Raw genomic sequence first — 56,166 nt, 5'->3', positions numbered from 1 at the left:
ACGCCATCGCCTTCCTGCGCTCGCGCGGCGTCACCGTCGAACCGATCGAGAAGAGCGTGGTCGAGGGGTGAGTGAGATCTGTCGCGGCGGTCCTAACGCCTTTCGTGGCTTAGAAGCTGTTTCAAACAAGCGACGTGCACTGCTGTCGAACTGTGGTACGGGTTTTCAACCCGTGTTTTTGGCATTCACCCTATGCAGGACACGGGTTGAAAACCCGTGCCACGTCCGTTGGCCGGCTGCTGGTCACAACCCATCTCACTCGTTACCACCCACACCAAAGGCGCAGTTCGCCTGCCCCTGCACGTCGCACGGCACCGCCACAGGCGTCGCGGCAAATCTTAACTTGCTTCGTCGCCGGAACCCGGTACATCTATGACCACTTAACTGGAGAGCCCGCTTGAAGATCGTCCTGACCATCGCGGCCGTTGCGTTTTCTCTCGTACCCTGCGCGGCACAGGCGGCCGTTTACGTCGATAACTTTGACGACAACGTGCGTGGGCCGCAGTGGTCTGAAGTGGCCGACGACCCGTCGCTAGCAGTATCAGAAACTTCCGGACGGTTGAACGTGCTGGCGAACGCGCCGGATAGCCCGAACTTCGACGCGATCTACCTCAGCGACGGTCCCCAAGGCTTCCGCCTGTCGACGGCGACCGACTTCGCGATCACGATCGACTACATCTTCACCGCGGCGACGCTGGACACCCCCGGTGGCGGGCTTGGGTTGGTGTTCGGTGTCGGAACCGACGAGACGGGGTTCAATTCGGCGGCAATCGGTTACGGCTATAGTGGCCTCGGGACGACCTCGACCGTCGTCGTCAGTCGTACGAATGATGATCCCACGCCCCGCGGCTTTGATCTCACCCTGCCTAACACGGGCCAGTTCGCCGTCGTGTATGTCGCGGCGAACGACGCGTTGATCTTCGGCACCTTCGTCAATGGGAACCCAACGGAAGTAGCGATTCTCGACGATGTCGTGAAAGGCGATTGGAACGCCGACAGCCTGCTCGTCTCGTTCGGCGCGCGCGGCAACGGCTACTCGACCAGCTTCGGTGACGCGTACTTCGACAACTTTGCGGTCCAGATAGGCACGCTCGTGCCCGAGCCGACGGCGCTTGCGATCATCGGCCTGTCGGCGGTCGCGCTGCTCGGCGGGCGTCGCCGACGGGCGCTTTGATTATCGCCAGCTCATCCGAAAACGTTTCCCCAGCAGGCGATCTGCCGTGCCTTGGACTGGCGTCCGACGCTCGCGGCGCGCCTGCGCGTGGGCACGCCGCTTGGCTTTGTGGCGTGGCTGGCATATCATCGGGGAGGAATTGGAGCCAGTTACGCGCGTTCGTCACACCCGCTTGCTCTGCCGTCGATTCTCGCACGTGGGTTTTCGTCCCGACCCACCGATTGCCGATTCATCCGCATTTTAAAGCGTTTACCGGAACCATGTGGCGTGACAGAATCGCCCGGACCTTCGAGAATACTGGCCGCTGAAGCGGCCAGTCCGGTGACGTAAGGGATGGGGCCCAGGGCGCACGATGACGCCACACAATCGAAAGCATTCGAATTAACACAACCATGTCCGAACAACTGAAATCCGAAATTCTCGCCAAGCTTGGCACCCAGGGTTACAAGCCCCAGGCCGAGCGCAGCCTCGCCAAGGCGATGAACGTCAGCGACAAAGACCAGATGCCCGCGTTCCGGGAAGCGCTGCGTGAGCTGATGCACATGGGACGCGTGGTGAAGGGCGTGCGCGGCTCGATCCTGCTGCCGATGCAGACCACGAGCGTCAACGAGGTCACCGGGTCGTACCGCCACAACAAGCGCGGGTTCGGCTTCGTCGTGCCGACCGACCCGTCGGGCCATGAAGACCTGTTCATCCCCGAGGGCAGCAACGGTGGCGCGATCACCGGCGACGTCGTGCGCGCCACGATCACCAGCCGGGGCAACCGCGACGGTAAGGCGATCTTCAGCGGGCGCATCTCCGAGATCGTCACCCGCACGCAGAAGAAGTTCGTCGGCTCGCTGCAAAAGCAGGGGACCACGTGGGTCGTCTTCCCGGACGGGAACATGATCACCGAGCCCATCCTGACCCCCGACGCCGCCAGCCGGCACATTCGCGTGGGCACGAAGGTCGTCGTCGAGCTCACCACTTATCCCGACCAGAACGCGCCCGCCCAGGGCGTCATCACCGACGTGCTCGGCGAGGCGGGCGAGAAGGACGTGGACCTTAAGAGCGTCATCGTCCAATACAACCTGCCCGGCGACTTCCCCGACGAGGTGAAGGCCCAGGCGCGCGAGGCGCTCGACACGTTTGACCCCGATTCAGAACGCGAGCATCGGCTGGACATCACCGACCAGATCGTCTGCACGATCGACCCGCCGGATGCCAAGGACTACGACGACGCGATCAGCCTTCGCCAGCTGCCCGACGGCAACTGGGAGCTGGGCGTTCACATCGCCGACGTCTCGCACTTCGTGCCGATCGGCACCGCGCTGGACGAGGAAGCCCGCAAGCGTGGCAACAGCTGTTACTTTCCCGGCCACGTCATCCCGATGCTGCCCGAGATTCTGTCCAACGGTGTTTGCAGCCTGCAGGAGGGCGTGCCGCGCCTGTGCAAGAGCGCGTTCATCACCTACGACGAAAACGCCAAGCCGATCCGCACGAAGTTCGCCAACACGATCATCCACTCGAACCTGCGCCTACGGTACATCGAGGCGCAGGCGATCATCGACCAGAAGGCCGTCATCCCGCACCCGGACGGCGACCGTAAGCTCAGCGACTACGACGATGCGGTGATCGATCTCGTCCACGACATGAACGACCTGGCCAAACGTCTGCAGGCCCGCCGCCGGGCGCAGGGGCAGATCGTGCTGGACCTGCCCGACATCAACCTGGTGCTGGACGAGGACGGCAAGGTCATCGACGCGGTGGAGGAGGACGACGCCTTCACGCACACGCTGATCGAGATGTTCATGGTCGAGGCCAACGAGGCCGTCGCGAGATTGCTGAACTCGCTCGGCGTGCCGTTCCTGCGCCGCACGCACCCGGCACCGGAAATGCAGAACAACGACCGTTTGCGCCAGTTCGTGCAGGTGGCCGGCTTCAAGCTGCCCAAGGAACTCGATCGCAAGGCGATCCAGAACCTGCTGGAACAGGTGAAGGGCCGCCCGGAAGGGTTCGCGATCAACCTCGCGATCCTGAAGAGCCTCACGCGGGCCGAATATTCACCGAAGCCGATCGGTCACTTCGCGCTGGCCAGCGAGCAGTACGGGCACTTCACCAGCCCGATCCGTCGCTACGCCGACCTGACGATCCACCGCCTGCTCGACCTGTACTTCGCCAACCGCAACACGGCCAAGGGCACGCGCAAGAAGAAGATCGTGATGAAGGACGCCCCCTCGTTCGGCGACCTCGTCGACCTGGGCAAGCACATCAGCTTCACCGAACGCCAGGCCGAGGCCGCCGAGCGCGAGCTGCGGCAGGTGAAGGTGCTTGAACTGATGACGAAGCACATCGGCGAGGAGTTCGACGGCGTCATCACCGGCATCACCAACTTCGGCATCTTCGTCCAGCTGCGCAAGTACCTGATCGACGGGTTGATCCGCTACGAAAACCTGATGGACGACTGGTGGGACGTCGATGAGCGCGGCGGCTTCATCCGCGGCCAACGCACGGGCAAGAAGATCGGCATCGGCGACACGTGCATCGCGCGCATCGCCCGCGTCGACGTCGCCCGCCGCGAACTGGACCTGCAGATCACCAAGGTGATCGCCAAGAGCGGCCACCAGGAATCCGTTCCCCAAGCTAAACCCGGCAGGAAGGGCGGCAACGCCCGCGGTGGCGGTGGGCGTGGTGGCAGTGGTGGCGGTCGATCGGGCGGGGGTGGTGGACGCTCAGGCGGTGGCGGTGGCGGTGGCGGTGGCCACCCAAGTGGCGGCGGCGGTGGACGATCGGGTGGCGGTCGTTCCGGTGGTGGCGGTAGTCGCTCGGGCGGGGGTGGTGGACGACCGAGTGGTGGTGGACCGTCCAGCGGAGAACGCTCGGGCGGCGGGCGCTCGGGTAGTGCCGGCAGTTCCAGCGGCGGTGGCAACCGTCGTAGTGGTGGCGGTGGCAAGGCCGAGCCCAAGAGCAGTGGCGGTGGCGGCGGTGAAAATCGCAACCAACGCGGCAAACGTCGCGGTGGTCGCGGCTAAAACCAGTGAGGCACTCAGTTACCTCGGCCGTTCCTGTTCGCCCATAGCGAGCAGCGATTACGAGTACAAAAGAGGCCGCCTTGGCGTCACTGCCAAGGCGGCCTTTTTGTTTTCCGAAGTGTGCGTCCGGGAATCAGCGAATGCGATAACGGAGGAGCTGGGATTCGAACCCAGGGGACCTTATTCAGGCCCACCAGTTTTCAAGACTGGCGCAATCGACCACTCTGCCACTCCTCCGGGGAGCGGGGCTTGAGTATAGCCCGTTAGCCCGGTCGCCCGCAAACCGAATGGTCGCGCATCCTGCCGGCCGGACTCGCCGCTTCAGCGGCCAGTTTCCTTTCCTCTGTGTACGCGAACGCCGCAGCATGACCGTGCGCGTTCCCACGTCTCAACTTCGAGCGCTCGCGGACGGTGTTGCAGGCAGCGGAAGGCCCTTCCAGTGGGTCGGTTCGATCTGGATCAGGTTGATCGCGCTGCCGTCGGGCAGGCGAACGAGCAGTTGGGATTCATCGGACATGGTGACGACGCATTCGCCACCGGCGACGCGGGTCACGTGGCCGCGGTTGCCGCTGACTGGGCCTTCGTGAGTCAGGTAGGCGCTGCGATGGTCGGGCAGGGGGACGAGGTCGGTCGGCTTCACGAGCGGCCAAGCGGTTGACCGCCAGGTGCGCAGGGCGGCACTGCCGGGCGTGGCTTCGATCAGGATGTCGTAGTGCGGCTCCACGACGCCGGTGTGGTGCAGGATGGCGAAGCGGACGGTTTGCATAACAAGGAGGTAGGTTCAGAAACGGTTCTTTCGAGCCCCGTTTACGCCGCAGGAGCGTAGCTCTGCGGTCCTGCTTGACGGACAATCGCGGAACTGCGCTGCTGCGGCGAAAAAGCAGGATCCTTGCAACCGCTTCTGCCAATACTCGACTACGGCGTCTTCGTGGGCAGCTTCAGCTTTACGCGGTGCATTTGCAGGGGAACCTGCGCTCCAGCGCGATTCCCGACGAACTGGTTGGCACCTTTGGGGTCGGGCAGCGCCAGCAGAAGCGTGTCGGCGTCGATCATGCGCTGGGCGCTGGGGTTACCCATTTCCAGATTGCCGTGAATGCGGCCACTGGTGGCGTCGATCAGCGTCGTGCCGCCGAACAGTACGGTCGCGCCGTCGGGCAACCACTGCAACTGGTTCGCCGGCCGACCGCGCACGCCGGCGGGCAGCACCTCGCGGTCGGGCAGGATGTATTGGCCGGTGGGCTTGGCGTCGGCCACGTTCCAGACGAACAGCACGCCCTGCGCGCCATGCTCCAGCACGAGCCCGACCTTCGTGCCATCAGTAGAGAACGCGACGCCCGTCGGCTTGGCCTCCGGGTTCAGGTTCATGCCGGCCAACAGCAGCCGGCGGGTGACGATGCCCGTCTTCAGGTTCATGAGCGACAGCTCGGCCTGTTCGCTGCGGTTGGTGCGCAGGAACGCCGCGGTCTTGCCGTCGGCGCTGATCGCGAAGTTGTTCGGGCCGGCCACGTAGTCGATGAGGTTCAGTTGCCGTAAGCGCTGGCCGGTGGTGATGTCCCAACTCTGCAGGCCGTACAACCCGGCCGACTCCCACATGATCCAGACGAGGTTGTCTTCGGAGAATCCGACCGTGTACGGCGTGCCGAGAACCGGGGGGAGCGGGATCACGCGGGTCACCCGCTGTTCGTCCACCGACCACACGTGCATCGACAGCGACGGGAAGTTCGCCAGCCGAACCAACGTCTTGCCCGACGGCGACAAGGCGTAACCGGGATCCATCCCTGCTTCCCTGCGGAAGGTGGCGTCGCCGACCTTCTTGGTGTCCACGACGTCCCAGATCTCCAGGTCGTCGCGCTCGAGGCCCACGTGGTGCATGACCAGGACGTGACGGCTCGGCAATTGCGGAAAGCGGGCGCTGTCGAAGTTGCCCATGTCCGCCAACGGTTGCGATGACTCCACCAGCGGCGACTTCACCTGCGGGACCGGCACACCGGGAACGGTGCGCGTGTTGGCGTCGACGCTGGCGTTCAGGTCGGCCATGGGGTCGGCGTCGGACGTGCCGCCGAACAGGCCATCGCGCGGTTTGGGTTCAGCGTTGACCGGCGGATCGCTCTGTACCGGCACCGCGTTCGCCGAGGCGACCGGTTGCGTCGCAGGCACCGGCGCGGCGATAGCCCCGCCGACGGTGGTGCCGTCTGGCGGAGCGACGGGGGCCGGCTGTGCATCGGTCGATGCGGGAACGCCTGCCTCGGTGCTGCGCGTGCTGGCACGCGAGTTGGGGTTAGTTGGCGGCGTTGAACGCAGGGCCAATTCCCGCGGATCGGTCCGGGCGGGTGGCGGGCTCCAAGGCATGTACTGACCCAAGGGGCTGGTCGCGTACTCGTGGGCGTTTTCCGCAGCGGTCATGACGGTCTGCGTCGCGAAGTTCAGACCGATGAAGAACATCGTGCCCGCCACCACCGCGCCAACGTACCAACCGCCCACGATGGGCAGCGCCTTGATGCCCTCGTTGGGCGTCAGTCGTTGCAGGATGAAATGCACCGCCAGCCCGATCGCCGTGCCGACGGCCAGTCCGGAGATGAACGTGCCGATGCCACCGTTGATCGACCAGAGGATGTACGCCAGCGCCGTGGGGAACGAAAAGGCCGCGAAGACGCGCCACGTGTTGCTCTCGGGCGGTTCGACGTTGGCCTTGTCGTTGCCCTTCAACCCACCGAGGCGCACGAGCGGCCAGACAACAATTGCGTACAGCAGCCAGAAGAGGCCCAGGCGCAGCCCCGAGACCCACATCAACCCCATCTCATTGCCGTTCATCGCCTCGGCACAGGTCCAGCCGAGGCTGAGCAGCACGAGCAGGATCGGGAGGAAGCGATCGATCGGTGCGGCGCCGGCGTAGGCGGGCAGGGTGTTGGGGCGGGGGGCGCGCAGGTTGGCGTCGTCGGCGTCGAAGCCGTCGTCGCTCATGTCGAACGGGTTTGCCGGCGCTTGCGGCACTGGCCGACCGGCGCGGGCACCGGTAAGGCCGCGCGGCGCGGCGGGGGCCGCGAGACCCTCAAGGGCGTCCGCCGTCATGTCCGGCGCGTCGTCCGACTGATCGGCGTTCTGCACAACGGCGAAGACCTCGCCGCAGGCGCGACACTTCACGCGCTTGCCAACCAGTGACTCGGGCGCATCGAAACGCTTCCCACAATTCCAACAAAATACGACCATGTTAATTCGACTCCCCCGGATGGACGTGGGAACCCCTACGACGCCAACCGGCTTTCCCCGTTGTCAGGTATCTATAAGGTAGCAGCCCGCTCGATTTCGTCAAACGACGCCAGCCCCGACGCCACCAGTTCGTACCCGTTGTGCGACAGCCGGCGGAACCCGCTCTCGCTGAGCAGTTGGTAAATTTCTTCCAAACCGGGCTTCTTCAAGATCAAATCGCGCAGCTTATCGGTGACCACCAGCAGCTCGAAGAACGCCAGCCGACCGGCAAACCCGGTGTTCAGGCACTTCAGGCAACCGCGCGGCTCGTAGACCTGCTGGACCGACCCGACCGTATCCGCCAGCGCCTTGTACTGCGCCTCGTCCGGGCGGGCCGCGACCTTGCAATGCGGGCAGAGCTGTCGCGCAAGTCGTTGCGACAGCACGACGTGCAGCGCTTTTTGCGCGACCAGGTACGGTTCGACGCCCAGATCCAGCAGGCGGAAGATCGAACCGACGCTGTCCTTCGTGTGTACGGTTGAAAAGACCAGGTGACCCGTGATGGCGGCCTGCATGGCGATGCGGGCGGTTTCGGGGTCGCGCACCTCACCGACGAGCATCACGTCCGGGTCTTGGCGCAACAGCGAACGCAGCAGGACGCTGAAGCTCTTGCCGTTGGCTTCATCGACCGGGATCTGCGTGACCGACGGTAGTTCGATTTCGATCGGGTCCTCGATCGTAACGACGTTCAACGCCGAGGTGTCGATGCTGCGCATTAGCGCGTAAAGCGACGTCGTCTTGCCCGACCCGGTCGGCCCACAGACCAGCACCATGCCCGCCTCGCGCTGGATGGCCTTGGCCAGCACCGATTCCATGTCCGACGGCATCTGAAGGTCAGGAAGGCGCAGCGGGGCGTTGGTGGTGTCCAGAATGCGGACGACCAGTTTCTGCCCGTGCATCGCCGGCGCGAAGCTCACGCGGTAATCGACGTGGTGCGGCGCCGACAGCAACCTGCTGCCCTTGACGGTGGGCACCTGGGCCGAGAAGTGGCCTTCCTGCACGGTGTTGCGCTGGGCGATATCGATGTCGCTCAGGATCTTCACCAGCGCCGCCAGCCGTACGCCCAGGGCTTCGTCGATGCGGACCAGTTCGACCATCACGCCGTCGACGCGGATGCGGATCTGGTACTGGCCCTGTTTCGGTTCCAGATGGATATCGGTCGCGCGGTTGCGCAGGCAGATGAGCAGCACGAGGCGCAACGTCTCGACCGCATCGGTGCGACCTTGCCCGCGGGACGGGCCGGTGGGGTGCACGACCTGCCGCCGGGCATTGATGAGCGCAACCATCGTATGGCTCAGCCGTGGCTCGGGCAGCGCGTTGACGATCTCGGTGAGCGTGCCGACCGAATCGGTTGTGAACTGACCGACCAGAAGGGGGCCCTGGTCGTCGACGACGTCGTCGAGCGACAGCAAATCGTTGGCCATCGCCTCGTCGACGGTGATGGAGTCCTCGACGATGTCGTCCTCGCTCAGCGCCTCGACGTCCTCCGGCGGGGCGTCGCTGTCCTCGTCCAAGATCCAGAGCACCGCGGCACCCACGCGAAGGACGTCGCCGGCCAGCAGCAGCTTCAGGTCGGTGCTGACGCGCTCGCCGTTCACGAACGTGCCGTTGCGCGACTTGAGGTCGCGCACGAACAAGCCGGGGCCGCGCTTTTCGATCACGCAGTGGTAGCGGCTGACCTGGTCGTCGTTCAACACGACGTTGTTGTCCTTCAGGCGCCCCACGCCGAGCGGCCGCCCCTCGGCGGGGACGATCTTCACGTTGTGGGCGGAGGGAATCTGGATGAACAAGTTCGGCATGCGATTACAGTTACGGCCGGGCCCGCCTACCGTTGACAGTCTAACGCGCCCGAATAAGCTTTGCGACTCGCTGGAGTTCCAAAGTCCGATCGTCCGATAACAAAAAGGCAGGCATCATGAGCGTCAACATCGAATTCATCCAGGGCCGTCAAGTTCTCGACTCGCGCGGCAATCCGACCGTCGAGGTCGACGTCGTCCTTGAGGACGGCACGATCGGTCGCGCCGCGGTCCCCAGTGGCGCCAGCACCGGTGAGCACGAGGCCGTCGAGCTGCGCGACGACGACAAAAAGACCTACGTCGGCAAAGGTGTCACCAAGGCGGTCGAGAACGTCAACAGCAAGATCGCGCCTGAGCTGATCGGCTTGGACCCGCGCGACCAAGAGGCCATCGACCAACTGATGATCGACCTGGACGGCACCCCAAATAAGGCAAAACTTGGCGCTAACGCCATCCTGGGCGTGTCGCTGGCGGTCGCCAAGGCCGCCGCGGAGGCCTCGGGTCTGCCGCTGTACCGCTATCTGGGTGGACCGGGCGCCCGCACGTTGCCCGTGCCGATGATGAACATCCTGAACGGTGGCAAGCACGCCGACAACAACGTCGACTTCCAGGAATTCATGATCCAGCCCTGGGGCTTCGACAGCTTCAGCGAAGGCCTGCGCGCCGGCGTCGAGATCTACCACGCCCTGAAGAAGGTCCTGCACAAGGCCGGCCTCAGCACCGCGGTGGGTGACGAGGGTGGCTTTGCCCCCGACCTGAAGGACAACGAGGACGCGCTGAAGGTGATCGGCGAAGCCGTGACGGCCGCCGGCTACGAGTTCGGCAAGCAGGTCTTCGTCGCGCTCGACCCCGCGGCCAGTGAACTGTGGGACAAGGAGAAGGGCGGCTACAAGTTCTTCAAGAGCGCGCCGGACAAGATCATGTCCAGCGAACAGATGGCCGATTATTGGCAAAAGTGGGTCGAAAAATACCCAATTCGTTCTATTGAAGATGGTTTTGCCGAGAACGACTGGGCGGGCTGGAAACTCTTCACCGACCGCGTCGGCAAGAAGGTGCAGCTGGTCGGTGACGACCTCTTCGTCACCAACAGCAAGTTCCTTGAGAAGGGCATCAGCACCGGCACCGCCAACAGCATCCTGGTGAAGGTGAACCAGATCGGCACGCTCAGCGAAACGCTGGCGGCCGTGAACCTGGCGATAAGGAACGGTTACACCGCGGTGCTTTCTCACCGTTCGGGCGAAACCGAAGACAGCACGATTGCCGATATTGCAGTGGCGACCAACTGCGGTCAGATCAAGACGGGCGCGCCCGCACGATCCGACCGGGTCGCCAAGTACAACCAGCTGATCCGCATCGAGGAACAGCTGGGCGAGCAGGCCGTGTACGGCGGCTCGTTCTGGCGCAAATAAATAGCGGTGGGCTTGCCCACCGTCTTTTTCTCAAAGGACACGGACCGGACGCGAAGGGAAGACCAGCCACCTGATTCTTCCCTTCGCGTCTTCGTTTCCACGTCCAGCGAGCAACAGGAGACGCGATGGCCAAGGACGGCGCAAGCGACGCGAACGAACTGGACGAAACCGAGAACCAAAACCTCGCCGAGGCCATCGCGCCCGACGAGTTAGACGCGGCCGACGTAGAGGCCACCGACGAGGACGATGAGATCGATGAGTCGGACGAGTCCGAGGAATCGGATGAGGACGACGCGACTGACGACGACGAGGCCGAGGAAGCCGATCAGGCGCTGGCCGAGGACGAGGAAGACGAAGAGGCCGACGACCGCGCGACCCTGACGGCCGCCGACGTCGATGCCACGCCGTGGGCGTCGATCGAGACCGATGATGCGCCGCAGGCGAGCACCGATGCGTCGGAGATCGCCAAGCCACTGATCGCCGCCCCCGAAGCGTTGCTGACGCCGGCGGTGAACTTCCAGAGCGGACAGTCGGTCGAAGACTCAACCGACGACGCCGAAGCTACCGCCGATGAAGAGGAACTGGCCGCGGCCGAGGCAACTGCATCGCACGCCGGCGGCATCGAACGATTTCCAAGCCTGAGCGACCCGCAAATTGAGCCCGCCAGCGTGATGAAGGTTGCCCAAGCGCCGGCGATCGCCGTCGTGCCGGCGGCGGTCGCGTCGCGCGGTGGGTGGTGGACCATCCCCACGCTTTGCGGCGGGCTGGCGATCGTCGCCTGCAGCCTCATCATCCCTCAGACCGACGCCAACCGCCGACTGGCTTGGGAACGGGAAATGCTCGATCGCGACTTCGAATCGGTCACGCGCCAAGTGGAAGTGAACGAACAGTTCCTACGCCACATTGCGCGCGACCCCAACATGGCCGAGCGCCTGGCCCAACGTCAGCTGAACCAATACCGCCAAGGCACCGCCGTGCTCGATCTGAAGCGGTCGACGAAGGACGAGATGAGCCCCTTCCTGCTGACCGCCGTCGTGCCACCCGAACCGCTGCCGCCGTACCAATCTCGCAGCGGTCGGCTGGCGCAGATCTTCCTGCACCCGCGCCACGGCCTGTTCGCCAGCGGCTTGGGACTGCTGCTGATCGCGACGGGTTTAATCATGGGCGGCACGCCGGTGAAGGGGCGCGGCAACGCTTAATACCGTGGCATGGGCGTCTCGCCCATGCGTGTGGTTATGCCGGACCGTTTCATTTGCTCGTACTGCGCGGCCGAAGCAACTAGCCCAAAATGATGTTCCTCGTTCCAATCCACAAGCATGGGCGAGACGCCCACGCCACGGTCGTAGCGGTAGCGACAAATGTTTCTTCCCCTTACGGCGCTCCACGCTCCAGCAGCATGTTGACGTAGTCATTGGTCTGCCGTTCCTCGGCCAGCGTCGCGGGCTCGCCATGACCCGGCATCAGGCGCGTGTCTGGTGGCAGCGCCATCACGCGGCCGACCGACTTCACCAGGTCGGCGAAGTTCGAATCGGGCAAATCCGTCCGGCCGACGGCGCCACCGATGATGAGGTCACCGCCGATCAGCAAATTCTCTGCCGGCAGGTAGTACGAGACGTGTCCGGGCGCATGCCCCGGCGTAAACATCACCCGCACCGCGATCGCCCCGATCGCCAGTTCCTGCCCGTCCTCCACGTACCCATCCGCCTTGCGCGCCGCGATCTCGAACGGCAGTGTGAAGAAACTGGCGCCGGGCCGCAGCAGTTTCGGTTCGTCTAGTGGATGGATGAGTACCTTCGCAGTGGGAAAGCGTTCCGTCACCAGCGCATGATCGGCGACGTGATCGAAGTGGCCGTGCGTCAGCCAGAGGCCGATCAGGTCCCAGCCGTTCTTCGCCACTTCATCGAGTAGCGGGGCGACCGTGTGGTCCGGCGCGTCGAACAGGACGGCCTGCTTCGTGTTCTCGTCGGCCACCAAGAAACAATTGGTGACCGCCATACCGCCGGTGTGCATCAGGACTTTCATGGGGAGGATTGTAGGCGAGAAGGTCCGTCTCTCGAAGGCGTGACAGTTGTCCCCCTCATGAGCGGAGCCTAAGGCTAGCGGAAGAAATCCCCGCGCAATGCTCAAGCTGTCATCCCGAGGGGAGCGGTAGCGACCCGAGGGATCTCGAATGACAAACGATTGACGCCGGTGGGAGATCCCTCAGGTCGCTACCGCTCCCTTCGGGATGACAACACGGGCGCTACGTCTTGCCGCTAGAACTGAATCCCAATCTGCCGCCGCATCTCGTCGATCACGCGCATGTTCCCGACCGTGTCCGCGCGGCTGACCGTTGGCGGCTTGCCATCGAACACAGTCGCGGCGAAATCGTCGGCTTCCAACCCGTACAGTTCACCGCCTGCGTCCACCTCGAACGTTTGCCGCGGTTGCACGCTCGCCACCTTTGCCGGCTGGTCCTGCTTCGGTGGAATGCCATGACCCACGACGTACTTTGCCTTCACGGTCGGTGGCTTCCAGGGGACGGGGATTTCGATGTACCCCTCGCTGCCGCAAATGGAGGCGGTGTTGTCGGCCTGGGCGATCATGGAACAGGTGAACGTCGACATCACGCCACCGGGGAAGATCAAACTGCCGGCCACCTGATCATCGACGCCGCTGGCGTGCTTGTGTCCGAACGCGTGGACGGCGACCGGTTCGGCGCCGCAGATGTGGCGGGCCAGGCTGATGCAGTAGCACCCGACGTCCATCAGTACGCCGCCACCCAGCGTCGGGGCGAAGCGCACGTTGCCGTCGATCTTGGTGGTGCGGTAGCAGAAGCTGGTGCGGATCAGGCGAACCTCGCCGATCTCGCCCGACTGGATCGTCTTCATCACCGCGTGCGTGAGCGGGTGCGAGCGGTACATGAACGCTTCCACGAGCACCCGTCCCGCGCGCTCGGCGGCGTCAAACATCTCTTCGGTATCGGCGGTGTTCAACGCGAACGGCTTCTCGCACAGCACGTGCTTGCCGGCGGCCAAGGCGCGCAGCGTCCACTCCTTGTGCATCGAGTTCGGCAGCGACACGTAGAGGGCATCCACATCGTCGCGCGACAGCACCGCTTCGTACGATCCCACCGCCGTCGCCACCTTCTGCGCCGCGGCGAACGACTGGGCCGCTTCCTGCGTTCGTGATCCCACGACGGCCAGCGCCCCGCGGCGCGACGCGTTCACGCCCGCAGCGAACTGCCGTGCGATGTTGCCGGTGCCGAGAATGCCCCATTTGAGTTTGCGGTCGGTCATGTTGCGCGGTCCTTCTCGCGAGTTTTGCTGGTGCTGTGCGAATCACCCTCCGGTCCCTCTCCCATGTACTCCTGGGAGAGGCTAGGTGCGGGTGATTCCAAACCTCGGACCGCCTATGAATGGGCACGAAGGATCACGAAGGGGAATCGGTAACATGTCTTTCTTATTCGTGCTGCTTCGTGCCCATTCGTGGGCGGTCCGCTGTCTAGGATCACCCTCACCTAGCCTCTCCCGGAGTACCGGGAGAGGGACCGGAGGGGCCCGACCATCACCAATCCGCTTCCAACTGCTGCACCACCGCCAGCGCCAATCGCTCGGCGGCGGTTTGGGCGCCGACGAAGGAGCTTTCGCCAAGGGTGGGGTAGTAGGCGGTCGTCTGATCGAAGACGGTGCGCGACGCGATGATCTTGCCGGTGCGCAAGTCCTTCCACGTGAAGTCGACCCCCATCTCGTACAACTGCTCGTTCGGCACGCCGCCGTTGGCGGACGAGCTGAGCACCGGCTGTCTGATGAAGCGGATCTGTCCTTCCAGCACCGAGTCGGCCACGTCGCGCGAGGCCAGTTTGTACGGGGTGTACGCTTCGATCTGCTTGGCGACCGCGTGCGTGAATCGAATCTCGTCGTACCGCCGAAACTCGCGCGACGTGAAGACGCTGATCGCGATGGTGTTGATGCCCGGCCGGTAGAGCGACTTCCACTGATAGCCTTCCGACGACGATTCGCCAGCGCCCGCGTTCGATACGCCGGCGCTATAACCGCAACCGGCGACGGCCAGCAAGAGGATTGCGACCAATGCGGCTCTCAAGACCGTAGTGGCGACGCCTGCGTCTCGGTGCGGCGCAGCCGCAATGGAATTGCTTAGGACCGTCTCGATGCTGCGCATCGACCGCGACGCAGGCGTCGCCACTACGGTCGTCAATGCCAGTGCACGCCTTGGCGTAAACCGTAACTTCACCGCATCACCTCCGGCGGTGATGGGATCGCGGGACGATCGGGCGGTGGGGCGGGGGGCGTCGCGCCGCTGTCGGCAGGCAGCACGGCCTGCAGGCCGGCAGCCGCATCGTCGGCCTCGGGCGTGTCGGGGTAGGTCGTCAGCACGTACGTGTACGTGTAGGCCGCGCCCTGCTCGGCGCCAATGCGGCGGTAGAAGTCGGCCGTCACGTTGCCCTTGCGGGCGAAGGTCGTGTCGATGCGCGCCACGACATCGCGCAGGTTCTCCTCGGCCGCCATCTGCGGGTAGTCATCGATGAGCGACAGGAACTGCGTGCGCGCGTCGGTCAGGGGCGTCGCATCGTAGCGCAACCCGCGGAACTGCGCCAGCGACGAGTACGCCGCCCGCAGCCGCACGCGCGGCACGACGGGGCTGCGGGGGTAGTTACGCGCATACGCCGCGTACGCGTCGGCGGCCAGGTCGTAGTCGGCGCTGGCGAAGTAGTAGTCGGCCGTCCGCAGCAGCGCCTTCTCCGCCAGTGGCGAACCGGGCGACCGCTGTTGGATGCGGTACATCATCTCGATCGCGTCACCGTCCACGCGAATCAACGGGATCTTCAGGAACCGCTGTTTGTAGCCGTCCAGATACGCTTCAGCGATGCGGTACTGCAGCTCGAGCGAGGGGTAGAAGAACCGGCTCTGCGGGTAGGTGTCCATCAACTCGTCGATATGGAAGAACGCCCGCGTGCGGTCGCCGTAGTCGAAGTAGGCTCGGGCGATCTGATGCAGCACGCGATCGCGCAGCGGCGAGGTGCGGTTGGCCTTCTCCCATTCCAGCGCGAGCTTGCGCGCGTCGCGATGCTGGCCGCGATCGAGCAGGGCATCGACGCGATCGAGCGTGGGGTCGGTTTCGGGCTGGGTCGATGGCACCTCGGCCGCCGTCCAGCCCCCGTTGCGGAACTCCCACACTTGGCGCGGCTCATCGGCCCTCAAAGGGCTGGTGGTGGCGAGCGCGGCGACGAGCAGGAGAGATCGAATACGCACGCCGCGAATTGTAGTGGCTGGCGACGGGGTCACAAGGGACGCGAGGCGAAGGATTGGCGCAAAACCTGTAGTGGCGACGCCCGCGTCGCGGTCGATGCGCAGCATCGAGATGGCCCGTACCACGGGCGGCCCGCCAGTGTTCGTCATTTCCGTTGGAAGAGATGGACGGCCCGCCCGTGGTACGAGATTGCGGCTGCGCCACACCGCGACGCAGGCGTCGCCACTACAACTTCTGGCGCGCGGTCTACCCGGTCACATCGATGTGCGGCTGCTTGTCGTCCTTGCGCTTCTTGCGGTTCTGCCGCTGCTTCTTCTGGTTGTCGTCGTGCGAACGATCCAGCTGCTCGGTGCTTTCGACCTGCGGCTCAAACCGATCGCTGGTGGCGGCGATGTTCTTGGCCATTACTTGCGCGCGCTTCACCTGGCTCACCTTGTCGGCCGCCTGCCGTGTGGCCTGCTGCTGGCTGATCAGAATGCCGCCGATGATCGGGTTGAACTGGTTCATGGCACGCTCCCTATTCCACACCATCGGCCAGATCGCTGCAGGTGTTGAGCGGGAGCGATTATTGGACACCTGCGGCTCGCCCGCCCGTGTCTACCCGTGCGGTTGGCACGTAGGGGCAGGCCTCCGTGCCTGCCCTCTTCCGTCTGGCGAAAGAAAGAAGGCAGGCACGGAGGCCTGCCCCTACGGCGCACGTCCTGCCGCACCGGTGCAGGCCCACGACTTAGGATTTCCGACGTGTACTAACGCAAAAAGGGCAGGCTCGCGAGAGCCTGCCCTTCGGGTAGATCAAACCAAATACATCAAAAGAATCCTACTGCTGGCCCACGTTGGCCGTCCCCGAACCCTGCAGGATGCTCTGTGGGATCATCTGGGCCGTCACGCTGCCGCCCACGTCGGACGGGTTCACGATCTTGGTGGCCGTGGGGCTGATGTACTTCAGGCTCGTGGTGCTGTCCACCTCCACGTTGCCCTGCACGCCGATGAACTGGCCGATCATCGTGGCGTAGGTGGCGTCGCTCGAACGCAGGTAGACCAGCGTGCGGCCGGTGGACGGATCGGTCAACCGGTACAGCACCGACGGCCCGACCTGCAGGCTGCTGGTCCGCAGCGTGCCGACGGCCGTGTAGATCGTCACCTTGCTCTTCTCGATGCGCTCCTGCAACTCGGCCTTCTCGGCCTCCATCGCAACCCGACGCTCGCGGGCGGCGTCCTGCGAGGCCTTCACGGCCACGAACTCGTTGTGGGCTTCCAGGCGCGTCCGCAGCGTCGCCAGGCGAACGTCCACCACGCGACGCATCGACTCGGCCAACTCGCGGTCGGCCGCCAGCGCTTCATAACGGGCCACCGCGTCGGCGAGCGGTTGCTCCAGGATCGGCTGACGGCTGAAGGTGGCGAACTCGCCTTCCAGCTTGTCGAACTCCGCCGCCGCGCTCAGCTTCGCCGGCTGCGTGCTCGGCGCCTCGGCCGACATCTCCGCTGGCTGCGTCGCCGCGGGCGCCGTCGTCGGCGCCGCCGCCACTTCCGTCGTCTCGGTGACGGTGGTGCTCACTTCAGTGGGCCCGGCTTTCGGCTCTTCCGTCTTCGCCACTTCCGCAGGCTTCTCCGCGTCCGGCTTCTTCTCGGCAACGGGGGCCGGCTTGATCGGCTCGCTGATCACCGGCGTCTCCATCACCGGCGCCGCGTCTGTCACCGCAGGCACGTTCGCCGCGGGCAACGGCTTGCCGGGCGTCACGTACTCCTTCTTCACGTACAAATAGGTGCCGGCCGGCGGGGCGATCTTCCAGTACTCGTCCTTCTCGCCGAGGATCTTGACGTCCGTCCCCTCGTCCAGCTGCGTCTGCACCGTCGTCTTCAGCTCGTTCAGCGTCGATCCCGCCCGCACGTTCAGCGCGCTGCGTTCGACGACGCCCCGGCCCTCGCCGGTCTTCTTCACGTACTGCTTGGCCACGTACGAGTAGCTGCCCTCCGGCGGCACGATCTTCAGCCAGTCGAACTTGATGCCCACCACCGTCACGTTCGCGCCGGTGTCGAGCTTGGCCGTCGCGTAATAGTTCTCGGCCGGGCCGGAACGCACGTAGACCGAATTGGCGTTAATGGTGCCAGCAAAGTTGAACTTGCTGTTGGCCACCTCCGGCAGGGGCGCGTCCTGTGCCATCACGGGCACAACAGGCAGCGCAGCGGAAACGGCAAGACCCAAGGCGAGCGTAAACAGGTGGCGAGCAGCCATGAAAGCACCTCCGTGTGCGTTTAATCGGCGTTTAAATATCCCCAATCGCGACCAGCCCCGGCCGCGACAGTCGATTTCTCATCAGGATCAAGACCTTACAGCCCTGTGTCTTCTAAACGACCCCGACGATCGACTTGTTCGGCAAGTCTTACCACATTTTATCACCAAGTAAAGCAATTCTTGCGCGGTGGGGCGGGAACGGGGCGGACGGCTCGGCATCGGTCGGGCGCCACCCGCGGTACGCCGCCCGTGTCTGTCTCCCCCTCACAACCGCAGCTCATACAGCACCACCGCCTCCTCCACGCCGTCCGGCCAGCGGTGGGGGGCGCGGTGGGTTTCGGTGAAGCCGAAGGGTTGGTTGGCCCGCATCGATGCCGCGTTCGACAGGCGATGGCCCGTCACGATCCTGACGCACCCGCGGGCGCGGGCCCAAGCGATGCGAACCTCGTAGAACCGCCCCGACAGCCCCCGCCCGCGATACGCGCGGCGGATGTAGCTCGCCACGCAGCGGGCCGTCGTCGGGTCGTCGGCCTCCACGATCACGCCCGTCAGTCCCACCACGTCCGCGCCATCGGCCAGCAGGAACGTCGCCCCCGCCGGCCCGGCCGCCCACGTTCGCCACTTCGCCTCATCGTACGCGACCTCGCGCGCCAGACTGCTCCCGAACACCCCCGGCTCCTCCCGCAACGCCTCCAGCCGCACCGCCCGCACGACCGCCCAGTCAGACTCCGTCGCCAGCCGCAAGACCATCTCGTTCGCGCCCGTCGGTTCCATCGTGCACCGTGTCCCGTCACTCGTGTAAACCCGCTAATCTCCTCAGCGTTGTTCCAGCTTGAAGTCGGCGTAGATCGGGCAATGGTCGGACGCGTCGAGGATCACTTGGTCGATCAGCACGTTGTAAAACAGACAGGTGAGCTCATCGGTGTAGAAAATCTGATCGATCGCGGAGTCGGGCAGCGGGCGGGGCTTCTTGCCGAGCGAGTGGGCGGTGCGGAAGTCGCGGTTCTTCTTCTCGGCATTCACCCGGGCGTTCTTCATGCCGGTCTTGCTGGCGAAGTCCTTGTACTCCTGATCGTTCTGGTCGGCGTTGTGGTCGCCGACGGTGACGACGGGGCAGTTGTACTTCTCCCGCAACTTCGCGAACAGGTCGGCCATCTCCTGCGCGTGCACGAGGCGGTTCGGTTCGCGAATGCACCAGTGGGTGTTCATCACGACGAACTTGGCGCCGTTGTCGAGCTTCTCGTAATAGCCCCACGTCACCAGGCGGATCTTCGTGCCGCCGGCCCCCACGCTGTACAGCTCCGTGCCGCTGTCGAGCAGCTTTACCTTCTCGGTGTGGTAGGCCATGCCGGTGTAGTTCGATTCGCCCTTCGAGTTCGTCGTCTGCACCATCTCGTACTTCGGCAACAGCAGGCCGGGCAGCACGCCGTACCACTTGACCGACACTTCCTGCAGGCCGACCACGTCGGGCGCGAAGTGCCGGATCGTCTGCGACACCGAATCCTGCCGGCCGTCGATGGGCGTCTTGGCGTTCCACTCTTCCGACAGGATGTTGTACGACATCACCCGCAGATTCGCCCCCGCCGCCAGCGCCGGCGAGTCCGTCACGGCAAACCCCTGTCCCCAAGCCACGCCCTCGGCGACGAACAGCAATATCGCGACGATTGCCGGCACGAACGGGAAACGTCTGGATTTCGAGACGATCATGGCTGAATCCTCGTAAGTGGTATGCTCGAATCCCTCGCTGCAATGCTACCGCGGGGTGCCACGGTTTGGTACGCGACACGCCGTGCGTTTGATTCGGCCGTGGACGACACGGCCGGGCGTAACGCGGCGTCGCACCCGGCCGGGCCGCGGCTGCTTCTGGTCCGATAGGAAGAAGGTTTTGCTGATCATCGGCGAGCGCGCGCCGCTTAGTGCCGTGTTCTCGCCGCTTGGCGTCGCGCGCGCGGCAGGACGCGGCGTGTTCTCGCCGGGTGCCGTTTCGTGCTGGCGGGTTGGCCGCACGTCCCATTAAACCAGCGAAAGGAACACAAAAGTGAGCTTGGCGCGCGACGGGAAGGAGCGGCGGTGGGTGGCGGTGGGTTTTAACTGACGTGCGGTCGAGCGGGCGGTGGAGCGGTGTGGAGGCCGATCTCGGGGAGCGATCGCACGGCCGTAATGGCGGGTGCGTCCGGTAAGAACAACAGGCCGCCCGTGCACGCTCATTCCCCTGTTGGTCATAAAAAAGTTTGCATTTGCTAACAATCAGTGTAATAGTAAGCCCGCCGGGGCACAAGGTGGGTGGCGAGGCGGGTGGGCGTGCATTGGATGCACGCGTCCGATCGCGATGTTCGGAGCGCCCGACGGGCGGGAAGGCAGGCGGGATTATGTCGCAGCAGACGATCGACGAGCGGCTGGAACACATCGAGCAGCGGCTCACGCGCGTGGAGCGGTGGGTGGAACTGCCCGAGACGGAAGAACCGGCGTCACCTGAGGCGGTGCCGGCGATCGAGGCGAGCATGCCCGAGGCGACCGCCGCGCCCGCGCCGGTGCCCCTGGCCGTCAGCGAGGCGGCGGCGGGGCGGAGGGTGGTTGAGGTCGAGGAGATGGACGAGTTCGGGCACCTGCGGCCGCCGCGACGGGTGGTCATCGAGCGGCCGATCGCAGAGCCGATGGCGGTGGAGCCGATCGAATCGCCGATGGCCCAACTGATTATAGACCACGATGCGCCCGCGAACCTGACGCTGCCCGATGCGCAGGTGGCTATCCACCGGCCGGTGGCGAACGAAACAGCGGTCGAGGCGATGCTGACGTCGCGCGGCGCACCGCAGGTGGGATACGCGCAGCCCGAGCGGCCGGCGCCGGTGCGGCAGACGGCGTTCGAGCGCACGGTGGGCCTGAAGTGGGCCGGGTGGGCGGGCGCGATCGTGATGGCGATCGGGGCGGCCATGGGGCTGAAGTTCGCCTACGAGCAGGGGATGTTCGCGATCGTGCCGCCGGGCGCGCGGCTGGTGATGTTGTACCTGGGCGGGTTCGCGCTGCTGGGGGCGGGCGAGGTCGTCTATCGGCGGGTGAACAAGCTGTCGGCGGTGGGGCTGTTCGGGGCGGGCGTGGCGATGCTGTTCGTCGTCAGCTACGCGGGGCACGGGTACTTCCAACTGTACGAACAATCGATGGCGCTGGTGCTGATGGCGCTGTCGACGTTAATTGGCGCGGCCATCGCGCTGCGCGGCGGGTTCGTGTCGATCGCGGTGCTGTCGATCCTGGGCGGCCACGTGGCGCCGATCGTGCTGGGCAGCGGCACGGCAGCGGCGCTGCCGTTGTTCTCGTACCTCGTCGCGCTGCAGGGCGTGGCGCTGATTCTGGCGGCGCTGGGGCGCGAGCCGAAGTGGTGGACGCTGCGCGGCCTGTCGCTGGCGACCACGGCGCTCTGGATGACGCCGGCGATCCTGAGCGGCTTAGGCACGCCCGGGCAGCAGCTGTTCTTCAGCATCCTGTTCGCGGCGTTGTTTCAGGCGGAACTGATCTACTCGAACTGGCCGAAGCGATTGACGACGACGGATGGGCCGTCGGGCGCAACGCGGCACCGCGCCGAAGCGGCAAGTGGGCTGGCGTTCAGCATGATCGTGACGGCAGCGCTGGCGGCGGCGGGGTTGGCGATCTTCGCAGACGACACCGGCACAACGCGCGCCACTTGGATGCTGGCGCTGGCCGCCGGCGCGATGGGACTGCGATTGCTGACCGGTCGGCAGCAGGACGCGATGCGGCAGTTGAGCCTGTCCTACAGCGTGCAGGCGGCGGCGCTCGTGGCGGCTGCGGCGCCGGTGGCGCTGGGCGGCATGGCGCTGTCGCTGGCGTGGGCGGTGCTGGCGATCGCCTTCGGGGGCATCGCGGCGGTGACGGGCTCGCGCGTGGCGCGGTTCTTCTCGCCGGCGGTCTGGGTGCTGTCGATCGGCTACCTGGCGGCGTGGGCGATGTCGCAGCGCGACCTCGTGATGCAGACCATCGCCGGCCAGCCCGTGCCGGAAGTCGGCCTGATGGCGGCGGGGCTGGCGATCGTGGGGTACGTCGTCGCACGCGTGCTGATGATTCGCGTAAGCGATGCGGAACGGGCAGACGTGACCTACGCCGCCCGAGGGATAGCGGGCGTGGCGACGCTCACTTTCACCGCGGCCGCCATCGCGTCGCTGCCGGGATTGATGGCTACGCTGGCGCTCGTCGCGTTCGCGTGGCTGCTGACCGCGGCCGACCCACTGGCTCGGCGGCTGCACCTGGCGTTCAACGGCTTGGCGGTGCTGGCGATCGCGACGGCGAAGTGGGCGGTCGTGGACATGCTGGCGAACGGTGTCGCGTCGTCGGGCGCGGCCGCGGGGTACGACCCGTTCTTCAACCCGTTGATGGGCGTTGGCGTGATCATCGTGGCTTCGCTGGCGGCCGTCGTGTGGATCCGCCGTCGTGCGCTGCTGGAAACGCTGCAGCAGATGGGCGATGTCGACCCCGCCGGGCGGTTGCTCGAGGTGTCGGTGATGACGATCGTCGGCCTGCTGACGCTGGGTTTGAGCGTCGAGGTGCATCGCGCGGTCGCCAGCCAGGTGGCCAGCGGCGTGACGCTCGCCCGCCCGCCGATGCAGTTGACGTTGTTGGGCCTGACGATGCTCTGGACGGCCGCGGTGGTGGTGTGCCGGTTGATCATCACGCTCGCCAGCCGCGCGCAACAGCGCAGCACCCCTGCGGTGCCCGTGCTGGTGGGGGCGATGGCGGTGCTGGCAATGAAGTACATGCTGTACGACACGCTTTCCTTCCGATTCAACAACAGCAACGGCCGCGTCGCGGGACTGGTCAACGCCGAACTCTTCACGGCGACCGTTCTCGTCGTGGCGATGCTATTGGTGCGCTGGATCGGCGCAGCGGCGCAACGCTCGCTGGGCCACATGTTGTTGATCATCGCAGGCGTCGTCGTCGGCTGGGCCGGCACGATTCAGATCGACAGCTACGTTGCGGTGCATGGCGGTGGGGCGTGGCCCGACTGGCAGCTGCGCCAAATGCTCTGGACGACGTGGTGGACGCTGTGCACCATCGCTGCGGCCGTGCTCGTGATGCGCGTGAACCCGGCCGAGCGCGAGCGCCCGGTGCGCCTGTCCGGCTGGCTCGCGGTCGCGTCGACCCTGCTGGCGGCGAAGTTCATCCTGATCGACGTGCTCGTCTTCTACGTCTTCTTGCGTCAGCCCAGCGTGACCGCTGCCCTGAACATGCAAGGCGTGACGGCCATCGCCGTGATGGCGCTGCTGGCGATGTCGACCATGCTCACGCAACGTTGCCAGCCCCCGCAAAGCCGCCTGCGGCCCGCGGCGCTGTTGACGCTGCTGGCCGGCGTGGCCATCGCGCTGCTGTGGGGCACGATCGAGATCGGCCGGCTCTTCAACGGCCCGTTCGGCGCCGCGTTCGCGTCACCCGCCCGGGCGCGCGGCGTCGCGACCAGCATCTTCTGGGCCGCCTTCGCCATCGCCTCGGTCGCCGCCGGTTTCCAGTGGCGCACCGCGGCGCTGCGCTACGTGGGCCTGGGCCTGTTCGCCGTCACGCTGTTGAAAGTTTTCTTCGTCGACCTCGGCGAAGTGGGGACGGGCTATCGCATCCTGTCGTTCTTCGGCCTGGGCCTGCTGCTGCTCGGCACGAGCGTGCTGTACGGTAAGCTGGGGCCGAAGCTGTTGGAGGGGGAGGGGGACGTATCTGCGAGCCTGCCGACGCGTGAGGGGTCGGAAGGAGAATGAATCAGATGTCGAACACAATCTCGTCCTTCGCTACGGCTTGGCAGTTCATTCGATGGGCGGACGAGCGGCAATTGCTGGCCGCGCGAAGCGTGCCGGATGACGCAGCGTATCACCGGGAGCAAGCGATCTCGCATAAATCGGTTCACCGGATGCTTCTGCACATGATGAGTGGGCAGGCGAGTTGGTTGAGGGCGTGGGGCGCTGCATCGGGCCTGCCGGACCACTCGGCGGAGACGTGTCCGGACTTAACGGCAATCGAGCGCTTTTGGCCGGCTGTCCATACCGCGTTGGGAGGATATCTCGCGGGTCTCGCGCCAGTGGAACTTGACCGGCCGATCCGATTCTCCCGGCGCGGGCACGACCTTGTCCTGCCGCTCGGTGACACTATTTCTCACATGATCGATCACAGCGGTTATCACAGAGGGCAGTTGAACACGCTCGTGAAGCTGGCCGGTGGGCAGCCGGTTGCCGTGTCGTACTGGATCTACGCGCTGCGGATGCATCCGCAAGAGTCCGGCGTTACGGATGGGGACTTCATGTAGTCGTGGCTCGCCCAGCGTCCGCAGTGCCAATTCTGCTAGTGCTACTTCACCACAGCAAACGCCGACTTCGCCGCTTCGATGGTCTGGACGATATCGCGGTTCGCGTGGGCTCTACTCTTGGTCGGCACGATCGCGCTGTATGGAATGCTTGGGCCTTAGCTGCTGCAGGGGAAATAGGAAGCCAAGTCGTAACGCGTGTTGCTATTACAAGTCCGGATCCTCGGTTGCGTCGGGCTGCTTTTCTGGCGGAGCGAGCATGAGAAATGTGTCGTCGCCCACCCAAGCGGCGAAGTAGGGCCAGGGTGCGTCGTCGTGAACGAGCATGACGAGGAATGGATTGGAGAAGTCGAAGATTCTGGTGCCACCCCCGAAGAGTCCTCCAAGTGCGGCCTCGGATTCCAACGACGCGCCCTTCTCGTTGAGGCTGAAGCGGATGGACTGACCCGCCATAGCCAGCCGGTATCGCCGCAGTGCTTCGGGCGAGCGAAAATCGCGGCCGAGCAAGCTCGGATACTGCCGCACTGCGTCGATGGTCAGTAGCGGCGCGAGGAACTCATCGAAAGGCCCCAACCGGTCCGCCAGATCGAGGTTCTGCATCAACGCAATCGATTCCTCGATCGACCGGCCCTCTCGCGAGATTTGCTCTAATACGTTTGCTTGATTTACCGAACGCGTGTTCGGATTTCGAAAGCGGCGCATCGCGTTCGCTATGGCTGCCCGGAGCGACTTTGGTTCTCCGAGCCGCGCGAGGAGCAAGTGTTCGCGCGACGTCGTCGACTTCAGCTCAACCAGATAGCCAACCTCGTCGGCGGCGGCATCCTCCATCGGTTCGCCTTCACTCATCCCTATGACCTCTAGCAAACGCTTGGGCGGCGTGTACCAATGGATGATCACCTGTGCCGCTGCCAACGCTAGTTCCGGACCTTCAGGTGACGACGTACGACGGATGCCGAACCCATGGTAGATCGGCGACGTTTCCATTCCTCCGTTTGAAGCGTGGTTCGGATCGCCGCCTACACCGAAAGTGGTTTCGCGTGTCGGGAAGACATGCTTGAAAGGGGCGAGAACGTGCAAGGCCGAATAGGTCGCGATGTCGGTCGGCGTTTCGCTTGCCTCCAGTTGGTCGAGCAGCGGTGTTTCGAAGTCATCGCCGAACTTCTCGCGAACCATTGCCCGCACCTCCGACAGCCATGGCTGCGTGAACTCGCCCGCCTCGGCGACGATCTTGCGCTGGTCCACCCACTCTCGTGGAAATTGGTTCATCGCTAAGGAGGTCGCGTCGTCGGCCGCATCGCGCAGGGCGTTGGAGTGAATTGGGTCGAGTGATGCGGCGCCACCGAAGCGCTGGCCAAGTTCCGCCCATGCAATCTGTGCCGTCGCACACCACACGACCGACTGGCGTGCGTCTAGCGATACATCGAGATCAAGTGTGATCGCCTCATCATGCGCCGAGGCAGGCCGTGTCGTGGCGGCTCGCTGCCCCTCCGGTTGCAGCGGGTCGGCCGCTTTCGTCCGGTGCGACGGCTGACACCCGATAAGTACGCCAAGAACTGTGACGATGCCCGCTAGCCGCATATGCGTTCCCTCCACAACAGGAATGTACCTGAATGTGGAGGGAACGCATCAGAATGTGTGAGCTCACTTGTCTACTGCCACCGCCGCAAACGCCGCCTTGGCGGCTTCGATCGTTTGGTCGATGTCGCGGTCGGTGTGGGCGGTGCCGACGAAGAGGGCTTCGTACATGCCGGGGGCGAGGTAGACGCCGTTGTCGAGCATGGCGTGGAAGAACGTGGCGTAGCGCGACGACGAGCAGCCTGTGGCGGCGGCGAAGTTGGCGATCGGTTGGTTGGGTTCCTGCGTGAAGAACAGGCCGATCATCGAGCCGACGCGGTTGATGGTGATCGGGACGCCGGCGGCAGAGGCGGCGTCGGTGAGGCCGGTGGCGAGGGTGGCGCTGCAGGTTTCTAATCGGTCGTAGGTGCCGGGCTCGGCCAGTTCGTCGAGCGTGGCGAGGCCGGCGGCCATGGCGAGCGGGTTGCCGCTGAGCGTGCCGGCCTGGTAGACGCTGCCGACGGGGCTGAGTTGTTCCATCAGTTTGCGCGGACCCGCGTAGGCGGCGCAGGGCAGGCCGCCGCCGATGACTTTGCCGAGCATGGTGAGGTCGGGGCGGATGTCGAAGCGCGTCTGCGCGCCGCCCCAAGCGACGCGGAAACCGGTCATCACTTCGTCGACTAAGAGAAGCGAGCCGTGCGTGTCGCACAGTTCGCGCAGGCCCTGCAGATAGCCTTCGGCCGGCGGCACGACGCCCATGTTGCCAGCGATCGGTTCGACGGCGAAGCAGGCGATCTGTCCCGGGTATTTTTCAAAGGCGGCGCGGGCAGCGGGCAGATCGTTGTAAGGCACGGAGACGGTCGCAGCGGCCGTCGCCTTTGGCACGCCGGGGCTGCTGGGGTGGCCCAGCGTGAGCGCGCCACTACCGGCTTCCACTAGTAAACCGTCGACGTGGCCGTGATAGTTGCCGATGCACTTGATGACCAGCTCGCGGTTGGTGGCAGCACGCGCCAGACGAATGGCGCTCATGGCGGCCTCGGTGCCGCTGTTGACGAATCGCACCATCTCGACGGCGGGCAAGGCGCTGATGATCTTGCTGGCGAGGTTGGTCTCGTGCTCGGTCGGCGCGCCGTAGCTCGTGCCGCGGCCGATCGCCTTGCTGAGCGCCGCCACCACGCGATCGTTGGCGTGCCCGACGATCGCGGGGCCGTAACTGCCGACGTAGTCGATGTAGCTGTTGCCGTCGATGTCCGTCACACGACAGCCCTTGGCCTCGCGAATGAACAACGGCGTGCCACCCACCGCCTTGAACGCCCGAACGGGGGAACTGACCCCGCCGGGCATCACGTTCTGCGCCCGAGCGAACGCTGCCGTGGAATTGTCGATCGATCGTTTCGCCATGATCGGCGGGATCTTAGGGAGCGGACGGGGGATAATCAAAAGCCGGGCGCCGCGTGCGGGTCGATCCACTATTGCTCGAAGGCCACCCAGGCGTCGATCGCGCGCCTCTCGCGCGTGAAGGTGAGGCCGGTCTGCTTCGACAGGTTCTCCAGCATCGCGTTCAGGGTGGCATCGTCCAGCGCGGTTCGGCCCGCGACGCGGCGGACGACCACCGAGGGGTCGAAGCGGAACTTGATGATGCCACCACCGCCACGGCTTTCGTCGATGAACGGCACGCCACAGCGGATGCCCACCTGCTTCAGGAACTCGCCGCGGCGTCGTTCCCAGATGTGGCTGTTGGGGTCGTGCGACGCGCCTTGCGACACCAGCACGACGTCGTCGGGCTGGTCGGCCCACAGCTTGGTGAACGCGTAGTTGCCGCGGGCGACGATCACGTCGCGCTCGACCTTGCGCCGCTCGAAGATGATGTTGCGCCCGAGTTGGTCCGCCAGGATCATCTCCAGGTCCGACAGCGCCTCGTCTTGCTCGGCGGCCTTGCGGATGACCCAGTCACCGTCGAGGGCGACATCGTCGAACTCGAGGCCCACGAGCACGTCGGGGCCCTTGGCGTAGATGCCGTCGGTCAGCCATAGCGACTGCAGGATCGGACGCAGGCCGCGCTTGGGGACGGCGGCTCGTTCACGCGTATGCTCGCGCGTGCTCTCCAGCGATACCCATGCCGTCTGGGCCGGGGTGTCGCCATCCGTGCGGATGACGAACTGATATTGATCCTCGGGCATCGTGATCGGCCGGGGCTGCTCGCCGGTGGCTGTCCTGCGCGCGGCGTGCTTCTCCAAGTACCACCTCTCCCGTTCGGGCGGGTACGGCCGAGGAACGTAGCGCAGCGTCTGCTGCGGTGATAAGCCGTAGGCGGCGGTGAAGCGCGTGCGCCACTCGGCGTCGTACTCGGGCGTGCCGGGCGAGGGAGGGGGCGGTGGGGGCGCCAGCAGCAGGCGCTCGTGCAACGCGCGGGCAGTGGGGGAGTCGATCATCTGCAGCAGCCGCGCGCCGGCAGCGGCGCGACGGGCGGCGGAGGACTCGATCGGGCGCGTCTCGATCTCGCGCAAGATCGCGTGCAGCACCTGTGGCCGGTCGGCAAACTGCTGCTTCAACATCGGCTCCACCGCCGGGCCCGCGGCGAGCAGTTCGACGTCGTTGGCCAAGGCCAGCGAGCCCTGGGCGATCTTCTGCCGCAGGCTGTCGGCGTTCACGCCGAAGCTGCTGATCTTCCGCTCCACCAGTCCCACGGCGCTGTCGCCAGCCAGGACCAATCGCTCAAATGCGTCGCGCGACGCCACAGCGTCGTCACCGGTCAGGCGTGCCCAGAGTTGTTCGAGCTGATCGTCCGCCGGTGGGGACAGGTCGTGCGGACGCAGCGCCTCGATTTTCAGGTCGCTGATACCCCACCCTTCGTCATCAATGCCTTGCAGGCCGAAGGCCGTCAGTTGCAGCTCGACCTCGGGCTGGTCGTGGGCGAACGTGAAGGTCATCGGGTAGACGGCGTCCTGAGGCAACGCGCCCGCGTAAGCGTAGTCGAAGATGTACCCCAACTTGTTCACCTCCGACGCGCCCGTGCCGCCCCGGTTCGTCCGGCCTGGAATGGGCCACGGGTATCCCTGCAGCTTGCCGTCGGCCGCGAAGTTGCCGGTGTCGGGCAGCATGCTGAAGGTGGTGCGGAGCAGCGTCGGGCCACCGACGACATCGATGTGGAAGAAATCCGGGCCGCACGGGCCACCGGCGGCGCTGATCCGACCTATGCCATCCCAGGTGTTGATGACGTACAGCGTCAACGAGACGCGCAACACCTCGTGCGCCGGCAGCGAGTGGACCCCCAGCCGCACCGATTCGTTGTTGAACTGCCCGATGAACGGTCGGCCGCTTGGCGTCTTCTCCGTGCGCCAGGTCGACCAGCCTTCCCGCTTTTGGTTGGCTAGGTCGGTCTGGTACACCACGCCGGTCGTTGCGCTGCTGGCAGCTACACGTTGCTGGCGGTTTGGAGACGGCTGCGCGGCCGGTGTACCGTCGGCCAGTCCGGGAGCGCGCGTGAAGATCCAGGCGACCGCAAGCAGACAAACCAATGCGACCAACCCCGTCGCCGCCACCTGTGGTGTCTTGCCCATTGCGATTACCCCTGTGCGAGATGTGATTCCAAGAGTGAATCGGCCGAGAACTGCCCCCGTGCCGATCTCCTGCAATCGCAAATGGTACAGCGGCGTTCGCCACAACGATAGCGGTCAAACTGTGCCGTCGAGGAAGATGGCGCAGAAGCCCTTCAGGAAGGCCACGAACAAGCAGCGCGGCCGTGCGTCACGCCGCACCTGATCTGTTGTGACCGCCCCACGCGATGGCTGCGTGGGTCGGTTTCGTTTTGACGCGGGCGCGCCACCGCACGGTGGCAACTGACGAAGCCGCGGTCTTGCAAGACCGCGTCAACCTGTTGAAGATCGCTGACCACATGCCGTTCAACTTCCTACTACTTGTGGGCGAGGACACCGGCGTTCACCACGGCTGTTACGGGGGCGAAGGGCGCACGCCTCACCTCGATGGGCTCGCCGCCAATGGCATTCGGTTCGACGCGATGACCTCGACCACGCCGGTCTGTGCACCCGCGCGGTCCTCCCTGATTACCGGTTGCTATCCGTGGTCGATCGGCACGCATCACATGCGGTCGACGCTGCTCGCGCCACCGCGGCTGTTCACGCAGGAACTGCGCGACGCTGGCTACTACGTGAACTGGTGGACGAAGACCGACTTCAACTTTACCCCGCCGTCCGACTTCACCGGCGCGAGCGTGGATTGGACCGACGACCTCCGGCACGGCCGGCTGCCGGCGGGGCGGCCGTTCCTGCTGTACCGCAACTATGATGTGACGCACGAGAGCACCATGTGGGCCGCGCCCGACCGCGACCCGCAGCATTGGGGGATGTGGAAGCAGCGCGAGGCGAACGCGCACCTCCTGCCCGGCGGCCGCGCGACCGATCCGGCGACCGTGCGCGTCCCTGCGTACCTGCCCGATACCCCAAGCGTTCGCGGCGACATCGCGCGATACCTCGACGCGCTGGCGATTCAGGACGCACAGGTGGGCCAGACGCTGGCGGCCCTTGATGCCTCGCCGTACCGCGACAACACCGTGGTGATCTACCTCGCCGACCACGGCCGCGGCCTCGTGCGCGAGAAGCGCTGGTGCTACGCCGGTGGCTTGCACGTGCCGTTGATCGTGCGCCTGCCCGGTGGGGCGGCGGCCGGCACGGTTCGCAACGACGTCATCAGTACGGTCGACATTGCACCGACCATCCTTGCAATGGCCGGCGTGCCCGCGCCGTCGCACTATCAAGGCCACCCCAGGCTCGGCGCAAGCGGCGATCAGCCGGTGCCGCCGCGATCTTTTGCGTTTGCCGGTCGTGATCGGATGGATGAAGGGTTCGACCGCGTTCGCGCCTGCCGAGACGTCGACTTCCACTACGTTCGCAACGACTTCCCTCACCTGCCGTACGCGCAGCACCTGGAATACATGGAGCGACAGTTGACCACGCGCGACGTCCGCCGGCTGCACGCCGCGGGCCAACTAACCGGCCCCACGGCCGCTTGGATGGCGCCCCGCAAGCCCGCTGAGGAACTGTACGACGTTCGCCAGGACCCAGAGATGGTGCACAACCTCGCCACCGACCCATCCCACCGGCCTACGCTCGAACGGATGCGAGCCGCGCTGGCGGCGCACCTGGCTAACGTTGGCGACCTCGGCGAACTTTCCGAGCGTGATCTGATCCACCGCGGCCTGGTTGCCGATCGACTGGACGAGTACCGCGCCCGCCTCAGCCCTGATCAAGGTACCGTTTTGGAAATGCCCGCCGGGGCCATTTCCGCGACTGAACAAATTCCAGAACGCCCACAATAGGACGGCCCAAGCGAAGCGACCCGCAATCTCGCTCCCGCGTCGGCACGCAACGGCCAAACAGCATCGCGCACGAGTATGCCAGTTCGACGTTTCGTGTTACCATGTGCGAGAACACCGCCGAACGACCCCCCGAAGATCGTTCCCCGCGGGAACCGCAGTGTCGAGAGAGAAAGTTAATCGCGAAGCACCGTTCGCACTCGTAGCTCAATTGGATAGAGCATCGGTCTTCGGAACGGAGATCGGCTCCCCGATTCTGAGTCATTCCGCGAAGAGACGCGAAAAACGCGTTTCTTAACTCCCGCTCAAACCCTTAACGACGTACGCAAAGGTTGTCGGCGACAACCTTTCGTGGTCCCCTCGTTTTACGGTTTAAGCCTGAAAAAACAAGCCATTCTGTTAGGTGTCCCTCCGGCGAATTCCGCCGAGGGTCGCACGCCACGGGGGTGCCGCGCCTCCGTTTTCACCCACTGCAAGGAGGCCGCCGTGCTCGTACTTTCGCGCCAGCGCGATGAAACCATCATGATCGGGAACGACATCGAGGTCACCGTGGTCGACATCCGCGGGGACAAGGTCCGCCTGGGCATCAACGCCCCAAAGGACATCACCGTCCACCGCAAGGAAGTTTACGACGCCATCCGCCGGGAGAACCGGGCTGCCGCCCAAGTGAAGCCGGGCGAGATCGTCGCGTCCGGTGTTGTGACAACCCTGACTGGCCCGGCGGCAGGGGGTGGAAAGTGAAGACTAACCGTCTCACCGTCAAGCCGTTCTTCTATGCCTCCGACTGGTGGATCGGCGTCTTGCCGCTGTCCCGCGACACAGTCCACAAGTGCAACCACTTCGGCAGCGGGCCGGGCCACTGCGCCGAGGCGACCGTACGGAGCTTCGTGCTCGGCGTGTTGCCCATGGTCCAACTGCGCATCGCGTGGCGGGGCCGGTGGCGCCCCGTCCCACCCAAGCCAGCATTTAAGCTGACGATCGACGCGTCGGCCGCCCAAGCGTCGCTGTCCGATCTGCTGTCGTCGGGCTCCTACGTCGTTGCCCCGTTCCCCATGGAGCCGATCCGGAAGCGCACCAACGAGCCGGGGGTCAACTAATCATGACGGCAGCACCCCTACAAACGTTCTCCGCTCGTGCCGACCGCCTGCCCGGCCTTTTCGGTCGCGCCACCGTCGTGCTGTTCGCCGGTTTAGGCGGCGCGTGCATCGGCATTGAGGACGCCTACGTCCGCGGCGGGTACCGGGACAAGTTCGTCGACCTGTGCGTGAACCATTGGGAGACGGCCGTCAAGGTTCACGAACTGAACCACCCGATGACCGAGCACCTGCACGCCGACGTGTGGGAGGTCGACCCCGACGATGTCCTGCCCGGCCGGGAGATCGCCTACCTGCACGCCAGTCCCGACTGCACCGACTTCTCCAAGGCCAAGGGCGGGATGCCCAAGCGCAAGCACATCCGGGCGCTGGCCGACGTCGTGCTCGTATGGGCCGCCAAGCGCCGCCCCGACGTGATCACCCTCGAGAACGTCGAGGAGTTCAAGGAGTGGGGCCCGCTGATGCACAAGCGGCTCGGGCGCCGCTGGGCGTGGATCCGCCGCCGCGCCGGGACTGAGCGGCCGGTCGCGACGATCCCCGGGCCGAAGCTGGATTCCGCAGAGGCCGCCAGCTTCGTCGCCGAATGGGAATCGTCCGGCTGGTCGGTCGAGGCGCACCTGATGCCCGACCCCGCGCGGCGGGGCACGGAGTTCAACCGCTGGAAGGCGGAACTGGAAGCACTCGGCTATGTGGTCGAGCACGATGACCTGCGGGCGTGCGACTACGGCACGCCGACAACCCGTAAGCGGCTGAAGGTCATCGCACGGTGCGATGGCAAGCCGATCATTTGGCCGGAGGCAACACATGGTAAAGAAGATGTTCGAGCGTCTCGATTCGGCGACATTCATATTGACGGACGGAACGAAGGTCGAAGCGACCACGATCCGTTACAAGAAATCCCCGCGGGCGGTGCAACGCCGGCCCGACGGCGTCGAAATCCTCAGCTTCGACATGGATCGCGAACTGAAGGCCAGGGAAAAGCGAACGATCGAGAAGAAGTTCCGGGAGCTACGGCGGGTCACCCGCGACTGAAGCCCTTTCACGCCGCCGCCGAGTGCATCGACTGGTCGCAGCCGATGTTGAGCATCTTCGCCACTCGGGCCGAGGCCCGTCGTTGGTCGCGGGAGATCAACAAGTCGCGTCCGAAGCACGACCGCGTCGGCATCCCACAGCGCCCGCTGCGGCCCATGACGCAGAACCGCCTTGCCGGCGGGCTGCTTAAGTGGGTGCTCGACGCCGCCAAGCCGTTCATCCTCAACATCGAGAACTACGGGTGGAATTCGTCGGCAGCCGGCCGACCCGCCACCGACCCGCTGTCGACGGTCACCGCTGGTCCCAAGGGTGGCAAGCACGCTGCGGTCGACGTCGAACTGGCCGCCTACACCGGCACGTTCAACCACGGCGGCGCGGGCCATCGGACGGCCGACGTTCGGGACCCGCTCAGCACCGTCACCGGTGCGCGTGACGCACGGGGAGCGGTTGCGGTCCACCTGTCCACCTACCACGGCGCCAAGGGCGACGAGGTGCGCGGGCTTAGCCCCGACCAGCCCCTGAACACGCTCGACACGCAAAACCGCTATGGCGTCGTCGCCGCGGAGGTCGCGCCGTTCTCGATCGGCGCAGGCGGCCCCGCCTACTCGGGCAAGCCCAAGGCGATCGACGTTCCGTTCAACACCGTCACCGCCGACGATCGCAAGTCGCTCGTCGCTGCCAAAGTCGCGCCGTACATCACCAGCTCGGCGAACACGAAGACGACCGGGCGCGGCCGATACTTTGACTCGGCCGAGGCGCCGCTGAAGACGGTCACCAGCTACGGCGACAAGAACCTCGTCGCCGTAGCGCTCAACAAGCATTACACGGGCGTCGTCGGCCAAGCGGCGGGCGAGCCGCTTGGGACGGTCACTGGCGTCGATCACAACTCGATCCTCGCGGCGCACCTGGTGAAGTTCCGCGGCAAGTCGCCCGGGACCGGCGCGGGCGACCCGATGGACACGATCACGGCCGGCGGCAACTCGTCGCGCGATGCGGGCGCCGCCCACGCCATGGGGGCGGTCGTTGCCTACCTGACGCACATGTACACGTCGAACACCTGCGGGGGCGAGGGCGACCCGGCGAAGCCCGCCAAGACGATCACCAGCGGCGGCCAGCACGGCGCCGCGGCCGTCGTCTACCTAGCCGCCTACTACGGCGAAGGCTCGGGCAAGACGGGGCACACGCCCGGCGACCCGATGCCGACCGTCGTCAGCCAAGATCGTTTCGCCGCGGTGTCGGTCGAGTCGACTCCCCATTGGATCTTCAGCGCCAAGTCGCTGGCACGGGCGAAGCAGGTCGCGAATTGGGCCCGCAAGCTGCTGGGCAAGAAGGTCGACAAGCACCTGATGTGGGTCACCGATCAGGCCGGCAAGCGCTTCGCACTGTTGATGCTCGCGTTCGACGGCGCGCTGCACGTCATCACCGACATTGCGATGCGCATGCTGCGCCCCCGCGAGTTGGCGCGGGCGCAGGGCTTCGCCGACGACTACGTGATCGATCGCACGGTGGACGGCACGTGGGTCAAGAAGGCTGACCAGGTGAAGCTGATCGGTAACAGCGTCTGCCGGCAGGTCATGGAGGCGATCGCCTACGCCAATGTGGTCGCGCAGGGCGTGCTGGAAAACTACCGAGGGGCGGTGACGGCGTGAACGTTCCACCCACCATCCGTGAGATGATCGACGGCGGCGCTCTGTTCGTCCTGAACGACAGCGGCGGCAAGGACAGCCAAGCGATGCGCCTGGCGCTCCGCGACATTGTCCCCGCCGAGCAGAAAGTCGTGATCCACGCCAGCCTTGGCGACGTCGAGTGGCCGGGCGCGTTGGAGCATGCCCGCGCGGGCGCCGAGCGCGAGGGGATGCCGTTCATGGTCGCCACGGCCGTCAAGACGTTCTTCCAGATGGTCGAGCACCGGTTCACGGTACGGCCGGGCCCCAACTCGCCCTGCTGGCCGTCGGCCGCCAACCGCCAGTGTACCAGTGACCTGAAACGCGGCCCGATCGAGCGGGAGATCCGCCGGCTGCTGGCCGCCCGCGGTTTGAGCCGCGTCGTCACGTGCATGGGCATCCGTGCCCAGGAGTCGCCGAAGCGGGCGAAGATCCAGCCCTTGCGTCGCAGCGAGCGAAATTCAGTGGCCGGTCGAGATTGGTGGGAATGGTTGCCGATCCACGACATGTCGCGCAACGAGGTGTTCGCGTCGATCAAGGCGGCCGGCGAGCAGCCCCATTGGGCCTACGCCGCGGGCAACGAACGCCTGTCGTGCATGTTCTGCATCATGGGCTCGCGCAACGACCTGGCGAACGCGGCCCGACATAACCCCCAGCTGTTTGCCCGCTACGTCGAGGTCGAGGAACGGACAGGCTACACGATGCACCAATCGCGCGTGCCGCTCCGCGTGCTGGCAGGGGGTGCAGCTTGAACCAACAACGTCAACGTCACCCGCTCGCGGGACGAACCGTAGATCTGCAGATCGCCGGCAAACCGGACACGGTCGACCGCCTTTTGGATGGCAAGAAGCTCCGCGTCGAGGACTGGTGGACCAACGTCGCCGGCCGCTCATGGAAGCTTTGCGACGGCAACCCGGCCTGTCTGATGTACGCGATGCGATCGGCGTTCGCCGGCCTGCCCATCGATGACGAGGTCATATACGGCAAGCTCGACGATGGTTCGGGCCACCTTGTGCACGCCAGCGAGATCGCGCCTGAAGCGACGGCCGGAGGTGCCAAGTGAACCAGCGTTGGCACCACAAGCGAGACAGCTACCGGCCCGCCGGCGAGGTCATCGACCCGCGGCGGTACGAGGTGGCGACGATCGCGGACGACACGACGGCCAAGGCGTTCGTCCTGCAGCATCACTACGCCGGGACGTTCCCGGCAGCACGGTTCAGGTACGGGCTTTATGAGGTCGGGAATGGTCAAGAATCGCAAACTGGTCCAGTTCGTGTCGAAGGTGGACCGCACAGGGAAGACGAGCGGCGAACTGCACATCAATTACGAGGGATCGCCCGAGCAAAAGCTAAAAGCTGCACGCAACACGCTGTCCGCCGCGTTGCGGGTGATCTCCGACTGGAAAATCCCTTGGTCCGAACTGCTGACAACCGAGGCAAGGAACGAACTGATTCAGTCGATGACCGGCGGCTCGTCGGCGTCGCCGTCTTCAGCGTCCCCTGCAACAACGCCACGCTGACGAACGTCTTCCCGTGCGACGCGCTGGCGGCGACGGAACTGGGCCGGTTCGTCCTGCTCGACCGCGTGCCCGGCAACGGCGAGACGTGGTTCCTCGCGCGGTGTTTCGAGCTGCTGAAGCGTCAGGGCATCGCCGGTGTCGTGTCGTTCAGCGACGACCAGGCCCGCACGACCGCCGACGGCCGGACCGTCTTCGGCGGGCACGTCGGGACGATCTACCAGGCCAGCAACGCTATCTACCTCGGCCGCGGCACCGCCCGCAACCTGCGGCTGCTCCCTGATGCCACAGTCCTGTCCGATCGCGCAATCGCGAAGTTGAAGAGCCACCACCGCGGATGGGAGTCGGTAGCCCGCAAGCTGATCGGCATCGGCGGCGTCGATTGGGCCGTCCGTTGCCCGATCCGCGTTGGTGGTGAGGTCGCTCGGCTGACCCGCCTTCAGCGCCACCCGGGCAACCACAAGTATGCGTTCGCGATCGACCGGCGGATGCGCAAGCACCTGCCGCCGTCGCGCGACTACCCGAAGCTCCAAAGGAGGGCGGCATGAAGGCTATTTCACTCTGGCAACCATGGGCGACCCTGATCGCCGTCGGCGCAAAGCGCATCGAGACCCGCAGCTGGTCGACGCATTACCGCGGACGGCTAGCGATCCACGCGGCAAAAAGGTGGCCGCGAGAACTGAGCGACCTGTGCGTCGAACCTGGGCCGATTCGTGAAGCGCTGGAGCGATCGGGCCATCTCGACATCAACGCGGAGCGCATGACCCTTTCGATGCCGGTCGGTGTCGTCGTCGGGACCTGCTACCTCGCCGACGTCTTCCCGGTCGACGCGGGTTCTCAGTACTACCGCATCGGTGGCGACGCGCAGCGCAGCGTGACGCTTCCGCCGGCCGAGCCAGAGCTGTCGTTCGGCGACTACACCCCCGGCCGATTCGCTTGGATCCTCACGGAAATCGTCGCGCTGCCGAAACCGGTTCCCTTCCGCGGCGCCCAGGGGTTCTTCGATGTGCCCGATGACCTGCTGAAGGGAGGCTCGCTGTGACGTTTTCCAACGTCCGTTACATCCAGAACGCCGATTTCGTCGCGCTGCTCGACGAGCGCCTTAGCAGCCCGGCATCGGCCGCGCCCCAGCCGGAGCGGCCGGCGGCCCGCGTTCCTCGCAAGGCGCCGGTGCGTCGGGCCGTTCGAACGGCTCCCAAGCCCGCGACCTCCATGCAACCGCCGATCGTCGGGCCATCCGTTCCGCCACCGATGGGCCAGCCGCGCGGCCTAGACGAAGCTCGCCCATTCCGCCGCGCCGGTGACGGGATGCCCATCAACCCCATGCGGCTGCAGGCGATGCCCGACACGCCGTCGAGCGCGGCGGACCGCGCACCGGCCGCCGAGAAGATCAGCGACGAGGAATGGGTAAAGCGCGCCAAGGCGGCGCTGCTGGAGCATCGCGTCGTCAGCAGGGCGGCCGACGCGCTGGGGACGATGTCCGGCGGGATGAACTGCAAGTTCCGGCGCATCACCGGCTGGAGCTGTCGGGATTGGCTGAAGCAGCAGCCGGTGGCGGGGCAATGAACGAACGGAACGTCCAACTGAAGGAGGAAAGTCATGAAAGTTTATGTCGCGTCATCGTGGCGAAATTTGATGCAGCCGGCAGTAGTGGCCGGGTTGCGAGCTGCGGGTCATGAGGTCTACGACTTCAAGCGCCCGGCGCCCGGCAACACGGGCTTCTCGTGGAAGCAGATTGATCCCGATTGGCAGATGGGCGGGCCCGTCACGCCTGAGCAGCATCGGCAGATGCTCGCGCATCCGATCGCGCAGGCCGGCTTTAAGTCGGACATGGACGCGCTGCGGGCCTGCGACGTCTGCGTGTTGGTGCTGCCATGCGGGCGTAGCGCTCACCTGGAGCTCGGCTGGGCGGTCGGTGCCGGCAAGAAGACGGTCGTGCTAGAACCCGACCCGATCGAGCCAGATCTGATGTACCTGATGTGCGACCGGCTCTGCACGTCATGGGATGAACTGCTCGACTACTTCGACGTGCGGTGAGGGAGCCAATGAACATCGAGTTCAGAGAGTGCCCGCACTGCGGCGGCTACGGCGTGCGCGACAACGGTGACAACTGCGTCACGTGCGGCGGCGTCGGCACGGGCGGGCTACGCAGCGGCCCGGGATCGAACATCGGCAGCGGCGACATCATGTTCGACCGGGACAGCGGGCGCTACATCGACGCGGCCGAGCTGGTCGAGATGAGCCGCGCGGCAAAGGAGGGTGGCAAGTGAAGGAATTCAAGGTTAGGCCGATCCTGCACGCCGGCGAAGGTCCGGTCGACATGAGCGCAAGGGCGCTAGAGGAAGTGCTCGGCTGTCGTACGCCAGAGGAGGCAGCTGAACTGGTCGTACCTGGCATGGTCGCAGCGGACGGTGGCCAGCCAACGTTCGACGACGCTGGCACGGACTTCCTCGTCTACCACCTGTGCGTCGAGGACGCCGCAGGCAAACGCACGAGTTATCTCGCGACGGCGAGGCTGAAGATCGATGTCACGCTCGAGGAGATCCCGACGCCATGACGCCCAAGAAACGCATGCAGCTCGCCATGACCGCGGCGATGGAGGGCCAGCAGACGGTTGTGGCCAACATCGGTGCGAAGGTCGAAGTGTCGCAGATGGAGTTGGTCTGCCTCGTGAACTTCGCAGAGGTCGGACTGATGTCGCTGTTCTCCGCGTTGGACGGCGAGGCTGGCGCGGCGGCGGAGGCTGATTTGGAACGGACACTAGACGCGATTCGACAGGAGTTCGGGAAAGACGGAGCGGACGGGCTGAATCGCCTGTCCCAAAGCACCGCAGCGCTGCTGCGCGGTGAGAAGTTCGCTCAGTACCTAGCACGGTGACAGAGAAGGAGCAATCAGGTGGAAATCGCATATGGACCAATCAAGGCGTGGCCGGGGCAGCTGCGGTCGCGCAGCGAGCGGATCGCCGCGCCGTTCAAGAGCAGCTTCAGCGACACGCTGCAGCAGTTGAACCGCGAGCTGCGGATGGTGAACGCCGAGTCGGCCGTCGTGCAGCTGGCGATGCCGCACTTCCGGCGCGACGGCCTGCCGTACGCCGACGCGATCGCCGAACACCCGGGCGTGATCCTGTCGTTCGTGAAGGGCGTCAAGAACAAGGTGGGCCAGCGCATCCGCGTGCCGCTGTCGTTCCCGGCCGACCGCTTCACGAAGTGGGAGAGCAACCTGCGGGCGATCACGATCGCGCTCGAGGATCTGCGTCGCATCGACCGGTACAGCGTCACGCAGAACAGCGAGCAGTACCTGGGCTTCAAGGCACTGCCGCCCCCGGGCCCGTCACACGAGTCGATCCTGACCGTCGATGAGGCGGCACGCTGGCTAGCGGATTCGTTTGGCAAGGGTGGCCCGCCATGGTCCCAAGTCCTCACCTCTGCCGACTCGTACCGAATGGTCTACCGCGACGTCGCGTTTAAGTCTCATCCGGATCGTAGCGGCGACCCTGAACAGTGGGCAAAGCTGCAGGGCGCGAAATCCCTGCTGGATCAGCATCACGGAATCTGATGAACGACATACGGCCCATCCTCGCACTCGACCCGTCCAGCTCGCGGACCGGATACGCGCTCATGCGCGATGCCCGCACGCTGCTGGAGGCGGGCCTGCTGAAGCCGAATCGCGCGGACGATCCGGCAAATGACCGCATCCGTGCCATGTCGGCGGACCTGCTGGCCCTGATCGGCGAGAAACAGCCGCGGCTGATCGTCGTCGAGGACACGAGCGGCAAGGTTGCGCGGCGCACGCGTGAGAAGGGGGCCAACGGCGCGGGCCTGGCCGTCTACGGGAAGGCCGTCGGCTGGATCCTCGGCGCGTGCGAGGCGACCGGCATCGAGACGCACGCGGTGCTCGAAAACGTGTGGACGCGGCGGACGCACAAGTCGACGCGGCAGCATTGGGTGATCGCCGAGTTCGGGGCGCGTTACGACCCCGTCTCCGACAGCGGCATGGACGTGAGCGACGCGATCAGCTTGGGCCGGTGGTGGTTCGTCGCGGGATTTCAGATAGCGAGGCAACAACTATGATCACTGCACCACCTATTCAATTCGAGGGCGACCGCCTGAAGGTCCTCTTCTCCGACTTCGCGGCCGCTCCCGCCTACGACCTGTTCAAGTCGGTCAAGCGGCTGCCGGAATACGAGATCGTTCTGGACGATGACGGGCTCGCCACCGGCATCACCGCGCCCGCGAGGTTCGCGTCGATGCTCGGCGTCGAGGTGCCGGACCTGAACCTGGGCCGCCTGCCGTGGCCGGCGCACTTCACGGCCGACTTCGACGATCAGCCCGCCATCGTCACGATGGGACTGGACGCCAAGCGGTTCGCCTGCTGGAGCGACTGCGGCCTGGGCAAGACCGCGGTCGGCCTGGAATGGGCCCGCCAGGTCTCGCACCTGTCGGGCGGCGGCCGCGTGCTGATCGTCACGCTCAACGAGATCGTCGGCCAGTGGATCGAGGAGGCCGGCAAGTTCTATGGGCAAGGCCTGCCGATCGTCCGGATCGACACGCGTGCGCACCTCAAGGAGTGGTGCGCGACCGGCTGCATCGACGGCGTCGCGACCGGTGCGGCGATCGCCGTCGCCAACTATGAGAAGTTCAACCATACGTCCGAGGCCGATCAGGTCGTCAGCGAGCTGCGGTCCCTGGCGGGCATCGCGCTCGACGAGTCGAGCCGGCTGAAGACGGGCGGCGGCAAGCAGAAGTGGGCGCTGATCAAGTCGGCCAAGGGCATCGCGTACAAGCTGTCGCTGACGGCCACGCCGGCGCCCAACGAGCTGATGGAGTTCGCGTCGCAGGCGTCGTTCCTCGAGCGGATGCGGGCCGAGAGCATCGCCGACGCCGCGCAGCAGATCATCTGGACGTACTTCACGCGCGACCCGAAGACGCACCGCTGGACGATCAAGACGCACGCCCGGGCCGCGTTCTTCGCCTGGATGGCCAGTTGGTCGATCTACGTGCGCGACCCCAAGAAATTCGGTTGGCGCAAGAACTGGTCGCCACCGCCTGAGCCGGAATACATCCATCACGCGATCCCGATCACGGCCGAGCAGCGGCAGCTGGTCATGGATTACAACGCCGACCCGCGCAACGTCGCCGCCGCCAACGTCGGGACGATGTTCGCCGGCGAGCTGAACGCGATCGCCGCCACCAAACTGTCCCAGGCGGCCAAGGGCTTCGTCTACCTGAAGGACAGCGACGCCCGGAAGGCGGGCGACTCGGCCAAGGATGAGCCGACCGGCGATGTGCCGGCGGACCTGATCCCGGCTGAGGCCGACCCGGCCGCCGACAGCACCACCGCACGGCCACGTAAGGTCGCGGCTCGATTGAAGCCGCTCGTCGTGCCTGCTGGCGACACCTGCATCGTCGCCGGCAAGCCAGTGCGGCTCATCGATTCGCACAAGCCGCGCATGGTCGCCGAGATGATCGTCAAGGAGGCGTTGGCTGGGCACCGCGTGCTGGTGTGGACGGTGTTCGACGCCGAGACGGAGATCCTGCAGCAGGAGTTGGTGAAGGCGTTCGGACGCGCGCGGGCCGGCCGGGCCGTCTCGATCGGGACGATCACCGGCGCGACCGAAAAGCGGCTGCGGCCCGACCTGCTCAGGCGGTTCCGCGCGGGCGAACTCGACGTGCTGATCAGCCGCGGCAGCATGATCGGCTACGGGCAGAACCTGCAGCAGTGCACGTCGATGTTCTTCTACGGCTTCACGTTCAGCTACGAGACGTTCTACCAGGCCGTGCGGCGGGCTTACCGCCACGGGCAGCTGTTCCGCGTGCGCGTGCACATCCCGGTCATCGCCGAACTGGAAGGACAGATGTTCGACACGCTCGTGCGCAAGGACAACCAGCACGAGGAGGCGATCGAAGAGATGGAGTCACTTTACGTTGACGCCCGGGCGCAGCTCGTTGGCGGGAAGGAGCGTGCGGCATGAACTTCTTTGACGCATTGAACAAGCGAGTAATCGAGGAGCGCGGCGAGGAGATCATCGACGGTTGCAAGGTGGAGGACGCGGCGAAGTGCGTCGACCTGTCCGTTGCCCACTCACCCGTGGTGGCTGAGTACGTCGGCACGAAGGACGTCGAAGCGATGTTGTTCAACCATCGCCTGATTCCCGAGCCGATCAAGCCGCGCAAGGACGGCCTGCGCTACTACGTCACGAATCCCCGGGCGCAGACCTGGCAATGGTTCACGTCGGACGAAATGAAGGTCGCACGCGCGCGGTTCCTCTTGCTGCGGAGCTACTTCTACAAGCGGCTCGGCGCGTTCCCGAACGGCGATCAGCAGATGGTCTTAGCGTGGTATTTCGAGGGCGGCGTCTGGCGCCCAACTCCCGGCTCATCGTTGGGCGATCTCATGGGCGTCGTTGTTTGAGGAAGGGTTGGTGCACGGTGGACCGAGACCAACTGAATGCGGCCATGATGCGCGACATCCAGCTACACGAGGACGTGGAGATCAGCTACGTCGTCGATGGTTGGCTCGTGAAGTACTCCCCCGACGACGGAAATACCTGGGAAGAGTTCAAGGGCGAAACCCCGCTCGACGCTCTCGAAGCCTGCTTTGAATCAACACGAAACCAGCGGGGACGCTGATACACCCCCATCACGAAGGTAGAACTTAATGAACGTAGACATCTACAACCTCGATTGCATCGCCGGCATGCGCGACAAACTCGCCGACGAATCGGTCCACCTGACCGTCACGAGCATCCCCTTCGAGGAACTCTTCACCTACAGCGGCAAGCTCGAGGACGTCGGTAACAACGGCTCGACGATCGACATCCGCGGCGGGCGGTTCGCGCTCAACATGCGGTTCGTGATCGGGGAGCTGTTCCGGGTGACGGCACCCGGCTGCAACGTCTGCATCCACATCCAGCAGCTGCTGGCCTACAAGAACCAACACGGCTTCGCCGGCCGCCGCGACTTCCGCGGGGCGATCATCGACCTGTTCCGTGCCGGCGGCTTCACGTTCCACGCCGACGTCGCCCACCCGGCCGTCGACGAAGCCGTGACGGCCGACGAGCTGACGGACCTGATCTGCGCCTACGGCGACGATCCGAAGACGCTGACAGCCGTGCTGCGGTGGCGGCTCGGTGCGCCGCTGCCGGCGGAGTTCATCATCCCGAAGGATCCGCAGGCGATGGCCCAGCGGCTGTCGCTGCACTCGCTGCAGTTCAAGACCGGCCACAGCCGCGACAGCAACAACTGGGCGATGGCGCCAAACGATTACGTGCTCGTGTTCCACAAGCCGGGCGAGGCGGCCGTCCCCGTGCGGCCGCTGGTCTACAAGCCCCACGCCAAGCCGACGCGCCGCGAGGCCTTCTACCAGGCCGAGGGCCGGCGCGACCCGATGGCGTACGCCGAGTACCTGCGAAAGTGGGCACGCGACGTCGACGCCGGCAACAAGACCGGCTGGCTCAGCGCAGACGACTGGATCAAGTGGGCGTCGGGCGTGTGGGGCGACATCGACGAGTTCGACATCATCGACGGCGCCCGCTCGCAAGCGCAGAAGCGCAAGCTGAAGGAGGCCGACGAGGAAAAGCACGTCTGTCCGCTGCAACTCGAGGTCATCCGCCGTTGCGTGCTGCTGTACAGCAACCCGATCGACCTGCAGCCCGACGTGACGGTGCTCGACCCGTTCATGGGCGTCGGCAGCACCGCGGCGGTGTGCGTGGAACTGAACCGCAGCGCCGTCGGCTTCGAGCTGAAGGAAAGCTACCACGCCAACGCGATCAAGAACGTCGAGCGGGCCCGCACTCGGCCGACGGATGACAACGGCGGGCAAATGTCGCTGGCGGACCTCAGCACGGTCCTAGTCGAGCGGGAAAGGGCAGCGGTGCCGGCATGAAGACTACCGCCACAGTCACGCACGATGCCTTGGTGCTGCACGCTGCACGCTATCTGAAGCAGGTGGCTGGGTGTTCCATTGTAGCGACGGAACTCTACACAAGCGCGCCGTGCATTCCCGACGCGATCGGGTGGCGCTGCGGGCGACACTCCACGTTGATCGAGTGCAAAACCAGCCGAGGAGACTTCCTGCGCGATCGAAAGAAGTGGCATCGGCGGCTCGAAGGGTACCAGTGCGGAAACTATCGGTTCTTTCTTACGCCGCCCGGGCTACTTGAACCCACAGAAGTCCCTGATGACTGGGGGTTGCTCGAATGCGACGGTCGGATCACTTCGGTGGTGAAGGTGGCAACGTTCCACGCCGACCCGCCGCGCACGGTGGAAATGATCATTCTCTGCTCGTTGATTCGACGAGCTCGTTTGCGAAAGGCGGTGCCGGCATGAGCACAGTTGCCCCCGAGATGGACGTCACGGCTGCTATCCCTTGGTATGGGTCGAACCGCACCAATGCGCACGTACCCGGCCGGCTGGTAGGCAAGCTCGACTGGCTCGGCATCACCTGCGTGGGCGGCGCGTGCGAGCTGCCGCACTTCAATGCCCGAACGGTCATGGCGGCCGATGTGCACCGGCACCTGATCAACTACTTAAACGTCGTCGCGGACCCGGCCCTGAACCGCGAGCTACGCCGGCGCGTCCGCAAGCTTCCCTTTGCCGAAGAGACGCTTGCCGATGCACAGGGTCATTGCCGCGACATGGAGCGGTTCTTCACGAAGGGCGAAGAGGGGCTGTTCGGTTCGCCGGGTGCCGATGCCGCGCGGGGTGATTGGTTCCCCGACCTCGACTGGGCCGTCGACTTCTTCGTCACGGCGTGGATGGGGCGCAGCGCCAACAGCGGTACCGACGGCGAGTTCGACGGCGGCCTGCCTGTACGTTGGAACGCGAGCGGCGGCGACTCGGTCGTCCGGTACCAGTCGGCCTGGCGCACGCTCCGCGCATGGGGCCGCGCCCTGCAGGGGACGCAGTTCGTCCGGATGGACTTTTTTGAGTTCATCGCGCGGGCGCTCGTCGCCGACCGAAAAGAGGGCGAGAAGCGTGCTGCCGGCAAGAAGCCCGAGCGACGCTGCCTCTACGTTGACCTGCCCTGGCCAGACGCCGGCGGCACCTACGTCCACAAGTTCACGGATCAAATGCAGCGGCTCGCGGCCGTCGAGCTCGCAAAGTTCGAGCACACGGCCGTCATCGTCCGCTTCGGCGATCACTCCCTGATCCGCGATATCTATCCCGAGGGCCCAGCGAATGCCGAGCTGGCCAGTGGCGAGTGGCGTTGGTACCGGCTGGCCGGGCGCAACCAGGGCAACAAGAAGGTCAACGAGGTCCTGATCCTCAATCGGCCGGCGGCGGTCGCCGCGGCGAAGGGGGTGGCATGATCTTCCAAAGGACCTATCCGCTCGTGCTGAGCCGTCGCAAGACGCAGACGCTTCGCCTGGCGTACCCCGGCGACTACCTGACGAGCGACCGGGATACCGAGGGCAGCGTGCTGCTGGCGACCCAACGCGTCGTCACGGCCGCTGGGCGCGTTCGCTGGCGCATTGGGGGTGAGTACGCGGTGCAGCCGGAGCGGTGCCACAAGGCGGTGGGGCGTATCCGGTGCATCGGGCTGACCGAGATCCTCAACCCCCTGACGGTCGACGATGCGTTTGTCGATCGGGAGGGTTTCGACGAGCGGGCCGATTACCTGCGCATCTGGCACGAGCTGCACGCGCGGAAGCCGGTGCAGCGGGCTTGGGCGATCCGGTTCGAGTTGGTGAGGTCGAAGCAGAGAAGGAGTGTCGCGTAATGGTGCAACTGACAGCACAGGAACACGCTCGGCTGACTGCGATCGAGCGGGCTGCGCGGCGCGTCGTGGTGGCGCACGTCGAATCAGCCCGCAACGGCGCACAGGAGAAGGCGGATGCTTTCAACCTGGCGTGGAATGAACTGAAGACGCACTTGGCGAAACCGCGGATGGCTGGCCCCAGCCGCTGAGCGACGGCACGCCGCTCAACCGTTTGGCGCAGGTGTGCCGATAGGCAGCGCGACAGGCGGTCGCGCGAACGACGACGACGAGGCCGGCCGAGGTGCCGGCGGAAAGGAACGTGATGACGAGGTACGGCGAACACTTGGCGGGCGAACGGTTCCGCGGGCACTACCCGCTGAGCGACGTGGCGATTTACGAGTTGGAGCGGTGGCTACCGGGGATGCCGCCGCCGGCGCCGCCACCGGCCACGGTGACGGCGGCACCGCTGCCGCCTGACGTGAACGAGGATCGGCTGTACGCGATCTGCGGCGCGATGGCGTCCAGGTAGAGGGCAATCACATGAGGCAGGATCAATTTGGCCGAACGCTGGGGAACGTGAGCCGTTCCATGCGGGCCATAAAGCGCTACCGCGATTCGTTCGACCCGACCAAGGACGAACGACGTCGCATCGGGTTAGCGGTGTATCGGCTGGAACAGGCGATGGATCTGCTGACGGAGGTGAACACCGAGGCGCAGGCGCGCGAACGGACCAGCCGCGGCAACGGCTGAGGAGTGAACTCGCGGGGCAAAGAGGAGACGGGCATGGCAGCGAAGTACAGAAAGATCGATCCCCGCATCTGGACGGACGAGGCGTTCGCCGAGCTTTCGTCGATCGAGAAGCTCGTGGCCCTTTACACGATCACGGCGCAGAGCAACCGCTGCGGGCTGTTCCGATTCTCGACCGCAAAAGCCGCGGAAGAGACGGGCCTCGACAGCGATAGCTATGACAAAGCTTTCGGAAACGTCTGCCATAGGTTGGCGTGGAAGTACGACTCGAGGCGGCGGGTGCTCTACCTGCCGACCTGGTGGAAGTACAACCCGCCCGAGAACCCAAAGCACCTCAAAGGATGCTTGGAAGACCTGCACGACCTCCCGCAAAGCTCGTTGCTAACTGAGTTTGGGAAGAACGACCGGTACATGCCCGAGCATTGCCGCCGCGACTTCTCGATAGCTATGCAGATAGCTATGGCAAACCAAGAGCAGGAGCAGGAGCGGGAACAGGAGCAGAAGGGTAAGTCCGCTGGCGCGGACTTGACGGCTGCCGCCGCCGGCGGTGGGGCAGCGGCGAAGAAGGCGACCGTGCGACGGGAACCGAGCGGGGACCACCATGCCCTGATCCGCCACTTCTGCGAGGCGTGGCGCGGCCGCTACGGGCTGTCGTACACGTTCAATGGGCCAAAGGACGGCAAGCACGTCCAGTGGATCCTGTCGGCCGTCGTGGGCGACCTGTCGGCCGCCCAGCGGGTGATCGACGACTACATCAGCGACGACGATCCGTTCGTCTTCGAACGGCGCCACCCGATCGGGCTGCTGGTGTCGAACTTCAACAAGTACCGCGTGCGGGCGTTGGCGACGCCGGCCGCCAACGAACTGAGGAGCAAACGCCATGGACAACCTAAGCCCACAGGCCCCAGCGGCGGGGCAAACGCCGCGTTCAGAGGGGCACGTCGGCCCCTCCCCCTTGTCCCTGATCCCCTCGAGAAGGCCGTCAGTTGAGCGAATGAGCGAAGCTGAGGCGAACGACGTGATCGTGAGGTCGGCGGAGCGAGCACGGCACAGCGCGGAGCATCGTCGCGAAACCGGCGCCGCCACGCTTGCCGCGACGGCGCAACGGGTCTTCTTGGGTTTCCGCACGGTCGACGCCGAAACGGTCGCCGCCCAGCAGCGCCGGGCCGACGAGCTGGCGCGGGCGGAGGCCGTCGGCGCCTGCCACCGGCGAAAGAGCGTGCCAGACAAGTTCCGAACTGCCCGCGTGGAAGACTTCTCACGCATCCCGGCCGATGCGCTGGAACGGTACGCATCTGCGGCCCGTCGACTGGCCAACGCACTGGCCAATCCCGGGCTGTACGTGCTCTGCGGGGAGATCGGCGACGGTAAGACGCACATGACGTGCGGGCTGATCAACGCCTTCTGCGACGCTGGCCGGTCGGCGAAATACGTGAAGACGAAAGACTTCATCGACCAGCTTCGGCGGACCTGGCGGAGCGACGACACGCAGGCGACGGCCCGATTTGAGCGTGAGCACGTGCGGTTCGCGCTGCTGGTGATCGACGAGTGGCAGGCCCGCAACAACACCGAGAACGAAGAGATGGAGTTGTTTCGCCTACTGGACAAGCGGTACGACGCGGGCGGCGCGACGGTGATCATCAGCAACCACGCCGACGCCGACGAAGTTTACGCGGCATTGGATGCGCGCGTGGCGGACCGGATGTGCGACGGCGGCGGCGTGATCGTCTGTGACTGGCCGAGCCTGCGCGGGCGGCTCGTGGAGGTGCGGTGATGGAACGGCAAGAACCCACGACGGCGGTCCCGACGCTGCCCGCCTTGGGGAGCGTTGGCGGGATCGCCTTGCCGCCGATGTCGCTCGTGCCGTTCAGCCAGGTTCCCATCGGTGGGCACTGGTCGCTCAACATCGGTGGTCGCCCCGGACTTGGCGTGGCACGAAAGACGTCGGACTGGGCCAGCGTGAGCGAAGACCAGGTGATCGAGTTCGGCGGCGGCGACCTGGTGTGGTGGCTTCATCAGTATCAGGAAAGGAAGTAGACATGCAGACTATCAGTCAACCGACCCCGCGCGACCTGGTCGCCAGCCTCCGTGGATCTGTCTGCCCGGCGTGCGGGAAACGCAAGATGCCGCGGCAGACGTTCTGCGGGCAGTGCTATCATCGGCTGCCCAAGCCTCACCGAAACTCGCTCTACAACGGACTTGGCGAAGGGTACGAGCAGGCCGTCGATCGCGCGCTAAAGGCCTTGAACGCGAACTTCATCCCGGACGTCCGCATGGTCGAGCAGATCGACAAGGAGACGGGCGAGGTGACGCTGGCCCGCGATCCCGAGCGCGGCCCGCAGCGGCCGGTGTCGCCATCGATCCCACGCTCGTACCAGAAACCCCCTCACCAGCGCGTGAGATCCTTCGGAGTACCTCAGGATGACAAGCTGCCGGACGGCCGCCGCCCGTGGCAGCAGGCCTTGGCCGACGGCGAGGCCTTCCGCGAACTGTTCCCGCCCGCCTGCTACGAGCGGTGGGAGATCGCCGGCAGCGTGCGCCGCCGCTCACCGGGCGGGGCCAAGGACGTCGAGCACGTCGTGATCCCACGGTTCGGCGACGTGCCCGACGGCGATTCACTGTTCGCCGCCACCGTGCGCGTCAACCTGCTCTGGTACCAGCTCGACGCGATGGTGAAGGCCGACCGCGTCAGCAAGCACCTGTACACCAGCCACGGCAAGGATGGCGTCGACCGCGTCGCCCCACGATGGGGCGAGATTCACCGCGGCGCCGACTTCCGCGACTTCAACCATGATATCTTCGCGGCCGACGCCGACAACTTCGGCAGCGTGCTTGCGATCCGAACCGGCCCGGGCGAGTACAGCAAGATGCTCGTGCTGAAGCTCCAGTACAACGGCTACGTGAACCGCGAGGGGCACGTCTGGGACAAGACGAAGATGAGTTGTTCGCTGTGCGGCTGGACCGGCCGGTTTGACGGCGAGGGCGGGCTGATCTTCATCGCGCCCGAGGACTGGCCGACGAGCGATACGCCGAAGTTCATCAACGGCCGCGACCGCGCGGGCGTCTGCCCGGGTTGCCGGAAGCAGGACGGATTGTCGATGGCCCGCGTGCCGGCGCCGGATGAGGAGACGTATTTCCGGCTCTGCAACGTGCGGTTGGTCGATCCCGCTGCGCGGCGTGTGTAGCCCTGCTCACTCTTTTTCAAATGGAGCTTCCGATGATGAACAGTCTGTCCTTTCGTCATGACCACCCGGTCACCGGGCCGAGCATGGTCTTCTCTGACGACGTCCAACTCACGCACGATCTGAACACGCGCCGTACCAAGCGGGCAACAATCAGCGCCGTGATGCCACCGGGTTCGCCCAGCCACCTCGAGGACGGCCGGTACTGGCCGCAGATCGGCGGACTGCCGTTCGAAACGAGCGACTTGGTTCGCCGCGAGCTACTGTTCACGGCGAAAAATGAGGAGTTAGGCAGCGGCCGCGGCGCATAAAAATACCGACGGGTGCAGAAGGAGGGGGGGGGGAACCTTGCTGCGGGATCACCGTCGGCATTCAAAGCGTAGCCGCCGTAGTTTAGGAAAGCGAACCAGTCAGCGGTTGCTAAAAATGGCCACAGTACGCACCATGTCAGTGTCACGCTCCGAGGAATGTGGTGTGACTCTGGCCCGGCCGGTTGCCCCCGAGCCGGGCCGCTTACTTTAGTAATTGCGGGCCATCTTCACCGGCCTCGCGCCCGGTGGTTGCGGATGAAGTCAGCGAAAGCCATCCGATAGACCTCGGTCGCGTTCCTGATCCCCAGTTCCTTGGCGATCATGCGCAACTCCATCTTCGTGGTCAGCGGCACGTCGACCTTAACCTTCGCCCACTTCAGCTTCAGCTCTTGGGGCTCGGGCGGGGCCTGCGTGGTCCCTTCTAAGGGCCGTCCTGGGTCCATAAAGCAAGTATAGCAACACGGATCACTGGTTGCGTGCGGTTCTTATGTCATACTCCCAAGCAACCGGGCTCCCCCCTTTCTGTAGTCGATTGAGGATAACGTGATGAGTACCGCACGAACGGGCGCGGCTGTTGTTGCGCGTCTGGATGGCGTGGGCAGTACTGCGACTGACGACCCTTCCCATCAGGTCAGCGCAGCGCTCCGCGAAGAATGGCGCACCGTCATCCGCCGGTGTCCGCCAGCGGTACGGGAAGCCTGGCTCAACCGCAGCGAGGTACAGGCCGCGCTGGGCATCACGATCTGCCGTCAACGGCTCGACGCCCTGGCGTCGGAGGAAAGTCGCATCACGCAATTAGCGGCTGGCGGCGGATGGGTAGAGGTCTGGCGCACCACCGGTCAGGACCTACCGCTGTTTTACGATGACGCCGGCCGGAAGGTGCCGACCGCCAAGTTGAGGGTGTCGCCCGCGTCACGTGCCCGGCGCCCGGGCGGCGGCGTCCTGGTGCGCGTGCGCGCGACCGCCGCCGTGCCCAACGGGATCCACAACGAGCGGATTCAAGTCGAGGGGCCACAGGTGCGCGTGGGGCCCGGCCGCCAATCGCTACAGGATCAATTCGAGGTGCCGGCGGCATGGGTGGAACCGCAGGGCGGCAAACCCCGTCGCCGCGGTGCCCAGCGTCTCGTCTTGGGTCGGTACGGGGTACGGAGCGGCATCGAGCATGCGACTGGGACGGCGGTCGACGCCGAGCCGATGGCAGGCATGCCCCACCGACGGTGGACCCCGCCCACCGCGGTCGCGTTAGAGGATCTGATCGACGGGCAGGGCATCAAGGAGGCGTGCTTCTACCCGCATCCGGGCAGCCCCAGCGCCGACGTGATCAACCGCATCGCCGAGGCGGGGGCGAAACCGCTGGATGGTAACTGGTAGTTCACACGCGCACGTTTTCTGCGGAGTTCCGTATCGCACGGAAATCGCTGCACTTGTGGGCGACGACGACGAATCAGGGCCTGCGGATGTGAACTGCCTAGTTCACATCCGCCGTTAAGGGTTGAACCGCCATGTCATTGAGCACCATACCCGCATTTATGACTGGACCGAGGATCAAGCCATGTGACGCCAACGAAGATTTCCTCTGGCCGACCCGGATGATGAAGCTGGCCGTCAACCTGCGCGAGCAGGGTAAAGACGACGCCGAGATCGGCCGGGCGCTGAACGTCACCCGCGAGTGGGCCTGCAAGCTGCGAGGTGAGTACAAGCGCCGCATGAAAGCGATCGAGCTGGCGTGCGCCGAAGCGGGCGGTGACGCGTCGATCATCCGCAGGCTCATTGCCAGTAACTAGCTGTACCGTCCGATGAACCGCCCGCCTCCGCTCCCCGTATCCGACCGCGCCCTGCAACTCCTAACGCTCCTGTCTCGCGCCGATCAACCCGTCGCCCGCCTCGCGATGGCCATGGACGCGAGTGAGTATCGCGTAGTGCAGCTGGTCGAGATCCTCCAACGGGCGGGCTACTTAATCGCGACCCGACCTGGAATGGTGCGAGTGCAGGTGACCGGCTGGACGCGGTGCCGGGACGCGGCAGAGGCGTACTACGACCGCGCGTACGGGGACTGACCATGCTTGAAACTGCGAAATACGTCACGCTGGAGGACGGCCGGCTCGAAGTGCCGGTGATCTTCCCGGCTCACGTGAGGCACGCGCGGGTCGCGGCCGCTTTTAACCTACCGGTGGCGTCCGCCGGGTTCTGCACAACGTCATCTCTGCCGTCGGGCGAATTGCACGTGGACGCCTTCGGCCACAGCGAATCGCTGAACATCGGCTGTCGGCAGCAGGACGGGGCCCTCCTTCGTGAAATGCTGCAACCGCGGCGAGATCTTTAACGATGTCGATTGCCACCGATCGTTTTGCGGCCGTCGCAATCTACCCGACGTACGAGCCCGACCGACGGTCTGGCGGCGTCACGACGCACGTCGTCGATTGCCACTTCTGTGGCTTCGAGCCTCCCGACCCAATCGCAACGTTCGCGCGGCGCCCGAAGTGCCCCCGTTGCGGCGCTCACGCTTGGCGGCGGTACGTACGCCACGGCGCCGCCCTAGATGCAGCGGCGGAACGCTGACCCAACCCAACCCCGCGACGCGCACGCGGGCCACGTCGTCGGTAGCACCGGCGACGCACCTTACACCATGTTCGCCCTCGCCCGACGCATTACCGATGCCGCTCTTGCCGCGATCGTGTTGATCGCGATGGAGCTCATGGAGCTCTGCAACGACGACGGCGACGGCGACACCCGCATTTAGGAGAGCCTGCCCATGGACGCCCTCAAGAAGCATTTTATCGCCATCGTCGTCGGTGTCGCCGCGATCGTCTGTTACGCGATGGGCACCTCGTTCACTGATGAGGACGCGCAGCTGTACGCGACGGCCGGGGGCCACGCCTTCATGACGCTGACCGCGCTCCTGGTGTGGGCGAAGTCGAAACAGGGTGGCCCGCCGTCGGCCGGTACCGCCGTCGCGCTGTTGCTGGCGACGGTGATCCTCGCCGGTTGCGCCGTCCAGCCGCAGCGTAAGGTGATGCAGCTGCGCAAGACCTACATCGCGACGATGGATGTAGTGACCTCGCTCTACGACGCCGGCGCGATCGACGCCGACCAGTTGTCGACGTTCGACCAGTTCTGCGACGTCGTCGAGGCGGGCTTGGACGCGGCGCAGGCGGCGGCCGATTACCTGGTGAAGGTGAAACAGCTCGACGACGCGGCGGTCACCGACGCGGCCGAGCAGAAGTTCGACCTGGCGATCGACGCGGTCACCGACGGCATCAAGCGGCTGATCCGGCTGAAGAACCAAACGGACAAGGACACGAGCCATGACACAAGCGGTACTCGCGGCGGCGTTGGCACTGGCGATGGAACTGTTGGAACAGGCGCGTCGGGAACAGCGTCCGCCCACCGCTGAGGAAGTGGAGTCCGTCCACGCGGCCCAGCGGGAAAAGCGTCAAGGCATCAAAGACCGCCTTCGGGCAGCCGGTAAGCTCCGATGATCCTCAATCCGACCCTCGTCGCCCAGGCCGATCCTGCCCCAGCCAATGGCTGGATGGCGCTGATTGCAGCGCTTGGCGCTGGCGGTGCCGTCGGCGTGGTCTCGCCATATTTCTTCGGGTGGCTGAAGTTCAAGCGGCGGTCCGACCAGGTCTCAATGGACCAGCTGAACGCCCGCCTGCTCGAGCTGGCGGGCGAGGTCGGCGGGTTGAAGGTGCGGATCCAGCACGTCGAGGCCGACCGGGACCGCCTGCTGGCCGAGAACGGCACGCTAACGCAGAGCAACGGGCGCCTCGTCGCCGAGAACAACCGCCTGCGCAACGAGCGGAACGGCTGGAAGGTAATTGCCGAAGATCTGCAGACGCAGATCAAGGACCTGAAGAGCCGGCGGAAGCGCAAACGCGAACGGCCACCGACGCCGCACGTCGCATCGCCGCCGCCCCTTCCCGCGGAGCAACTGAACCAATGAGACGACTGAACCTCCTATCGGCCCTGACGATCGTCCTGTCCCTCTGCGCGTGCGTGCCCGCGCCGTCTGAGGCAGCGCCGCCCGCCAGCGTGGGCACCGTCGTGCCCGTGGCGGACGCCATCCGCGATAAGGACGGCCGGGTCTGGACGATCGTCGACCGAAAGATCGCCTGCGATGGTGTGGTGGACAACGGCACCGGCAACGTCGACGCCCTGGCGTACATCGGCGACACGCTCTACCAGACCGCCTATAACCGCTGGTGGAAGCGCGACGGCAACGCCTGGGTCGAGGTGAAGGGCAGCCCAATCCCGGCACCCAAGCCCGCGCCCAAGCCCACACCTGGCCCCGCCGCCAAGGTCTACAACGTCTCCGTGGGCGGTGACATCCAAAAGGCGTTAGACGCCGCCAAGCCTGGCCAGACGGTCACTGTAGCGCCCGGCGCGCTCACCAAGGGCTTCACCGTCCCCGATGGCGTGACGCTCGATCTGACCGGCAGCACGTTCGACGGTAAAGGGGCGAAGGCGATCGGGCTGATCCGCGTCAACGCGGGTGCGGCGATCTACGGCGGGCGGATCTTCAACTTCCGCGCCGAGCACGCGCGGCTCAAGACGACGGTCATCATGGCCGGCGACAACGCCAGCCTGCGCAACGTGACGCTGGAGGACTGGCACGCCGGCACGCCGGTGAGCTGGGACAACGTCAATCGCCCGACGTTCATCGACTGCACGATTCGCAACACGGCTGGTTCGGCGTTCCTGGGCGGGGGCAGCGGCGACGATGGTGACAAGACCGTCGTCGGCCCCGTGTTCGACGGCTGCACGTTCGACGGCTGGAACATCAAGGCCGAGGGCGATCAGTCGGGCATCGGCATCATGAAGATCACCCGCACGAGCGGGACCGTCTTCACGGGCTGCACGTTCGAGAACGGTCGCGGTCAGGCGATCTGGTTCGACATTAACAACCGCAAGTTCAACGTCACCGGCAACACGTTCCGCAACATCAAGCCGGCCAAGCATTCGTTTGACGCGATGGGCGTCTGCGTCGAACTGAACCCCGGCGACGGCTCGGTCATCGAGGGCAACACCTTCGAGGGCTTCACGAAGGCCCCGACCGTCAGCATTGAGGAAAGCTCGGGGGTGACGATCCGCGGCAACCGGCAGAACGCCGGCGCGTACGCGGAGATCCGCAACATGATCCAGTCCGGTGGCCGGCCGCGCACTTACGGCTATTGGGTGACTGAGAACGGCACGCGCGTGCAGAAGTTCGTGCCGGTCTACCTGCGCGACATCACTTTCGAGAACAACGACGGCGGCAACTGGACGTGGGCATCGGGCATCGACAGCACAACGAAGGTCGCCCGGCCGGACTGGTACACGAACGACTTCGCGAAGTTCCTGCGCGACAGCAACATCGTCTACCGGAACAACAAGTAGGGGCGATCGACCCCAAGGCGAAGGTCGTCAAGTAGGGGCGTCGGGACGGGACGGGTTAGGAATAGAGCATGCTTAAAGCAGCACGACAATACGCCCGCGGCATCCTCGCCCAACTGCTAACCGTCGATGGGGCCGGTAGCGGGTTGGATGCTGACCTGCTGCGCGGCGGGCACCCGCTGTTCGGCGACGGGTCCACCGGCGATCTCACCGTCACCAGCGGCCAGACCGTCAACATCGGCTCCACGGCG

General features: G+C 65.4%; 62 protein-coding genes and 1 tRNA gene (1 of these 63 only partly in view). 47 read left to right on the top strand and 16 right to left on the bottom strand.

Annotated elements, in window-relative coordinates:
- The 3 genes from VGN72_05215 to rnr all read left to right on the top strand — a co-directional run.
- Positions 1 to 71 carry the final stretch of an NIL domain-containing protein gene (locus VGN72_05215; protein ID HEV7298745.1) on the top strand. Its footprint begins 181 nt before the window's first position, so only the last 71 of its 252 coding nucleotides appear in the window; its start codon lies beyond the left edge, outside the window; it ends in the stop codon at positions 69 to 71.
- A 326-nt stretch (positions 72 to 397) separates the two neighbouring features.
- Complete coding sequence (locus VGN72_05210; GenBank protein ID HEV7298744.1) at positions 398 to 1,174, top strand: PEP-CTERM sorting domain-containing protein; 777 nt, start codon at positions 398 to 400, stop codon at positions 1,172 to 1,174.
- Between the two features lie 392 nt (positions 1,175 to 1,566).
- A complete protein-coding gene (gene rnr / locus VGN72_05205) occupies positions 1,567 to 4,185 on the top strand; it encodes a ribonuclease R (GenBank protein ID HEV7298743.1) in 2,619 nt (872 codons plus the stop codon).
- A gap of 149 nt (positions 4,186 to 4,334) precedes the next feature.
- On the opposite strand, the gene VGN72_05200 is transcribed toward rnr, so the two are convergent.
- The 4 genes from VGN72_05200 to VGN72_05185 all read right to left on the bottom strand — a co-directional run bounded on the left by VGN72_05200 (position 4,335) and on the right by VGN72_05185 (position 9,230).
- A tRNA-Ser gene (locus VGN72_05200) sits at positions 4,335 to 4,422 on the bottom strand.
- A 151-nt stretch (positions 4,423 to 4,573) separates the two neighbouring features.
- Positions 4,574 to 4,951, bottom strand: coding sequence for a hypothetical protein (locus tag VGN72_05195; GenBank protein HEV7298742.1), 378 nt, complete (start codon positions 4,949 to 4,951; stop codon positions 4,574 to 4,576).
- Positions 4,952 to 5,100: 149 nt separating this feature from the next.
- Complete coding sequence (locus VGN72_05190; GenBank protein HEV7298741.1) at positions 5,101 to 7,326, bottom strand: hypothetical protein; 2,226 nt, start codon at positions 7,324 to 7,326, stop codon at positions 5,101 to 5,103.
- Between the two features lie 137 nt (positions 7,327 to 7,463).
- Positions 7,464 to 9,230: an ATPase, T2SS/T4P/T4SS family gene (locus tag VGN72_05185; protein HEV7298740.1), complete on the bottom strand. Its 1,767-nt coding sequence runs from the start codon at positions 9,228 to 9,230 to the stop codon at positions 7,464 to 7,466.
- A gap of 116 nt (positions 9,231 to 9,346) precedes the next feature.
- Between VGN72_05185 and eno the strand changes: the two genes are divergently transcribed.
- Positions 9,347 to 10,636 carry a phosphopyruvate hydratase gene (gene eno / locus VGN72_05180; protein ID HEV7298739.1) on the top strand — a complete coding sequence of 430 codons (1,290 nt, stop codon included), beginning with the start codon at positions 9,347 to 9,349 and terminating at the stop codon, positions 10,634 to 10,636.
- 125 nt (positions 10,637 to 10,761) lie between these two features.
- Positions 10,762 to 11,835 carry a hypothetical protein gene (locus VGN72_05175; GenBank protein HEV7298738.1) on the top strand — a complete coding sequence of 358 codons (1,074 nt, stop codon included), beginning with the start codon at positions 10,762 to 10,764 and terminating at the stop codon, positions 11,833 to 11,835.
- A 172-nt stretch (positions 11,836 to 12,007) separates the two neighbouring features.
- Here the strand turns inward: VGN72_05175 and VGN72_05170 are convergent, their stop codons facing one another.
- The 8 genes from VGN72_05170 to VGN72_05135 all read right to left on the bottom strand — a co-directional run bounded on the left by VGN72_05170 (position 12,008) and on the right by VGN72_05135 (position 19,826).
- Positions 12,008 to 12,658, bottom strand: coding sequence for an MBL fold metallo-hydrolase (locus tag VGN72_05170; protein ID HEV7298737.1), 651 nt, complete (start codon positions 12,656 to 12,658; stop codon positions 12,008 to 12,010).
- Positions 12,659 to 12,891: 233 nt separating this feature from the next.
- The gene (locus VGN72_05165) at positions 12,892 to 13,914 is read right to left on the bottom strand and encodes a Gfo/Idh/MocA family oxidoreductase (protein ID HEV7298736.1); all 1,023 of its coding nucleotides are present in this window, start codon (positions 13,912 to 13,914) and stop codon (positions 12,892 to 12,894) included.
- A 268-nt stretch (positions 13,915 to 14,182) separates the two neighbouring features.
- A complete protein-coding gene (locus VGN72_05160) occupies positions 14,183 to 14,707 on the bottom strand; it encodes a hypothetical protein (protein HEV7298735.1) in 525 nt (174 codons plus the stop codon).
- 158 nt (positions 14,708 to 14,865) lie between these two features.
- Positions 14,866 to 15,888 carry an outer membrane protein assembly factor BamD gene (gene bamD, locus VGN72_05155; GenBank protein ID HEV7298734.1) on the bottom strand — a complete coding sequence of 341 codons (1,023 nt, stop codon included), beginning with the start codon at positions 15,886 to 15,888 and terminating at the stop codon, positions 14,866 to 14,868.
- A 244-nt stretch (positions 15,889 to 16,132) separates the two neighbouring features.
- Positions 16,133 to 16,393, bottom strand: coding sequence for a hypothetical protein (locus VGN72_05150; protein ID HEV7298733.1), 261 nt, complete (start codon positions 16,391 to 16,393; stop codon positions 16,133 to 16,135).
- 310 nt (positions 16,394 to 16,703) lie between these two features.
- Positions 16,704 to 18,119: a hypothetical protein gene (locus tag VGN72_05145; protein ID HEV7298732.1), complete on the bottom strand. Its 1,416-nt coding sequence runs from the start codon at positions 18,117 to 18,119 to the stop codon at positions 16,704 to 16,706.
- Positions 18,120 to 18,383: 264 nt separating this feature from the next.
- Complete coding sequence (locus tag VGN72_05140) at positions 18,384 to 18,893, bottom strand: GNAT family N-acetyltransferase (protein ID HEV7298731.1); 510 nt, start codon at positions 18,891 to 18,893, stop codon at positions 18,384 to 18,386.
- 42 nt (positions 18,894 to 18,935) lie between these two features.
- Positions 18,936 to 19,826 carry an endonuclease/exonuclease/phosphatase family protein gene (locus VGN72_05135; GenBank protein ID HEV7298730.1) on the bottom strand — a complete coding sequence of 297 codons (891 nt, stop codon included), beginning with the start codon at positions 19,824 to 19,826 and terminating at the stop codon, positions 18,936 to 18,938.
- A gap of 662 nt (positions 19,827 to 20,488) precedes the next feature.
- On the opposite strand from VGN72_05135, the gene VGN72_05130 reads away from it, so the two are divergent.
- Together VGN72_05130 and VGN72_05125 are read left to right on the top strand one after the other, a co-directional pair.
- The gene (locus VGN72_05130) at positions 20,489 to 23,869 is read left to right on the top strand and encodes a DUF2339 domain-containing protein (GenBank protein ID HEV7298729.1); all 3,381 of its coding nucleotides are present in this window, start codon (positions 20,489 to 20,491) and stop codon (positions 23,867 to 23,869) included.
- A gap of 5 nt (positions 23,870 to 23,874) precedes the next feature.
- Positions 23,875 to 24,411: a DinB family protein gene (locus VGN72_05125; GenBank protein HEV7298728.1), complete on the top strand. Its 537-nt coding sequence runs from the start codon at positions 23,875 to 23,877 to the stop codon at positions 24,409 to 24,411.
- A 204-nt stretch (positions 24,412 to 24,615) separates the two neighbouring features.
- Here the strand turns inward: VGN72_05125 and VGN72_05120 are convergent, their stop codons facing one another.
- From VGN72_05120 to VGN72_05110, 3 genes are all read right to left on the bottom strand, one after another.
- Complete coding sequence (locus VGN72_05120) at positions 24,616 to 25,986, bottom strand: hypothetical protein (protein HEV7298727.1); 1,371 nt, start codon at positions 25,984 to 25,986, stop codon at positions 24,616 to 24,618.
- Positions 25,987 to 26,049: 63 nt separating this feature from the next.
- Positions 26,050 to 27,363, bottom strand: a complete 1,314-nt coding sequence (hemL, locus tag VGN72_05115; protein ID HEV7298726.1) for a glutamate-1-semialdehyde 2,1-aminomutase — start codon at positions 27,361 to 27,363, stop codon at positions 26,050 to 26,052.
- Between the two features lie 68 nt (positions 27,364 to 27,431).
- A complete protein-coding gene (locus tag VGN72_05110) occupies positions 27,432 to 29,522 on the bottom strand; it encodes a hypothetical protein (GenBank protein ID HEV7298725.1) in 2,091 nt (696 codons plus the stop codon).
- A 296-nt stretch (positions 29,523 to 29,818) separates the two neighbouring features.
- On the opposite strand from VGN72_05110, the gene VGN72_05105 reads away from it, so the two are divergent.
- The 31 genes from VGN72_05105 (at position 29,819) to VGN72_04955 (ending at position 50,539) form a co-directional block, all read left to right on the top strand.
- Positions 29,819 to 31,297 (top strand): sulfatase, encoded by a 1,479-nt coding sequence (locus VGN72_05105; GenBank protein HEV7298724.1) that lies wholly within the window; start codon positions 29,819 to 29,821, stop codon positions 31,295 to 31,297.
- Positions 31,298 to 31,780: 483 nt separating this feature from the next.
- The gene (csrA, locus tag VGN72_05100) at positions 31,781 to 32,035 is read left to right on the top strand and encodes a carbon storage regulator CsrA (protein HEV7298723.1); all 255 of its coding nucleotides are present in this window, start codon (positions 31,781 to 31,783) and stop codon (positions 32,033 to 32,035) included.
- On the top strand, positions 32,032 to 32,391 hold the full coding sequence (locus VGN72_05095; protein HEV7298722.1) for a hypothetical protein: 360 nt from the start codon (positions 32,032 to 32,034) through the stop codon (positions 32,389 to 32,391). The genes csrA and VGN72_05095 overlap by 4 nt, the downstream gene beginning before the upstream one ends.
- 2 nt (positions 32,392 to 32,393) lie before the next feature.
- Entirely contained in the window at positions 32,394 to 35,069 is a 2,676-nt protein-coding gene (locus VGN72_05090) for a DNA cytosine methyltransferase (protein HEV7298721.1), read from the top strand.
- Positions 35,066 to 35,836, top strand: coding sequence for a phosphoadenosine phosphosulfate reductase family protein (locus VGN72_05085; GenBank protein HEV7298720.1), 771 nt, complete (start codon positions 35,066 to 35,068; stop codon positions 35,834 to 35,836). The genes VGN72_05090 and VGN72_05085 overlap by 4 nt, the downstream gene beginning before the upstream one ends.
- Positions 35,833 to 36,147, top strand: a complete 315-nt coding sequence (locus VGN72_05080) for a hypothetical protein (GenBank protein ID HEV7298719.1) — start codon at positions 35,833 to 35,835, stop codon at positions 36,145 to 36,147. The genes VGN72_05085 and VGN72_05080 overlap by 4 nt, the downstream gene beginning before the upstream one ends.
- Positions 36,148 to 36,327: 180 nt before the next feature.
- Positions 36,328 to 36,603, top strand: a complete 276-nt coding sequence (locus VGN72_05075; GenBank protein HEV7298718.1) for a hypothetical protein — start codon at positions 36,328 to 36,330, stop codon at positions 36,601 to 36,603.
- The gene (locus tag VGN72_05070) at positions 36,495 to 37,148 is read left to right on the top strand and encodes a hypothetical protein (protein HEV7298717.1); all 654 of its coding nucleotides are present in this window, start codon (positions 36,495 to 36,497) and stop codon (positions 37,146 to 37,148) included. The genes VGN72_05075 and VGN72_05070 overlap by 109 nt, the downstream gene beginning before the upstream one ends.
- Complete coding sequence (locus VGN72_05065) at positions 37,145 to 37,642, top strand: ASCH domain-containing protein (protein ID HEV7298716.1); 498 nt, start codon at positions 37,145 to 37,147, stop codon at positions 37,640 to 37,642. The genes VGN72_05070 and VGN72_05065 overlap by 4 nt, the downstream gene beginning before the upstream one ends.
- Positions 37,639 to 38,166: a hypothetical protein gene (locus VGN72_05060; GenBank protein ID HEV7298715.1), complete on the top strand. Its 528-nt coding sequence runs from the start codon at positions 37,639 to 37,641 to the stop codon at positions 38,164 to 38,166. The genes VGN72_05065 and VGN72_05060 overlap by 4 nt, the downstream gene beginning before the upstream one ends.
- A gap of 33 nt (positions 38,167 to 38,199) precedes the next feature.
- Positions 38,200 to 38,637: a hypothetical protein gene (locus tag VGN72_05055; GenBank protein HEV7298714.1), complete on the top strand. Its 438-nt coding sequence runs from the start codon at positions 38,200 to 38,202 to the stop codon at positions 38,635 to 38,637.
- Between the two features lie 8 nt (positions 38,638 to 38,645).
- On the top strand, positions 38,646 to 38,870 hold the full coding sequence (locus VGN72_05050) for a hypothetical protein (GenBank protein HEV7298713.1): 225 nt from the start codon (positions 38,646 to 38,648) through the stop codon (positions 38,868 to 38,870).
- Positions 38,867 to 39,157, top strand: a complete 291-nt coding sequence (locus VGN72_05045) for a hypothetical protein (protein ID HEV7298712.1) — start codon at positions 38,867 to 38,869, stop codon at positions 39,155 to 39,157. The genes VGN72_05050 and VGN72_05045 overlap by 4 nt, the downstream gene beginning before the upstream one ends.
- Entirely contained in the window at positions 39,154 to 39,477 is a 324-nt protein-coding gene (locus VGN72_05040; GenBank protein ID HEV7298711.1) for a hypothetical protein, read from the top strand. Before VGN72_05045 ends, VGN72_05040 begins: the two co-directional genes overlap by 4 nt.
- 18 nt (positions 39,478 to 39,495) lie before the next feature.
- Positions 39,496 to 40,155: a hypothetical protein gene (locus tag VGN72_05035; GenBank protein ID HEV7298710.1), complete on the top strand. Its 660-nt coding sequence runs from the start codon at positions 39,496 to 39,498 to the stop codon at positions 40,153 to 40,155.
- Positions 40,155 to 40,670 (top strand): hypothetical protein, encoded by a 516-nt coding sequence (locus VGN72_05030; protein HEV7298709.1) that lies wholly within the window; start codon positions 40,155 to 40,157, stop codon positions 40,668 to 40,670. The genes VGN72_05035 and VGN72_05030 overlap by 1 nt, the downstream gene beginning before the upstream one ends.
- Entirely contained in the window at positions 40,667 to 42,571 is a 1,905-nt protein-coding gene (locus tag VGN72_05025; protein ID HEV7298708.1) for a DEAD/DEAH box helicase, read from the top strand. Before VGN72_05030 ends, VGN72_05025 begins: the two co-directional genes overlap by 4 nt.
- Positions 42,568 to 43,011: a hypothetical protein gene (locus VGN72_05020; GenBank protein ID HEV7298707.1), complete on the top strand. Its 444-nt coding sequence runs from the start codon at positions 42,568 to 42,570 to the stop codon at positions 43,009 to 43,011. Before VGN72_05025 ends, VGN72_05020 begins: the two co-directional genes overlap by 4 nt.
- A 44-nt stretch (positions 43,012 to 43,055) precedes the next feature.
- A complete protein-coding gene (locus VGN72_05015; GenBank protein ID HEV7298706.1) occupies positions 43,056 to 43,229 on the top strand; it encodes a hypothetical protein in 174 nt (57 codons plus the stop codon).
- A 28-nt stretch (positions 43,230 to 43,257) separates the two neighbouring features.
- A complete protein-coding gene (locus tag VGN72_05010) occupies positions 43,258 to 44,484 on the top strand; it encodes a DNA methyltransferase (protein ID HEV7298705.1) in 1,227 nt (408 codons plus the stop codon).
- The gene (locus tag VGN72_05005; protein ID HEV7298704.1) at positions 44,481 to 44,927 is read left to right on the top strand and encodes a hypothetical protein; all 447 of its coding nucleotides are present in this window, start codon (positions 44,481 to 44,483) and stop codon (positions 44,925 to 44,927) included. The genes VGN72_05010 and VGN72_05005 overlap by 4 nt, the downstream gene beginning before the upstream one ends.
- Positions 44,924 to 45,910, top strand: coding sequence for a hypothetical protein (locus VGN72_05000; protein ID HEV7298703.1), 987 nt, complete (start codon positions 44,924 to 44,926; stop codon positions 45,908 to 45,910). Before VGN72_05005 ends, VGN72_05000 begins: the two co-directional genes overlap by 4 nt.
- On the top strand, positions 45,907 to 46,320 hold the full coding sequence (locus VGN72_04995; GenBank protein ID HEV7298702.1) for a hypothetical protein: 414 nt from the start codon (positions 45,907 to 45,909) through the stop codon (positions 46,318 to 46,320). Before VGN72_05000 ends, VGN72_04995 begins: the two co-directional genes overlap by 4 nt.
- On the top strand, positions 46,320 to 46,508 hold the full coding sequence (locus VGN72_04990; protein HEV7298701.1) for a hypothetical protein: 189 nt from the start codon (positions 46,320 to 46,322) through the stop codon (positions 46,506 to 46,508). Before VGN72_04995 ends, VGN72_04990 begins: the two co-directional genes overlap by 1 nt.
- 113 nt (positions 46,509 to 46,621) lie before the next feature.
- Positions 46,622 to 46,828, top strand: coding sequence for a hypothetical protein (locus VGN72_04985; protein HEV7298700.1), 207 nt, complete (start codon positions 46,622 to 46,624; stop codon positions 46,826 to 46,828).
- An 11-nt stretch (positions 46,829 to 46,839) separates the two neighbouring features.
- Complete coding sequence (locus tag VGN72_04980; protein HEV7298699.1) at positions 46,840 to 47,049, top strand: hypothetical protein; 210 nt, start codon at positions 46,840 to 46,842, stop codon at positions 47,047 to 47,049.
- Positions 47,050 to 47,082: 33 nt separating this feature from the next.
- Positions 47,083 to 48,036 (top strand): hypothetical protein, encoded by a 954-nt coding sequence (locus VGN72_04975; GenBank protein HEV7298698.1) that lies wholly within the window; start codon positions 47,083 to 47,085, stop codon positions 48,034 to 48,036.
- Between the two features lie 4 nt (positions 48,037 to 48,040).
- Positions 48,041 to 48,820, top strand: coding sequence for an ATP-binding protein (locus tag VGN72_04970; protein HEV7298697.1), 780 nt, complete (start codon positions 48,041 to 48,043; stop codon positions 48,818 to 48,820).
- Positions 48,820 to 49,083 carry a hypothetical protein gene (locus VGN72_04965; GenBank protein HEV7298696.1) on the top strand — a complete coding sequence of 88 codons (264 nt, stop codon included), beginning with the start codon at positions 48,820 to 48,822 and terminating at the stop codon, positions 49,081 to 49,083. Before VGN72_04970 ends, VGN72_04965 begins: the two co-directional genes overlap by 1 nt.
- Positions 49,084 to 49,085: 2 nt before the next feature.
- Entirely contained in the window at positions 49,086 to 50,231 is a 1,146-nt protein-coding gene (locus VGN72_04960) for a hypothetical protein (protein ID HEV7298695.1), read from the top strand.
- Between the two features lie 32 nt (positions 50,232 to 50,263).
- Positions 50,264 to 50,539: a hypothetical protein gene (locus VGN72_04955; protein HEV7298694.1), complete on the top strand. Its 276-nt coding sequence runs from the start codon at positions 50,264 to 50,266 to the stop codon at positions 50,537 to 50,539.
- 227 nt (positions 50,540 to 50,766) lie between these two features.
- Here the strand turns inward: VGN72_04955 and VGN72_04950 are convergent, their stop codons facing one another.
- The gene (locus tag VGN72_04950) at positions 50,767 to 50,982 is read right to left on the bottom strand and encodes a hypothetical protein (protein HEV7298693.1); all 216 of its coding nucleotides are present in this window, start codon (positions 50,980 to 50,982) and stop codon (positions 50,767 to 50,769) included.
- 103 nt (positions 50,983 to 51,085) lie between these two features.
- Between VGN72_04950 and VGN72_04945 the strand changes: the two genes are divergently transcribed.
- The 9 genes from VGN72_04945 to VGN72_04905 form a co-directional block, all read left to right on the top strand.
- Positions 51,086 to 51,910, top strand: a complete 825-nt coding sequence (locus VGN72_04945; GenBank protein HEV7298692.1) for a hypothetical protein — start codon at positions 51,086 to 51,088, stop codon at positions 51,908 to 51,910.
- A gap of 158 nt (positions 51,911 to 52,068) precedes the next feature.
- Positions 52,069 to 52,323, top strand: coding sequence for a hypothetical protein (locus VGN72_04940; GenBank protein HEV7298691.1), 255 nt, complete (start codon positions 52,069 to 52,071; stop codon positions 52,321 to 52,323).
- A 12-nt stretch (positions 52,324 to 52,335) separates the two neighbouring features.
- Complete coding sequence (locus VGN72_04935; GenBank protein HEV7298690.1) at positions 52,336 to 52,596, top strand: hypothetical protein; 261 nt, start codon at positions 52,336 to 52,338, stop codon at positions 52,594 to 52,596.
- Between the two features lie 2 nt (positions 52,597 to 52,598).
- Positions 52,599 to 52,862 carry a hypothetical protein gene (locus VGN72_04930; protein HEV7298689.1) on the top strand — a complete coding sequence of 88 codons (264 nt, stop codon included), beginning with the start codon at positions 52,599 to 52,601 and terminating at the stop codon, positions 52,860 to 52,862.
- Between the two features lie 216 nt (positions 52,863 to 53,078).
- A complete protein-coding gene (locus VGN72_04925) occupies positions 53,079 to 53,279 on the top strand; it encodes a hypothetical protein (GenBank protein HEV7298688.1) in 201 nt (66 codons plus the stop codon).
- Positions 53,280 to 53,291: 12 nt separating this feature from the next.
- Positions 53,292 to 53,933, top strand: coding sequence for a hypothetical protein (locus VGN72_04920; protein ID HEV7298687.1), 642 nt, complete (start codon positions 53,292 to 53,294; stop codon positions 53,931 to 53,933).
- A gap of 81 nt (positions 53,934 to 54,014) precedes the next feature.
- The gene (locus VGN72_04915; GenBank protein HEV7298686.1) at positions 54,015 to 54,485 is read left to right on the top strand and encodes a hypothetical protein; all 471 of its coding nucleotides are present in this window, start codon (positions 54,015 to 54,017) and stop codon (positions 54,483 to 54,485) included.
- Positions 54,482 to 55,918 carry a right-handed parallel beta-helix repeat-containing protein gene (locus VGN72_04910; protein HEV7298685.1) on the top strand — a complete coding sequence of 479 codons (1,437 nt, stop codon included), beginning with the start codon at positions 54,482 to 54,484 and terminating at the stop codon, positions 55,916 to 55,918. Before VGN72_04915 ends, VGN72_04910 begins: the two co-directional genes overlap by 4 nt.
- Before the next feature lie 68 nt (positions 55,919 to 55,986).
- Positions 55,987 to 56,166, top strand: a 180-nt coding sequence (locus VGN72_04905) for a hypothetical protein (protein ID HEV7298684.1), incomplete at its 3' end; no start/stop codon positions are given.

This window comes from Tepidisphaeraceae bacterium (assembly GCA_035998445.1).
GTDB lineage: Bacteria > Planctomycetota > Phycisphaerae > Tepidisphaerales > Tepidisphaeraceae > DASYHQ01.
Note: the sequence above shows the minus strand (reverse complement) of the source record. Positions and strands in the feature narration are given on the sequence as shown.

Bases quoted from the DNA above. Each gene is read 5' to 3' on its own strand.
- VGN72_04935 (HEV7298690.1), top strand. From the start codon at position 52,336: ATGAACCGCCCGCCTCCGCTCCCCGTATCCGACCGCGCCCTGCAACTC.
- VGN72_04995 (HEV7298702.1), top strand. From the start codon at position 45,907: ATGATCTTCCAAAGGACCTATCCGCTCGTGCTGAGCCGTCGCAAGACG.
- VGN72_04970 (HEV7298697.1), top strand. From the start codon at position 48,041: ATGAGCGAAGCTGAGGCGAACGACGTGATCGTGAGGTCGGCGGAGCGA.
- VGN72_05120 (HEV7298727.1), bottom strand. From the start codon at position 25,986: ATGCGGCTAGCGGGCATCGTCACAGTTCTTGGCGTACTTATCGGGTGT.
- VGN72_05000 (HEV7298703.1), top strand. From the start codon at position 44,924: ATGAGCACAGTTGCCCCCGAGATGGACGTCACGGCTGCTATCCCTTGG.
- VGN72_04985 (HEV7298700.1), top strand. From the start codon at position 46,622: ATGACGAGGTACGGCGAACACTTGGCGGGCGAACGGTTCCGCGGGCAC.
- VGN72_05010 (HEV7298705.1), top strand. From the start codon at position 43,258: ATGAACGTAGACATCTACAACCTCGATTGCATCGCCGGCATGCGCGAC.
- VGN72_04910 (HEV7298685.1), top strand. From the start codon at position 54,482: ATGAGACGACTGAACCTCCTATCGGCCCTGACGATCGTCCTGTCCCTC.
- VGN72_04920 (HEV7298687.1), top strand. From the start codon at position 53,292: ATGGACGCCCTCAAGAAGCATTTTATCGCCATCGTCGTCGGTGTCGCC.
- hemL (HEV7298726.1), bottom strand. From the start codon at position 27,363: ATGGCGAAACGATCGATCGACAATTCCACGGCAGCGTTCGCTCGGGCG.
- VGN72_05005 (HEV7298704.1), top strand. From the start codon at position 44,481: ATGAAGACTACCGCCACAGTCACGCACGATGCCTTGGTGCTGCACGCT.
- VGN72_05055 (HEV7298714.1), top strand. From the start codon at position 38,200: ATGAAAGTTTATGTCGCGTCATCGTGGCGAAATTTGATGCAGCCGGCA.
- VGN72_04965 (HEV7298696.1), top strand. From the start codon at position 48,820: ATGGAACGGCAAGAACCCACGACGGCGGTCCCGACGCTGCCCGCCTTG.
- VGN72_05025 (HEV7298708.1), top strand. From the start codon at position 40,667: ATGATCACTGCACCACCTATTCAATTCGAGGGCGACCGCCTGAAGGTC.
- VGN72_05075 (HEV7298718.1), top strand. From the start codon at position 36,328: ATGGTCAAGAATCGCAAACTGGTCCAGTTCGTGTCGAAGGTGGACCGC.
- VGN72_05145 (HEV7298732.1), bottom strand. From the start codon at position 18,119: ATGGCTGCTCGCCACCTGTTTACGCTCGCCTTGGGTCTTGCCGTTTCC.
- VGN72_05065 (HEV7298716.1), top strand. From the start codon at position 37,145: ATGAAGGCTATTTCACTCTGGCAACCATGGGCGACCCTGATCGCCGTC.
- VGN72_04990 (HEV7298701.1), top strand. From the start codon at position 46,320: ATGGTGCAACTGACAGCACAGGAACACGCTCGGCTGACTGCGATCGAG.
- VGN72_05150 (HEV7298733.1), bottom strand. From the start codon at position 16,393: ATGAACCAGTTCAACCCGATCATCGGCGGCATTCTGATCAGCCAGCAG.
- VGN72_05030 (HEV7298709.1), top strand. From the start codon at position 40,155: ATGAACGACATACGGCCCATCCTCGCACTCGACCCGTCCAGCTCGCGG.
- VGN72_05050 (HEV7298713.1), top strand. From the start codon at position 38,646: ATGAACATCGAGTTCAGAGAGTGCCCGCACTGCGGCGGCTACGGCGTG.
- VGN72_04950 (HEV7298693.1), bottom strand. From the start codon at position 50,982: ATGGACCCAGGACGGCCCTTAGAAGGGACCACGCAGGCCCCGCCCGAG.
- VGN72_05170 (HEV7298737.1), bottom strand. From the start codon at position 12,658: ATGAAAGTCCTGATGCACACCGGCGGTATGGCGGTCACCAATTGTTTC.
- VGN72_05165 (HEV7298736.1), bottom strand. From the start codon at position 13,914: ATGACCGACCGCAAACTCAAATGGGGCATTCTCGGCACCGGCAACATC.
- VGN72_05040 (HEV7298711.1), top strand. From the start codon at position 39,154: ATGACGCCCAAGAAACGCATGCAGCTCGCCATGACCGCGGCGATGGAG.
- VGN72_04945 (HEV7298692.1), top strand. From the start codon at position 51,086: ATGAGTACCGCACGAACGGGCGCGGCTGTTGTTGCGCGTCTGGATGGC.
- VGN72_05185 (HEV7298740.1), bottom strand. From the start codon at position 9,230: ATGCCGAACTTGTTCATCCAGATTCCCTCCGCCCACAACGTGAAGATC.
- VGN72_05195 (HEV7298742.1), bottom strand. From the start codon at position 4,951: ATGCAAACCGTCCGCTTCGCCATCCTGCACCACACCGGCGTCGTGGAG.
- VGN72_04915 (HEV7298686.1), top strand. From the start codon at position 54,015: ATGATCCTCAATCCGACCCTCGTCGCCCAGGCCGATCCTGCCCCAGCC.
- VGN72_05175 (HEV7298738.1), top strand. From the start codon at position 10,762: ATGGCCAAGGACGGCGCAAGCGACGCGAACGAACTGGACGAAACCGAG.
- VGN72_05130 (HEV7298729.1), top strand. From the start codon at position 20,489: ATGTCGCAGCAGACGATCGACGAGCGGCTGGAACACATCGAGCAGCGG.
- VGN72_05125 (HEV7298728.1), top strand. From the start codon at position 23,875: ATGTCGAACACAATCTCGTCCTTCGCTACGGCTTGGCAGTTCATTCGA.
- VGN72_04955 (HEV7298694.1), top strand. From the start codon at position 50,264: ATGATGAACAGTCTGTCCTTTCGTCATGACCACCCGGTCACCGGGCCG.
- VGN72_04930 (HEV7298689.1), top strand. From the start codon at position 52,599: ATGCTTGAAACTGCGAAATACGTCACGCTGGAGGACGGCCGGCTCGAA.
- VGN72_04960 (HEV7298695.1), top strand. From the start codon at position 49,086: ATGCAGACTATCAGTCAACCGACCCCGCGCGACCTGGTCGCCAGCCTC.
- VGN72_05110 (HEV7298725.1), bottom strand. From the start codon at position 29,522: ATGGGCAAGACACCACAGGTGGCGGCGACGGGGTTGGTCGCATTGGTT.
- VGN72_05090 (HEV7298721.1), top strand. From the start codon at position 32,394: ATGACGGCAGCACCCCTACAAACGTTCTCCGCTCGTGCCGACCGCCTG.
- VGN72_05140 (HEV7298731.1), bottom strand. From the start codon at position 18,893: ATGGAACCGACGGGCGCGAACGAGATGGTCTTGCGGCTGGCGACGGAG.
- eno (HEV7298739.1), top strand. From the start codon at position 9,347: ATGAGCGTCAACATCGAATTCATCCAGGGCCGTCAAGTTCTCGACTCG.
- VGN72_04940 (HEV7298691.1), top strand. From the start codon at position 52,069: ATGACTGGACCGAGGATCAAGCCATGTGACGCCAACGAAGATTTCCTC.
- VGN72_04925 (HEV7298688.1), top strand. From the start codon at position 53,079: ATGCAGCGGCGGAACGCTGACCCAACCCAACCCCGCGACGCGCACGCG.
- VGN72_05015 (HEV7298706.1), top strand. From the start codon at position 43,056: ATGATGCGCGACATCCAGCTACACGAGGACGTGGAGATCAGCTACGTC.
- VGN72_04975 (HEV7298698.1), top strand. From the start codon at position 47,083: ATGGCAGCGAAGTACAGAAAGATCGATCCCCGCATCTGGACGGACGAG.
- VGN72_05135 (HEV7298730.1), bottom strand. From the start codon at position 19,826: ATGATCGTCTCGAAATCCAGACGTTTCCCGTTCGTGCCGGCAATCGTC.
- VGN72_04980 (HEV7298699.1), top strand. From the start codon at position 46,840: ATGAGGCAGGATCAATTTGGCCGAACGCTGGGGAACGTGAGCCGTTCC.
- rnr (HEV7298743.1), top strand. From the start codon at position 1,567: ATGTCCGAACAACTGAAATCCGAAATTCTCGCCAAGCTTGGCACCCAG.
- VGN72_05020 (HEV7298707.1), top strand. From the start codon at position 42,568: ATGAACTTCTTTGACGCATTGAACAAGCGAGTAATCGAGGAGCGCGGC.